At 73.1% G+C, this 56,012-nt stretch carries 51 protein-coding genes, 3 tRNA genes and 2 pseudogenes (1 of these 56 running past the window's edge); 29 read left to right on the top strand and 27 right to left on the bottom strand.

Features of this window, described 5'->3' with window-relative positions:
- The 5 genes from IF09_RS0102450 to fabF all read left to right on the top strand — a co-directional run.
- On the top strand, positions 1-629 hold the 3' portion of the coding sequence (locus IF09_RS0102450) for a PucR family transcriptional regulator (protein ID WP_030291420.1). Its footprint begins 577 nt before the window's first position; the window shows 629 of its 1,206 coding nt (coding positions 578-1,206); its start codon lies off the left edge, out of view; its stop codon occupies positions 627-629.
- Positions 630-718: 89 nt separating this feature from the next.
- Positions 719-1,636 (top strand): ACP S-malonyltransferase, encoded by a 918-nt coding sequence (locus IF09_RS0102445; RefSeq protein ID WP_030291419.1) that lies wholly within the window; start codon positions 719-721, stop codon positions 1,634-1,636.
- A 19-nt stretch (positions 1,637-1,655) separates the two neighbouring features.
- The gene (locus tag IF09_RS0102440; protein WP_030291418.1) at positions 1,656-2,660 is read left to right on the top strand and encodes a ketoacyl-ACP synthase III; all 1,005 of its coding nucleotides are present in this window, start codon (positions 1,656-1,658) and stop codon (positions 2,658-2,660) included.
- Positions 2,661-2,718: 58 nt separating this feature from the next.
- Entirely contained in the window at positions 2,719-2,967 is a 249-nt protein-coding gene (locus tag IF09_RS0102435) for an acyl carrier protein (RefSeq protein ID WP_030291417.1), read from the top strand.
- A 79-nt stretch (positions 2,968-3,046) separates the two neighbouring features.
- On the top strand, positions 3,047-4,312 hold the full coding sequence (gene fabF, locus IF09_RS0102430) for a beta-ketoacyl-ACP synthase II (protein ID WP_030291416.1): 1,266 nt from the start codon (positions 3,047-3,049) through the stop codon (positions 4,310-4,312).
- A 160-nt stretch (positions 4,313-4,472) separates the two neighbouring features.
- Here the strand turns inward: fabF and IF09_RS0102425 are convergent, their stop codons facing one another.
- Positions 4,473-4,967, bottom strand: a complete 495-nt coding sequence (locus IF09_RS0102425; protein ID WP_030291415.1) for a DUF3145 domain-containing protein — start codon at positions 4,965-4,967, stop codon at positions 4,473-4,475.
- Between the two features lie 249 nt (positions 4,968-5,216).
- Between IF09_RS0102425 and IF09_RS0102420 the strand changes: the two genes are divergently transcribed.
- Positions 5,217-6,113, top strand: a complete 897-nt coding sequence (locus tag IF09_RS0102420; RefSeq protein ID WP_030291414.1) for an SGNH/GDSL hydrolase family protein — start codon at positions 5,217-5,219, stop codon at positions 6,111-6,113.
- Between the two features lie 93 nt (positions 6,114-6,206).
- Here IF09_RS0102420 and IF09_RS0102415 read toward each other — a convergent pair whose 3' ends face one another.
- Positions 6,207-8,684: a glycoside hydrolase family 3 protein gene (locus tag IF09_RS0102415; protein WP_030291413.1), complete on the bottom strand. Its 2,478-nt coding sequence runs from the start codon at positions 8,682-8,684 to the stop codon at positions 6,207-6,209.
- Positions 8,685-8,900: 216 nt separating this feature from the next.
- Between IF09_RS0102415 and IF09_RS0102410 the strand changes: the two genes are divergently transcribed.
- Positions 8,901-9,479, top strand: coding sequence for a TetR/AcrR family transcriptional regulator (locus tag IF09_RS0102410; protein WP_030291411.1), 579 nt, complete (start codon positions 8,901-8,903; stop codon positions 9,477-9,479).
- A gap of 4 nt (positions 9,480-9,483) precedes the next feature.
- Here the strand turns inward: IF09_RS0102410 and IF09_RS0102405 are convergent, their stop codons facing one another.
- The gene (locus tag IF09_RS0102405) at positions 9,484-9,816 is read right to left on the bottom strand and encodes a hypothetical protein (RefSeq protein WP_158709897.1); all 333 of its coding nucleotides are present in this window, start codon (positions 9,814-9,816) and stop codon (positions 9,484-9,486) included.
- A gap of 5 nt (positions 9,817-9,821) precedes the next feature.
- Complete coding sequence (locus tag IF09_RS0102400) at positions 9,822-10,133, bottom strand: hypothetical protein (protein WP_030291408.1); 312 nt, start codon at positions 10,131-10,133, stop codon at positions 9,822-9,824.
- Positions 10,134-10,253: 120 nt separating this feature from the next.
- Here IF09_RS0102400 and IF09_RS0102395 point away from each other — a divergent pair, with 120 nt between their 5' ends.
- The gene (locus IF09_RS0102395) at positions 10,254-10,967 is read left to right on the top strand and encodes a carbon-nitrogen hydrolase family protein (RefSeq protein WP_030291407.1); all 714 of its coding nucleotides are present in this window, start codon (positions 10,254-10,256) and stop codon (positions 10,965-10,967) included.
- Positions 10,968-10,995: 28 nt separating this feature from the next.
- Here the strand turns inward: IF09_RS0102395 and IF09_RS0102390 are convergent, their stop codons facing one another.
- The 3 genes from IF09_RS0102390 to IF09_RS0102380 all read right to left on the bottom strand — a co-directional run bounded on the left by IF09_RS0102390 (position 10,996) and on the right by IF09_RS0102380 (position 15,113).
- Complete coding sequence (locus tag IF09_RS0102390) at positions 10,996-12,588, bottom strand: DUF2142 domain-containing protein (protein ID WP_030291405.1); 1,593 nt, start codon at positions 12,586-12,588, stop codon at positions 10,996-10,998.
- 13 nt (positions 12,589-12,601) lie between these two features.
- Positions 12,602-14,119 carry a hypothetical protein gene (locus tag IF09_RS0102385; protein ID WP_030291404.1) on the bottom strand — a complete coding sequence of 506 codons (1,518 nt, stop codon included), beginning with the start codon at positions 14,117-14,119 and terminating at the stop codon, positions 12,602-12,604.
- Between the two features lie 406 nt (positions 14,120-14,525).
- On the bottom strand, positions 14,526-15,113 hold the full coding sequence (locus tag IF09_RS0102380; protein WP_234320869.1) for a DUF1707 and DUF4190 domain-containing protein: 588 nt from the start codon (positions 15,111-15,113) through the stop codon (positions 14,526-14,528).
- 152 nt (positions 15,114-15,265) lie between these two features.
- Between IF09_RS0102380 and IF09_RS0102375 the strand changes: the two genes are divergently transcribed.
- Positions 15,266-15,997: a hotdog fold domain-containing protein gene (locus IF09_RS0102375; RefSeq protein ID WP_030291401.1), complete on the top strand. Its 732-nt coding sequence runs from the start codon at positions 15,266-15,268 to the stop codon at positions 15,995-15,997.
- 25 nt (positions 15,998-16,022) lie between these two features.
- Here IF09_RS0102375 and IF09_RS0102370 read toward each other — a convergent pair whose 3' ends face one another.
- On the bottom strand, positions 16,023-16,370 hold the full coding sequence (locus IF09_RS0102370; RefSeq protein ID WP_030291400.1) for a winged helix-turn-helix transcriptional regulator: 348 nt from the start codon (positions 16,368-16,370) through the stop codon (positions 16,023-16,025).
- Positions 16,371-16,467: 97 nt separating this feature from the next.
- Here IF09_RS0102370 and IF09_RS0102365 point away from each other — a divergent pair, with 97 nt between their 5' ends.
- Positions 16,468-17,358, top strand: coding sequence for an NAD(P)-dependent oxidoreductase (locus IF09_RS0102365; RefSeq protein ID WP_030291399.1), 891 nt, complete (start codon positions 16,468-16,470; stop codon positions 17,356-17,358).
- Positions 17,359-17,377: 19 nt separating this feature from the next.
- Here IF09_RS0102365 and IF09_RS0102360 read toward each other — a convergent pair whose 3' ends face one another.
- From IF09_RS0102360 to IF09_RS0102350, 3 genes are all read right to left on the bottom strand, one after another.
- Positions 17,378-18,220, bottom strand: a complete 843-nt coding sequence (locus IF09_RS0102360; RefSeq protein WP_051832023.1) for an EI24 domain-containing protein — start codon at positions 18,218-18,220, stop codon at positions 17,378-17,380.
- Between the two features lie 83 nt (positions 18,221-18,303).
- Positions 18,304-18,726, bottom strand: coding sequence for an organic hydroperoxide resistance protein (locus tag IF09_RS0102355; protein ID WP_030291397.1), 423 nt, complete (start codon positions 18,724-18,726; stop codon positions 18,304-18,306).
- A gap of 64 nt (positions 18,727-18,790) precedes the next feature.
- On the bottom strand, positions 18,791-19,810 hold the full coding sequence (locus tag IF09_RS0102350) for an NADP-dependent oxidoreductase (protein WP_030291396.1): 1,020 nt from the start codon (positions 19,808-19,810) through the stop codon (positions 18,791-18,793).
- Between the two features lie 100 nt (positions 19,811-19,910).
- On the opposite strand from IF09_RS0102350, the gene IF09_RS0102345 reads away from it, so the two are divergent.
- Entirely contained in the window at positions 19,911-20,333 is a 423-nt protein-coding gene (locus tag IF09_RS0102345) for a MarR family winged helix-turn-helix transcriptional regulator (protein WP_030291395.1), read from the top strand.
- A 9-nt stretch (positions 20,334-20,342) separates the two neighbouring features.
- Here IF09_RS0102345 and IF09_RS0102340 read toward each other — a convergent pair whose 3' ends face one another.
- Positions 20,343-21,071, bottom strand: coding sequence for an SCO2400 family protein (locus IF09_RS0102340; protein WP_030291394.1), 729 nt, complete (start codon positions 21,069-21,071; stop codon positions 20,343-20,345).
- 78 nt (positions 21,072-21,149) lie between these two features.
- On the opposite strand from IF09_RS0102340, the gene IF09_RS0102335 reads away from it, so the two are divergent.
- On the top strand, positions 21,150-21,731 hold the full coding sequence (locus tag IF09_RS0102335) for a hypothetical protein (protein WP_030291393.1): 582 nt from the start codon (positions 21,150-21,152) through the stop codon (positions 21,729-21,731).
- Between the two features lie 39 nt (positions 21,732-21,770).
- On the opposite strand, the gene IF09_RS0102330 is transcribed toward IF09_RS0102335, so the two are convergent.
- The gene (locus IF09_RS0102330; protein ID WP_030291392.1) at positions 21,771-22,457 is read right to left on the bottom strand and encodes an esterase/lipase family protein; all 687 of its coding nucleotides are present in this window, start codon (positions 22,455-22,457) and stop codon (positions 21,771-21,773) included.
- Between the two features lie 220 nt (positions 22,458-22,677).
- Here IF09_RS0102330 and IF09_RS0102325 point away from each other — a divergent pair, with 220 nt between their 5' ends.
- Both IF09_RS0102325 and IF09_RS0102320 read left to right on the top strand, forming a co-directional pair.
- On the top strand, positions 22,678-23,715 hold the full coding sequence (locus tag IF09_RS0102325) for a rod shape-determining protein (protein WP_030291391.1): 1,038 nt from the start codon (positions 22,678-22,680) through the stop codon (positions 23,713-23,715).
- Complete coding sequence (locus tag IF09_RS0102320) at positions 23,712-25,286, top strand: GAF domain-containing protein (protein WP_030291390.1); 1,575 nt, start codon at positions 23,712-23,714, stop codon at positions 25,284-25,286. The genes IF09_RS0102325 and IF09_RS0102320 overlap by 4 nt, the downstream gene beginning before the upstream one ends.
- Here IF09_RS0102320 and IF09_RS0102315 read toward each other — a convergent pair.
- Entirely contained in the window at positions 25,283-25,723 is a 441-nt protein-coding gene (locus IF09_RS0102315; RefSeq protein WP_030291389.1) for an Lrp/AsnC family transcriptional regulator, read from the bottom strand. The genes IF09_RS0102320 and IF09_RS0102315 overlap by 4 nt on opposite strands.
- Before the next feature lie 71 nt (positions 25,724-25,794).
- On the opposite strand from IF09_RS0102315, the gene IF09_RS0102310 reads away from it, so the two are divergent.
- The 4 genes from IF09_RS0102310 (at position 25,795) to IF09_RS0102295 (ending at position 29,860) form a co-directional block, all read left to right on the top strand.
- Entirely contained in the window at positions 25,795-26,907 is a 1,113-nt protein-coding gene (locus IF09_RS0102310; protein WP_158709896.1) for a hypothetical protein, read from the top strand.
- Positions 26,908-27,251: 344 nt separating this feature from the next.
- The gene (locus IF09_RS0102305; RefSeq protein WP_030291386.1) at positions 27,252-28,607 is read left to right on the top strand and encodes a carboxyl transferase domain-containing protein; all 1,356 of its coding nucleotides are present in this window, start codon (positions 27,252-27,254) and stop codon (positions 28,605-28,607) included.
- Positions 28,608-28,654: 47 nt separating this feature from the next.
- Positions 28,655-29,302, top strand: a complete 648-nt coding sequence (locus IF09_RS0102300; RefSeq protein WP_030291385.1) for a hypothetical protein — start codon at positions 28,655-28,657, stop codon at positions 29,300-29,302.
- Positions 29,303-29,488: 186 nt separating this feature from the next.
- Positions 29,489-29,860, top strand: a complete 372-nt coding sequence (locus IF09_RS0102295; RefSeq protein WP_030291384.1) for a cupin domain-containing protein — start codon at positions 29,489-29,491, stop codon at positions 29,858-29,860.
- Between the two features lie 145 nt (positions 29,861-30,005).
- On the opposite strand, the gene IF09_RS0102290 is transcribed toward IF09_RS0102295, so the two are convergent.
- The gene (locus IF09_RS0102290; RefSeq protein WP_037633768.1) at positions 30,006-31,280 is read right to left on the bottom strand and encodes an MFS transporter; all 1,275 of its coding nucleotides are present in this window, start codon (positions 31,278-31,280) and stop codon (positions 30,006-30,008) included.
- 235 nt (positions 31,281-31,515) lie between these two features.
- On the opposite strand from IF09_RS0102290, the gene IF09_RS0102285 reads away from it, so the two are divergent.
- Positions 31,516-32,682: a carboxylate-amine ligase gene (locus IF09_RS0102285; protein WP_051832021.1), complete on the top strand. Its 1,167-nt coding sequence runs from the start codon at positions 31,516-31,518 to the stop codon at positions 32,680-32,682.
- Between the two features lie 94 nt (positions 32,683-32,776).
- Here the strand turns inward: IF09_RS0102285 and IF09_RS0102280 are convergent.
- The 3 genes from IF09_RS0102280 to IF09_RS0102270 all read right to left on the bottom strand — a co-directional run bounded on the left by IF09_RS0102280 (position 32,777) and on the right by IF09_RS0102270 (position 33,184).
- Positions 32,777-32,850: transfer RNA gene (locus IF09_RS0102280), tRNA-Ile, on the bottom strand.
- A gap of 183 nt (positions 32,851-33,033) precedes the next feature.
- Positions 33,034-33,106, bottom strand: a tRNA-Asn gene (locus tag IF09_RS0102275).
- Between the two features lie 5 nt (positions 33,107-33,111).
- A tRNA-Asn gene (locus IF09_RS0102270) sits at positions 33,112-33,184 on the bottom strand.
- A gap of 145 nt (positions 33,185-33,329) precedes the next feature.
- Here IF09_RS0102270 and IF09_RS0102265 point away from each other — a divergent pair.
- The 4 genes from IF09_RS0102265 to IF09_RS0102250 all read left to right on the top strand — a co-directional run bounded on the left by IF09_RS0102265 (position 33,330) and on the right by IF09_RS0102250 (position 38,976).
- Positions 33,330-33,632 carry a hypothetical protein gene (locus IF09_RS0102265; RefSeq protein ID WP_030291380.1) on the top strand — a complete coding sequence of 101 codons (303 nt, stop codon included), beginning with the start codon at positions 33,330-33,332 and terminating at the stop codon, positions 33,630-33,632.
- A gap of 73 nt (positions 33,633-33,705) precedes the next feature.
- Complete coding sequence (locus IF09_RS0102260) at positions 33,706-35,160, top strand: FGGY family carbohydrate kinase (protein WP_030291379.1); 1,455 nt, start codon at positions 33,706-33,708, stop codon at positions 35,158-35,160.
- Between the two features lie 163 nt (positions 35,161-35,323).
- A complete protein-coding gene (locus IF09_RS0102255) occupies positions 35,324-37,057 on the top strand; it encodes an ABC transporter ATP-binding protein (RefSeq protein ID WP_030291378.1) in 1,734 nt (577 codons plus the stop codon).
- A complete protein-coding gene (locus tag IF09_RS0102250) occupies positions 37,054-38,976 on the top strand; it encodes an ABC transporter ATP-binding protein (protein WP_030291377.1) in 1,923 nt (640 codons plus the stop codon). Before IF09_RS0102255 ends, IF09_RS0102250 begins: the two co-directional genes overlap by 4 nt.
- A 60-nt stretch (positions 38,977-39,036) precedes the next feature.
- On the opposite strand, the gene IF09_RS0102245 is transcribed toward IF09_RS0102250, so the two are convergent.
- The 4 genes and pseudogenes from IF09_RS0102245 to IF09_RS0102220 all read right to left on the bottom strand — a co-directional run bounded on the left by IF09_RS0102245 (position 39,037) and on the right by IF09_RS0102220 (position 44,789).
- Positions 39,037-40,182, bottom strand: coding sequence for an RNA polymerase sigma factor (locus tag IF09_RS0102245; protein WP_418953011.1), 1,146 nt, complete (start codon positions 40,180-40,182; stop codon positions 39,037-39,039).
- Positions 40,183-41,005: 823 nt separating this feature from the next.
- Positions 41,006-43,084, bottom strand: coding sequence for a molybdopterin oxidoreductase family protein (locus tag IF09_RS0102230; protein ID WP_030291375.1), 2,079 nt, complete (start codon positions 43,082-43,084; stop codon positions 41,006-41,008).
- A 180-nt stretch (positions 43,085-43,264) separates the two neighbouring features.
- A pseudogene (locus IF09_RS39835) lies at positions 43,265-44,035 on the bottom strand (SDR family oxidoreductase).
- Between the two features lie 70 nt (positions 44,036-44,105).
- Positions 44,106-44,789 carry a SanA/YdcF family protein gene (locus IF09_RS0102220; RefSeq protein ID WP_030291373.1) on the bottom strand — a complete coding sequence of 228 codons (684 nt, stop codon included), beginning with the start codon at positions 44,787-44,789 and terminating at the stop codon, positions 44,106-44,108.
- 330 nt (positions 44,790-45,119) lie between these two features.
- Here IF09_RS0102220 and IF09_RS39830 point away from each other — a divergent pair, with 330 nt between their 5' ends.
- The 4 genes and pseudogenes from IF09_RS39830 to dnaG all read left to right on the top strand — a co-directional run.
- A complete protein-coding gene (locus IF09_RS39830; RefSeq protein ID WP_234320868.1) occupies positions 45,120-45,866 on the top strand; it encodes a sirohydrochlorin chelatase in 747 nt (248 codons plus the stop codon).
- Between the two features lie 65 nt (positions 45,867-45,931).
- Positions 45,932-47,272: a deoxyguanosinetriphosphate triphosphohydrolase gene (locus IF09_RS0102210; RefSeq protein ID WP_030291371.1), complete on the top strand. Its 1,341-nt coding sequence runs from the start codon at positions 45,932-45,934 to the stop codon at positions 47,270-47,272.
- A 93-nt stretch (positions 47,273-47,365) separates the two neighbouring features.
- Positions 47,366-48,640, top strand: coding sequence for an NAD(P)/FAD-dependent oxidoreductase (locus IF09_RS0102205; protein ID WP_030291370.1), 1,275 nt, complete (start codon positions 47,366-47,368; stop codon positions 48,638-48,640).
- A gap of 34 nt (positions 48,641-48,674) precedes the next feature.
- Positions 48,675-50,570 (top strand): annotated as a pseudogene (gene dnaG, locus IF09_RS0102200) (DNA primase); the annotation flags it as partial.
- Positions 50,571-50,648: 78 nt separating this feature from the next.
- Here dnaG and IF09_RS42520 read toward each other — a convergent pair.
- The gene (locus IF09_RS42520; protein ID WP_078613046.1) at positions 50,649-51,107 is read right to left on the bottom strand and encodes a gamma-glutamylcyclotransferase family protein; all 459 of its coding nucleotides are present in this window, start codon (positions 51,105-51,107) and stop codon (positions 50,649-50,651) included.
- Positions 51,104-51,475: a divalent-cation tolerance protein CutA gene (cutA, locus tag IF09_RS0102195; protein WP_234320867.1), complete on the bottom strand. Its 372-nt coding sequence runs from the start codon at positions 51,473-51,475 to the stop codon at positions 51,104-51,106. The genes IF09_RS42520 and cutA overlap by 4 nt, the downstream gene beginning before the upstream one ends.
- 619 nt (positions 51,476-52,094) lie before the next feature.
- Between cutA and IF09_RS0102190 the strand changes: the two genes are divergently transcribed.
- Positions 52,095-52,637 (top strand): hypothetical protein, encoded by a 543-nt coding sequence (locus tag IF09_RS0102190; protein WP_234320866.1) that lies wholly within the window; start codon positions 52,095-52,097, stop codon positions 52,635-52,637.
- A gap of 139 nt (positions 52,638-52,776) precedes the next feature.
- Positions 52,777-53,397 (top strand): class F sortase, encoded by a 621-nt coding sequence (locus IF09_RS0102185; RefSeq protein ID WP_030291365.1) that lies wholly within the window; start codon positions 52,777-52,779, stop codon positions 53,395-53,397.
- A gap of 17 nt (positions 53,398-53,414) precedes the next feature.
- On the opposite strand, the gene IF09_RS0102180 is transcribed toward IF09_RS0102185, so the two are convergent.
- The 3 genes from IF09_RS0102180 to IF09_RS39825 are packed head-to-tail and all read right to left on the bottom strand — an operon-like array spanning position 53,415 to position 55,863.
- Positions 53,415-54,191: a sulfite exporter TauE/SafE family protein gene (locus IF09_RS0102180; RefSeq protein ID WP_030291363.1), complete on the bottom strand. Its 777-nt coding sequence runs from the start codon at positions 54,189-54,191 to the stop codon at positions 53,415-53,417.
- Between the two features lie 37 nt (positions 54,192-54,228).
- Complete coding sequence (locus IF09_RS45430; RefSeq protein WP_158709895.1) at positions 54,229-54,510, bottom strand: hypothetical protein; 282 nt, start codon at positions 54,508-54,510, stop codon at positions 54,229-54,231.
- A gap of 30 nt (positions 54,511-54,540) precedes the next feature.
- Positions 54,541-55,863, bottom strand: a complete 1,323-nt coding sequence (locus tag IF09_RS39825; protein WP_234320882.1) for a ferric reductase-like transmembrane domain-containing protein — start codon at positions 55,861-55,863, stop codon at positions 54,541-54,543.
- Positions 55,864-56,012: the final 149 nt, after the last annotated feature.

The raw sequence follows: 56,012 nt of genomic DNA, 5'->3' as shown, positions 1-56,012 counted from the left end.
CGGAGCACGTGTGCGTGGTGCTGGGCACCGCGCCGGAGGGCGACAGCGAGCTGACGGTCGAGGCGATCCGGCGCGCGGCCCGGCACCACAAGCTGCAGGTCCTCACCGGTGTGCTCGGTGACCGCCTGGTCGTGATCGCGGGCGGCAGCGACAACCCGATCCAGGTGGCGAAGTCGCTGATCGGGCCTTTCGCGGCGGGTCCGGTGGTGGCCGGTCCGGTGGTTCCGGACCTGCTGAACGCCACCAAGTCGGCGCAGGCCGCGGCCGCCGGGCTGAAGGCGTGCACGGCCTGGCAGGACGCCCCTCGGCCGGTGCTCGCGGACGATCTCCTGCCCGAGCGAGCGATCGCGTCGGATCCCTCCGCCCGGGAGCAGTTGGTGGAGGAGATCTACAGACCGCTGGAAGAGGCGGGGTCGGCGCTGCTGGAGACGCTGAGCGTGTATCTGGAACAGGCGAGCAGCCTGGAAGGGGCCGCACGGATGTTGTTCGTACACCCGAACACGGTGCGCTACCGGCTCCGACGTGTGACCGACGTCACCGGCTGGTCACCGTCCGATGTCCGCTCCGCGTTCACGCTGCGGATCGCCTTGATCCTCGGGCGTCTGGCCGACGGCGATCAGCAGTCCTAGACTTTTGTCGGACATCAACAATTACCCCGACGGTTCTTCGTCCCTGTCCCCACGGGCGGGCGGGACCATCCACAAGAGAGAGTGTGAGGGTGCTCGTACTCGTCGCTCCCGGCCAAGGCGCACAGACGCCCGGCTTCCTGACTCCCTGGCTCGACCTTCCCGGCGCCGCTGACCGCGTCGCCGAGTGGTCCGACGCCATCGGGCTCGACCTTGCCCATTACGGCACGAAGGCCGACGCGGACGAGATCCGCGACACGGCGGTGGCCCAGCCCCTGCTGGTGGCCGCCGGTCTCCTGTCCGCTTCCGCGCTCGGCGCCCGTACGGCCTTCGGCGCCGTCGCGGGCCACAGCGTCGGCGAGATCACCGCCGCCGCGTACGCCGGTGTGCTGTCCGAGGTGGACGCGCTGTCGTTCGTACGGACCCGCGGCCTGGCCATGGCCGAGGCCGCCGCCGTCACCGAGACGGGCATGGCCGCGGTGCTCGGCGGCGACCAGGACGTGGTCGTCGCGCACCTGGAGAAGCTGGGGCTGACCCCGGCCAACATCAACGGTGCCGGCCAGATCGCGGCCGCGGGCACGATGGAGCAGATCGAGGCCCTGGTGGCCGACAAGCCCGAGGGCTCCATGAAGGTCGTCGCCCTCAAGGTCGCGGGCGCCTTCCACACGCACCACATGGCTCCTGCGGTCGCCACGCTGGAGAAGGCCGCGCAGGCCCTCACCCCGGCCGACCCGGAGCTGACGTACGTCTCGAACAAGGACGGCCACGTCGTCACCGCGGGCGCCGACGTCGTCGCCCGCCTGGTCGGCCAGGTCGCGAACCCGGTCCGCTGGGACCTGTGCATGGAGCGGTTCCGCGAGCTGGGCGTCACCGGGATCATCGAGCTCAGCCCGGGTGGCACTCTGACGGGTCTGGCCAAGCGCGCGCTCAAGGGTGTGCCGAACGTGGCCCTGAAGACGCCGGACGATCTCGAGAAGGCCGCGGCACTCGTTGCCGAGCACGCGGCCTGAGAGAAGGAGCCCACACAGCATGTCGAAGATCAAGCCTGCCAAGGGCTCCCCGTACGCCCGCATCCTCGGCGTCGGCGGCTACCGCCCGACCCGCGTGGTCTCCAACGAGGTCATCCTCGAGACGATCGACTCGTCCGACGAGTGGATCCGCTCCCGCTCCGGCATCGCGACCCGGCACTGGGCCTCGCCGCAGGAGACGGTCGCCGCGATGTCGGTGGAGGCCGCCGGCAAGGCGCTGGCCGATGCGGGCGTCTCGCCGGAGCAGATCGGTGCCGTGATCGTCTCGACGGTCTCGCACTTCAAGCAGACCCCGGCCGTCGCGACCGAGATCGCGCACCGGGTCGGAGCGGTCAAGCCCGCCGCGTTCGACATCTCCGCGGGCTGCGCCGGCTTCGGGTACGGACTGACCCTCGCCAAGGGCCTCGTGGTGGAAGGTTCCGCCCAGTACGTCCTCGTCATCGGCGTGGAGCGGCTGTCGGACCTGACCGACCTGGAGGACCGCGCGACGGCCTTCCTGTTCGGCGACGGCGCCGGCGCCGTGATCGTCGGCCCCTCGGACGAGCCGGCCATAGGCCCCACGGTGTGGGGTTCGGAGGGCGACAAGTCCGAGACGATCAAGCAGACCGTGCCGTGGGACGAGTACCTCGGCAAGGACGGCGGCGAGAAGTTCCCGGCCATCACGCAGGAGGGCCAGGCGGTCTTCCGCTGGGCCGTCTTCGAGATGGCCAAGGTGGCCCAGCAGGCGCTCGACGCGGCCGGGATCACCGCGGAGGACCTGGACGTCTTCATCCCGCACCAGGCAAACATGCGGATCATCGACTCGATGGTGAAGACTCTGAAGCTGCCGGAGCACGTCACGGTCGCCCGTGACGTGGAGACCACCGGCAACACGTCGGCCGCCTCGATCCCGCTCGCTATGGAGCGGCTCCTGGCGACCGGAGCGGCGAAGAGCGGCGACACCGCGCTCGTCATCGGCTTCGGGGCGGGACTCGTCTACGCCGCGACGGTCGTTACCCTCCCCTAGGGCCCGGGATCCACATCCCGGGCCTGCTTCACCCAGTTAGCTATAGAAGGAGCGCCACATGGCCGCCACGCAGGAAGAGATCATCGAGGGTCTCGCGGAGATCGTCAACGAGATCGCCGGCATCCCCGTCGAGGACGTCGAGTCGGAGAAGTCCTTCACCGACGACCTGGACGTCGACTCGCTCTCCATGGTCGAGGTCGTCGTCGCCGCCGAAGAGCGCTTCGACGTCAAGATCCCGGACGAGGACGTCAAGAACCTCAAGACGGTCGGCGACGCCGCGGACTACATCCTGAAGCACCAGGCCTGAGCCTGACGAGCGTTTGTCGCCACCTGGCGGTGGCGCCGTGACAATTCAGCACCCCCTGAGACGTGGAGAAAGAATTCCTGTGAGCCCGACCAATCGCACCGTGGTCGTCACCGGTATCGGCGCAACCACTCCGCTGGGTGGCGACAGCGCTTCGACCTGGGAAGGTCTGCTCGCCGGTCGTTCCGGCGTCAAGCCCCTCGAGGGCGAGCGCTTCGCCGAACTCCCGGTCCGTATCGCCGCCCCGGTCGCCGTGGACCCGAGCGAGGTCCTGCCGCGCCCGCTGGCCCGCAAGCTGGACCGGTCGGCCCAGTTCGCCGTCATCGCCGCCCGTGAGGCCTGGGCCGATGCCGGCTACACCGCCCCGGCGGGCGAGGACGCGGCCATCGCGCCCGAACGCCTGGGCACCGTGATCGCCTCCGGTATCGGCGGCGTCACCACCCTGCTCGACCAGTACGACGTACTGAAGGAAAAGGGTGTGCGCCGGGTCTCCCCGCACACCGTCCCCATGCTCATGCCGAACGGCCCGTCGGCCAACGTCGGCCTGGAGGTCAACGCCCAGGCGGGCGTGCACACTCCGGTCAGCGCGTGCGCCTCGGGCGCCGAGGCCATCGGCTACGCCGTCGAGATGATCCGTACCGGCCGCGCCGACGTGGTCGTCGCGGGCGGCACCGAGGCGGCGATCCACCCGCTGCCGATCGCCGCGTTCGCCAACATGATGGCGATGTCCAAGAACAACGAGAACCCCCAGCAGGCCTCCCGCCCCTACGACAAGGCCCGCGACGGCTTCGTCCTCGGCGAGGGCGCGGGCGTCGTCGTCCTGGAGTCCGCCGAGCACGCCGCCGCGCGCGGCGCCCGGGTCTACTGCGAGGTGCTGGGCCAGGGCCTGTCCGCGGACAGCCACCACATCGCGCAGCCGGAGCCGACCGGCCGCGGTGTCGCGGCCGCGGTGCAGAACCTGCTCGACAACACGGGTCTCGACCCGGCCGAGCTGGTCCACCTCAACGCGCACGCCACGTCCACCCCGCAGGGTGACACGGCCGAGCTGAAGGCCCTGCGCAAGGTCCTGGGCGACGACCTCGACCACATCGCGATCTCCGCGACCAAGTCGATGACCGGTCACCTGCTGGGCGGCGCCGGCGGTATCGAGACCGTCGCGACCGTGCTCGCGCTGTACCACCGGATCGCCCCGGCGACCATCAACGTCGACGAGCTCGACGAGGACATCGACGCGGACATCGTCGTCGGCGAGCCGCGCAAGCTGCCGGCCGACGGCCCGATCTCCGCGATCAACAACTCGTTCGGCTTCGGCGGCCACAACGTGACGCTCGCGTTCCGTACTGTTTAGTGCGCCTGAACCGGCGCCGCTCTCGCGGACGTGGTTGCTCGCCGCGGGACTTCTTCCATTGATGGTTGCGGTGTTCGTCGTTTCGAACACCGCAACCGCCGCAGCGCCATGACGAAGGCCCACCCGGGATCCCGGGTGGGCCTTCGTCATGGCGCTGCGGCTAGACCACCTGGTGGAGCCAGCGGACCGGGGCGCCCTCGCCCGCGTAGCGGAAGGGCTCCAGCTCGTCGTCCCAGGGCTTGCCGAGCAGTCTGGCGATCTCCGCCTCCAGGTCGGTCTCGCCGCGCGCGGACCGCGCGAGGGCGGCGCGCAGCCGGTCCTCGGGGATCAGGATGTCGCCGTGCATGCCGGTGACGGCGTGGAAGATGCCGAGCTCCGGGGTGGAGCTGTAGCGCTCGCCCTCGGCGGTCGGGCAGGGTTCCGCGGTCACCTCGAAGCGCAGCAGGTGCCAGCCGCGCAGCGCGGAGGCGAGCTTCGACGCGGTGCCCGCTTCGGCCTGCCAGGAGAACTCGGCTCTCCAGGTGCCGGGGGCGGCGGGCTGCCTGATCCAGTCGAGGTTCACCCGCACCCCGAGCACGCCCGCAACAGCCCATTCCACGTGCGGGCAGAGCGCGCGCGGTGCGGAATGGACGTACAGAACTCCACGTGTCGTCACCGGGACCTCCAGTGTGGGACGAGGTCGGGAATAAACTCCAGAAAACGGACAGTATGTGACGTGATGTAATGTAACGGAAATTATTTGACAATGCGCTACGGGACCTGCGGCCGAAACGCCACGGGAAAAAGCTACCGTGCGCCAGGGGTCATGGTGTGACGTACGGTCGGTCCGAGGCTGCCAAACCCAGAGCATTCACTCAGCAGGACGCCCCCGGAGGACGTGGGGCGACGAGAAGGGGACCACCCGATGTGCACCACCGCCCTGCGCCGCCGCGCGCGCCGGACTCTCACGGGTGCGGGCGCGGTGACGGCCCTTCTGGCCGCGGTGCTGACCGGGTGTCAGTCGGACGGGCCGGCCACGGAGGGTGAGCGGGGAGCGCAGGCCGGGCCGCGCTGGAACACCGCGCCCGCATCGATCGCCGCCGTCGGCGACTCCATCACCAGGGGTTTCGACGCCTGTTCGGTGCTGGCGGACTGCCCGGAGGTATCCTGGGCCACCGGCAACGACCCCGCCGTCCGCTCCCTCGCCGCCCGGCTGCTCGGGGATGCCGGGGTGCCGGCGCGCAGCTGGAACTACGCGGTCACGGGCTCGCGGATGGCGGATCTGGCAGGTCAGCTGGCCTCGGCCGCGGAGCACAAGCCCGACCTGGTGACGGTGATGGTGGGCTCCAACGACGCCTGCCGCCCGACGGCTTCGTCGATGACGCCGGTGGCGGAGTTCCGGGCCGGTTTCGAGAAGGCCCTCGCCGGCCTGCGCGCGGCTTCCCCCTCCTCCCAGGTGTACGTCTCCAGCGTGCCGGACCTCCAGCGGCTGTGGGAGCAGGGCAAGGACACCCCGGTGGTGCGGCAGATCTGGAAGCTGGGGATCTGTCAGTCGATGCTCGCGGACCCGCTGTCGGTGGCCACCGGGGCGACGGCCCGGCGCGAGCAGGTGCGGGCGCGGGTGGTCGAGTACAACGAGGTGCTCCGCGAGGTCTGCAAGAAGGACGCCCTGTGCCGCTACGACGGCGGCGCGGTGTTCCAGTACCCGTTCGCCGCCGAGCAGTTGAGCCACTGGGACTGGTTCCACCCGGGCAAGGACGGCCAGGCCCGGCTCGCGGAGCTGGCGCACCGCCAGGTGACGGCGGCCGAGCCGCCGCGCTGACGGGACGACAGCGACCGGGCCGGGGGACCGGGGGCGGGTGTCAGGGCCCGCCCCCGGTCCGGTTCGTGGGTGATTTCCGGCCAACCCGGACCTTTAGATCTCCAGGGTCGCCGTCAGCCGGGTGTCGCCGTGTGCGTGGCTCGCGCGGACCTCGTACGCGCCGCCGATCCGCTGCCAGCCGCGGGTCTCCTCGTCCCAGATCTCGAAGGCCCGGGCGGGCAGGGCGATCTCGGCCTCGACGCTCTCCCCGGGGCCCGCCTCGACGCCCGCGAAGGCGGCCAGCCAGCTCGCCGGACGCTCCACGGTCGTGCTCTGCGCGCGGTCGGACGCCGTGTCGACGGGAGCGACGTAGAGCTGGACGACCTCGCGGCCGGGCCGGGTGCCGGTGTTGGTGACGCGGACCCGGGCCGTGGTGCCGGTGACTTCGAGGGACTCGTACGCCCAGTCGGTGTAGCCGAGGCCGTGCCCGAACGGGAAGGCGGGGGCGATGCCCCGTGCCTCGTACGCCCGGTAGCCGATGAAGAGCCCCTCGCGGTACTCCAGCCGGCCGTCGGCCGGGACGACCTCGGTGACGGGCGCGTCCGTGAACCGCTCGGGCCAGGTGGTGGGCAGCCGCCCGCCCGGCTCCGCGCCCCCGAGGAGTACGTCGGCCAGCGCGGCCCCGCCCTCCTGGCCCGGGAACCAGGTCAGGAGCACGGCGGACACCTCCTCCCGCCACGGCAGCTCCACCGGGGATCCGGCGTTGACGACGACCACGGTGTTCGGATTGGCGGCGGCGACGGCGCGCACGAGGTCGTCCTGGCGGCCCGGCAGGGCGAGGTCCCGCCGGTCGAAGCCCTCGGACTCCACGCGCTCGGTGGTGGCGACGACCACGACGGCGGTGTCGGCGGCACGGGCGGCGGCCACGGCCTCGGCGATCAGCTCGTCGGCGTCGCGCCGCGGGCCGAGGTGGAGCAGCGAGAACATGATCGCCTTGAGCGGCAGCGTGGTCACGTCGGGGACCTGGTAGGTCAGCGACACCTCGACGGCCTCGCCCTCGGTGAGATCGACGCGGGCGCGCTCGCTGGGGGCGCCGAAGAAGGCCTCGAACGGGTCGGCCTCGTCGCCCATCGCCTGGACGCCCTCCCACCGGGTCTCGCCTCCGACGGCGAGGGTGAAGGCGCCGAGTCCGCGGGTGCCGAAGGTGTGCTCGCCGCTCTCGCGCGGCACGAACGTACCGGTGACCTCGATGCTGGCCATGGTCTCGTACGTGGCGCCCGCGGGCAGGTCCTCGCCGATCCACTGGACCTGGCCGGTCGGCAGGCTGCCCTCACCCAGGACGGCGCCGGAGGCGTCGCGGCAGACCGCGCGGAGCTCGAAGCCCTTGCCGGCGGGGGCGGCTTCCTCGCTGGGGTCGGCGCCGACGGCGAAGGTCAGGGCCCCTTCCGGGAGGGCGGCGCTCAGCCCGTCGAGCGGGGAGACGATCCGCTCGGGGAAGACGGTGGCCGAACCGCCGCCGAGGACGCGGGCGTCGCGGGCGGCGGCCCCGATCAGGGCGACGGTGTGGCCGGGGGCGGCGTCCAGCGGCAGGGCGCGCTTGCCGCCGGGGACGGTCTCGTTGCGGAGGAGGACGAAGCCGCGGGCGGCGATCTCCCGGGCCAGCCCCTGGCCGTCGATGGCGGCCGGGGTCTCGGCGACGGCGGCGGGGGCGCCCGCCAGGATCCCGACGCGGGCGGCGAGGCGCAGTACGTTGCGCACGGCCTCGTCCACGGCGGACTCGGGGACCTCGCCGGCCCGGACGGCTTCGGCCAGGGCCGGTCCGTAGACGGTCTGCGGTCCGGGCATGGCCACGTCGAGGCCGCCGAGGATGTCGCCGGTGGTGGAGCGGGCGGCCATCCAGTCGGAGACGTTGTAGCCGTCGAAGCCCCATTCGCCGCGCAGGACTTCGTTCACGAGGTGGCGGTGCTCGGTCATCGTGGTGCCGTTGACCTGGTTGTACGCCGTCATGATGCCCCAGGGGTGGGCGTTCGCGACGATGGCCTCGAAGGGGGCCAGGTACAGCTCGCGCAGCGGGCGCGGGGCGATGACGCTGTCGACGGTGAACCGCTCGGTCTCGGCGTCGTTGCCGACGAAGTGCTTGACGGTGGTGCCGACGCCGCCGTCCTGGACGCCGTTCACGTAGCCGGTGCCGATGGCGCCGGTGAGGTACGGGTCCTCGGAGTAGCACTCGAAGTGCCGGCCTCCGAGCGGGGAGCGGTGGAGGTTGACGGTGGGGGCGAGGAGGACGTGGACCCCCTTGCGGCGGGCCTCCTGGGCGAGGAGGCGGCCGGCGTGGCGGGCGAGCGCGGGGTCCCAGGCGGCGGCGAGCGCGGTCGGGGAGGGCAGGGCGATCGAGGGGTCGTCGGCGGTCCAGCGCACGCCGCGGACGCCGATGGGGCCGTCGGACATGACGAGGGACTCGAGCCCGATCGCGGGGACGGCGGGCAGGGACCACATGTCCTGGCCGGCCAGGAGCCGGGCCTTGGTGTCGAGGTCGAGTTTGCCGAGCGCCGCCTCTACGGCGTCGTTGCGGACCTGATCGGCATCGGTCACGGCCGTGCCTCCTCGTTGAGTGCGTGCGGGTGCATGCGTGCGGGTGCATGCGGGTGCATGCGGCGGGGTGGGGTGCGGGCGCCGCGGGGTGCCCCCATCGTGGACCCGAGACCGGTAGAGCGGTAGGGTTCGTAATGTGTTCGTGATGTTCCGATAACGTACGCAGAACCCGCCGGCGAGGCGGTGCACGGCGTGAACGGGAGAGGTGCCGGGGCGATGGCCAGGGCGAGGAGCGAGGAGCGGCGCGGCGACATCGTGCGCGCGGCGGTCGAGGTGATCGCGGAGCGCGGCTACCGCGGTGCGTCGCTGGGTGCGGTGGCGGAGCGCGTCGGCCTGACCCAGCAGGGGCTGCTGCACTACTTCCCGACCAAGGAGACGCTGCTGGTCGCGGTGTTGGAGGAGCGCGACCGCTGGGACACCGGCGGCGGCTCGCGCGCCTCGGCCGGCGCCTGGCGCCTGGACCTGCTGGCCTCGCTGGTCGACTACAACGCCATGCGCCCCGGGATCGTGCAGACCTTCTCGGCGCTGCTGGGCGAGAGCGTCACCGACGGGCATCCGGCGCGGGAGTTCTTCACCGAGCGCTACGCCCAGGTGCGCGCCGAGATGACGCAGATGCTGCGCGCCGAGTTCGGCGACCGGCTCCCCTCGGGCCTCACCCCGGAGCAGGTGGCTCCGCTGCTGACCGCCGTCATGGACGGCCTCCAGTACCAGTGGCTGCTCGCGCCGGAATCGGTGGACATGCCGGCCGCCTTCCGCTCGTTCCTGACCCTGCTGCGGGGGCCGGAAGCGGGCTGAGCGGCTACGAGCGGCCCAGGAGCGGGTCGTGGACGGCGCAGGGCGGGCGCCGGGCCGGGGCGGGGACCCGGTAGTGGACCCGGTCGCGCAGGCGTCCCGTCCAGGGCTCCCGCTCCGAGCGCCGCTTGACCAGGAAGTGGCGGCTGCTGCCGGCCTGCAGGTGGCTGCGGTAGGCGTCGAGCAGCGGGCCCGCTGGGCCGAGGAAGTCCCGGATCTGGTCCTCCACCAGGCAGAACGGGCAGTCCGGTCCGGGCAGGAGGTGGAACTGGCGGCCCTCCGGGTGGGCGTCGTCGGCGAAGGCGGTGAGGGCGAGCGAGCCGCTGAACATCACGCACACACCCATCACCTGGGGCCGGGGGCGTTCGCCGCCTGCCGGACCAGGCCGTGGAAGGACTCGGCGTCGACCCGCTGGATCCTGGACATCATGGTCCGCACAGCCGCGAGCAGGCTGTGGACGGCGGCCACCGTGGACACGAGGGCGACCGCGGCCACGCCCCGGGGCGGGCCGGTGGCCGCGAGCAGCCACAGCACGCCCGCGTTCAGGACGGCCATGAGGAGCACCGCCACCCGCAGTCCGGCGCCGCTCGTGCGGACCACGCGGTACGACACGACCAGGAAGGCGCCGGCGAGGACCGGGGGGATCCAGTCGGGCATCAGCCGATCCTCCGTCAACTCCGGTGGGCGGTCGGGCCGTTACAGCATCACCCCGGCCCCGCTCTCCCGTCGGCCCCCGGGCGGACGTGGAGCGGGCGGCCGGGCTGGCATCCTGGACCCGTGAAGATCGCCGCAGCCCAGCTCACCTGCATCCCGGCCGACATACCCGCCAACACGGAGCGGAGCCTCGCCCTCGCCGCCGAGGCCCGGGAGCAGGGCGCCGAGCTCGTCGTGTTCCCCGAGTTCACCCTCACCGGCTACGAGCTGGCGGCCATGGCCGCCGACCCCGGGCTGTGGATGGCGGACGCCGACGACCCCCGCCTGGATCCGCTGCGCTCCGCCGGCATCGCCGTCGCGGTCAATGTCGCGCTGCGCACCGACGGGCCGCTGCCCGCCATCGCGACCCTGGTCTACGGGGCGGACGGCCGGCACGTGACGACGTACGCCAAGCAGCACCTGTACGGGCACGAGCAGGACGGCTTCGCCGCCGGCGAGGGCCAGGGCCGCTTCGAGCTCGGCGGGATCCGCTTCTCCCTCGGCGTCTGCTACGACAACCACTTCGCCCAGGTCACCGGCAGCGCGGCGGCGGACGGCTGCCGGGTGCACCTGGCGAGCTCCCTGTACGGGACGGGCGACGGGATCCGGGAGCGGGCCACCGTGTACCCCGGGATCGCCGAGGAGCACGGCCTGTACGTCGTCCTCGGCAACCACGTGGGACCGGCGGGCCCGTGGACCGGCTGCGGCCGCGCCGCGGTCTGGGCCCCGGGCGGCGCGCTGCTGGCCGAGGCGGACGACCGTACGCCCTCGGTGGTGACGGCCGAGGTCGGCGCCTGACGGCCCGCGCCCCCCGGGGCCGACCGGGTCAGCCGATCGCCGGCACCTTCGAGTGCCGTCCGGAGCGCGTCCTGTCGTTCCGCTCCGCGGGATCCTCCGCCGGAGCCGGCTCGCGGTCCCGCACCAGCGCCGGCAGCACTAGGGCGAACGCCGCCGCCGTGTACACGCCGGTCCACAGCACCCAGCCGCCGGGCGGGACCCAGTGCGCCGAGAACGGCACCCAGGAACCGCTGGTGCCGACCGCGAAGCGCCGCAGCGTCCAGAAGAACGCCGCCGCGTTCGCCAGCGCGAGCCCGGCCGCGCCGAAGCCCACCAGCCTGCGCCACGGGAACCCCTGCTCGGGGGCCCGGCTCGCGCAGATCAGCACCGCCATCAGCGGCAGGCCCACGGCGAACGGCAGCAGGTAGCGGCCCTGCCAGACCATGCCGAGCTGCTCCGCCTGGGAGGCCTGGGCGACCACCGGCACCACCACGATCGCCACCAGCATGCCGATCAGCGCCACCGCCTCGCGCAGCCGCCCGTACGCCAGCCCCAGCGCGGTGAGCACCGCGATCACGCCGAGCCAGACCAGCCAGGTGAAGGCGGGTGCGGGGGTGTCCAGCCAGCCGAAGTAGCCGAGCATCTGGTGGACGTACGTCTCGGCGTTGCCGAAGGTCTGCCGGGCGGCTTCCTTGGCGGTGAGCGACTTGGGCGTGTTGATCACCGAGTGGTCGGGGTGCGCCCCGGCCCAGAGCAGCGCACCGGCCGTGGCCGCGCCGAGCAGCGCCGTCCAGACCCACAGGGCCTTGCGGCGCAGCACCGAGCGCAGGACGCCGCGGTGCGCGAGCAGCAGGCCGAAGAAGACCGCGCCCGCGAACCAGATCAGCCCGAGCGGGCGGATGTTGATCAGCACGAGGCCGCCGATGCCGACCCGGGCCAGCCGCCGGTTCAGCAGCCGTGCATCGGGGGACATCAGGATCGACAGCAGGGCGGTCCACACGAGGATGCCGGCGGCGATCTCACCGCCGCTGGGGTTGACCATGCCGGCCATGTACAGGGTCATCGGCGTGGCCGCGGTGAGCACGCCGAGCAGGGCCACCGAGCGCCGGCGGCGCCACTCGGCGGCGGTGACCACGGCGCTGGCCAGCAGCGCCGAGCAGACCAGGGCCGACATCAGCCGCATCAGGTACAGCCCGTGCGGCCCCTTGACCAGCAGGCTCGGCCAGCCGGTCGCCAGGTAGTAGGCCGGGTGGTAGCGGCCGGCCGCGGTGGTGACCTGGACGGTCTTCTCGGAGTGCCCGATCTCGGGGGCGCAGGAAGCGGACTTCTCCTCGTGCCAGGCGTAGCACTCGTGCTGCTTGGGGAGCTGCTTGTACCACTCCGGGAGCTGCACCCCGGTTTCGGCGAACTTGCCCTCGATGCCCGCCACCATGTGCGGAACCATCACCTCGGGGCCGCCGATCTGGCCCCGGGCGACGGCGGCCGCGCGGATGAAGTGGGCGTGCTCGTCGGGGGAACCGCCGAGCGGGGTGGCTGCCGACCAGGAGGCCGCGAGCGTGAAGAACAGCGCGAAGGCGATGGCCCAGAGCCGCTTGGGGGTCCGGGCCGACCAGTCGGCCAGGCGCGTCAGTGCGGAGATCATCGCTTCCTTCTGATCATCGGATGTAGCTCAGCCAGCTCTGGTCGCCGTCCTTGGAGCACTCGCCCTTGGGCGCGAACTTCGGGCACTTCCCGTCCTGCTGCCGGATGGTGTGCGACACCCAGGGCAGGATCCGGTAGGTGCCGTCCTGGGCCGGCATGTAGCGGTCGGACATGGAGGAGGAGACCGTGCCGAGGAGCAGGAGCAGGGCGCACAGGGTTCCGATCACGGCGCCCTCGCGGCCGGGGAAGCCCGGCGCGGCCTCGGACGCGGTGCGCCGCTCGGCCAGCTTCAGCGAGACCAGGTGCGCCACCAGCGCGCACAGGATCAGACCGCAGTAGAGCAGCTGGTTGTTGGTGCGCGTGTACAGCTGGACCGTCTGCGTCTCGTACATGTGCGAGGCGATGTACATGCGCATCACCCACGCACTGATGAACATCGCGGCGATGGTGACGACGAGCGGCTTGCGCAGGCCCAGCCAGATCGCGGCGCCCAGGCACACGAACGTCACCAGGGCGAACAGCCCGACCCCGCCGAACTCCCCGGGCGGCGGCCAGTCGCCCACCTTGCCCGGCATGTCCGTGCGCCACATCAGGTAGTAGGCCGGGTCGGTGAAGTTGTCGAAGCGGAAGTTGTAGTCCTTGGTGGTCTGCCCTTCCTTCAGCATGACCATCAGGTAGCGCCCGGCCACCACGAGGAAGGCCGCGAGGGCTGCGCCCATGTAGGCCGCGCCCTTGAGCCGGCCGGTCTTCCACGGGAAGTACAGCAGTGCGGCGAACAGCACGCCGGCGGCACTCCACAGGAACCAGCCCGAGTACGTGAGGAACAGCACGCCCAGCACCGCCCCGAACCCGGCGCCCTTGAGCAGCAGCGGACGCCAGCCCTCGGTGCCGCTGCGGCGCAGCGCGACGACCATCGCGACCAGCACCGGGATCAGCAGGACGAGCACGGTCTGGCTGTAGGGCTTGTACGAGTCGATCAGCGCGAACGCGGGCACGACGCCGAAGGCGAGCGCCCGGACCGGGCTCAGCAGCATCCGCCAGGCGAGGTAGACCAGCGGACCGAAGGCGGCCGCGCCGAGGATCTGGAGGTCCTTGAAGGCGTACGCGGTGTTGCCGCCGTGGAACCACTCGGCGTAGTAACCGAGGGTGTAGAGCGGCATCGGCGGGTACACGGGCGAGCCCGAGGGCTGCCCGTTCGCTACGGCGTGGGCCCATTCGACGATCCGGCCGCTGTCGCCGTTGAGGCCGAACATCGGCCACGGCGTGCCCAGCAGCGCGACCACCGCGCCCGCCGCGACGAAACCGCTGGCCAGGCCCGCGATGGCCGCGGCGGCCAGCCGGGTGGCGAGGTCGAAGTGGCGGCCGCCGCGCAGCCGCATCGCCAGTACCACGGCGGCGACGCACAGCAGCCCGATCAGCGCGAACCGCAGCTGGATCGCGGCCAGGCCGCTGACCTGCGCGATCCGGTTGAGCGGGTTGAGCTTGAAGCCGCGCGCCAGGAGCGGGAGGACCAGGGCCGCGGCGAACGCCACGGCGGCCTCCAGCAGCAGGAGCCCGCCGCGGGAGCGCAGTGCGCGCCGCGGGGCCGGGTCCGAGGATCCGGAGCTGCGGGGGGCGTGTGCGGCCGGTCCGCTCGGGGGGGCCCGGGCGCACGGCCGCCGACCCCTCGGTACTGACTGTCACTGACGGTGTCCCTACTGCTGGTCGGTACTCGGCTCGACGGCCGGTCGTCGTTCTCGGCAAGCCACTGCCCGGCTCCGGGCCCCGGGACCGGAGCTCGGAAACTCAGGACGAGGGCGGCGGACTCAAGGACGGTGTGGGACAGCCTCGGCTCTTGCCGCCACGCATACTATCGGGCCGCATGTGGCGGGCGGGGGTTCCGGGACGGCGGCCGGGGCCGCCGGGGACGGCCCGCAGCCTGGCGTGGGAAGGCGCAGGTCAGTCGAGGACCCCGAAGCCGGCGAGCAGGAAGAGCAGCACCCAGCCGCCCAGCGAAAGCCAGCCGAGCACCAAGCCGATCGTCGCGGGCCCGGCGCCCTCGTCTCCGCGCGCGCGGATCTGAGCCTTGGCGATGTGGCCGGTGATCACGGCGCCCAGGCCGGCGGCGCCGAGCGTCGGCAGGCTGAGCACCCCCAGCGCGAGCGAGGTGATCGCCATCCCGTTGACCGGGCGGGGCGGCACGGGCATGGGCAGCGGCCCCGGCACCGGCGGCCCGTAGGCGGGCGGCAGGACCGGTACGGCAGCGCCGAACGGGGCCACCATCGGCCCGGCCGGCAGGTCCGCGACCAGCTGCGCGAGCTGCCCGTACGTCTGCGCCTTGTACGCCACGTCGAAGCGCTGCCCGTACTCCTCGCGGGAGAGCCGGCCCTCCGCGTAGGCGGCCTTGAGCACGTCCACCGTCCGGTCGCGGTCGGTGTGCGAGGCGCGCATCGCGGACTGCGGGGTGTGCGCGGGCTGCCACGGCTGCCCGTACGACTGCTGCTGCGGGCGGACCGGGTACGGCTGCCCCCACGGCTGTTCGGCCATCCGGCCACCTCCCAAGCCCCTGCGCGCAGGTGCGCGTCTCTCCAGGATGGAGGACGAGCGGGCAGCGGCGATAGTTGCGGTGCTCACGGCCCGGCGGCTGTGACGAGGCCGATGCCTGTGCCGCGGGCGGCGGGTGTGATGAGGTGGCGGGCATGACCGACTTCGAGACGATCACGGTTCCGGCCCGCCTGTGCGGATATCCCGGGGTGGCCTTCGGCGGCTACGTGGCCGGGGTGCTGGCCGCGCGGGCGGCTGCGAAGACCGTACGGGTGGACTTCCGGCGGCCGGTGCCCACGGACACCCCGGTCCGGCTCGCCCCGACCGCCGAAGGCGGCGTCCGGCTGGTGGACGGCGAGCACCTGCTGGCGGCGGCGACCCCCGCCGAGCCGGCCGTCGAGGCCCCCGAGCCGCCGTCCTGGGAGCAGGCGCGGGCCGCGGCCGACGCGTACCGGGCGGCTCCCCCGGACGGGATGGTCGACTGCTTCGGCTGCGGTCTGCACCGCACGCCCGCCACGGGACTGCGCCTGCACTGCGGCCGGGTGCCCGGCAGCGCCCTGGTGGCCGCCGCGTGGACCCCAGGTCCCGAACTCGGCGGCGCAGACGGACTGCTGCCGCCCGAGCTGGTGTGGGGCGCGCTGGACTGCCCGGGCAACGCGGCCGGCCGGCTGCTCGACGACCGCCGGGCCGGTGCGGTCACGGCGGCCCTGACCGGGCGGCTGCTGCGGCCGGTGCCGGTCGGCGCGGGCCTCGTCTCGTACGCCTGGCTGCTCGGCAGCGAGGGGCGCAAGTACCGCGTGGGCACGGCCCTGGCCACCGCCGAAGGCGATCTGTGCGCGATCGGCGAGGCCCTGTGGGTGGAACCCCGCGCCCAGGCCCGGCCCTAGGGAGGCTCTGGGCCCTGACCTGGACCTAGGCCGGCTGCCGAGCCGGCCCGGGGAGAAGGTGCTTGGCTCCCCAGGCCCCCAGGACTTCCAGGGCCGTGTTGAGCTCCTGGCCCAGCGGGGTCAGCGAGTACTCCACGCGCGGCGGGACCTCTTCGTAGACCTCGCGGTGGACCATGCCGTCCGTCTCCAGCTCCCGCAGCTGGGCCGCGAGCACCTTCTCCGAGATCCCCGCGACCAGCCGGCGCAGTTCCCCGAAGCGGCGCGGCCGCTGCTCCAGCTCCCACAGGAGCGACACCTTCCACTTGCCGTCGATCACGGACATCGCCGCGGCCACACCGCAGTGGTCCGCACCGGGCCTTCGCGTCACCGACATCGCGCACCCCTCCCCACCTGCTCGCTCACCTGGGAGTAACCACCCACTCCGAAGTGCGTACTTGAGCGCCTCTCAGCCTGCCACCAGGCTAAACGTCATGACCGACAACACCGTGACGAAGCACCCGCTGACCCTGCTCGGCCTCGGCGACATGGGCACCGCACTCGCCCGCACCTGGCTCGCCGCCGGGCATCCCCTCACCGTCTGGAACCGCACCGCCGCCAAGGCCGAGGCGCTCGCCGCCGAAGGCGCCGCCATCGCCGCGAGCCCCGCCGAGGCGGTGGCGGCGAACGGCCTGGTCGTGCTCTGCCTGCTGGACGACGCCAGCGTCGGCTCGGTCCTGGAAGGCATCGACCTGACCGGCAAGGACCTGGTCGACCTCACCACCGGTACGCCCGCCGAGGGCCGCCGGCGCGCGGCCTGGGCCGAGGCGCGCGGGGCCCGGTTCGTGGACGGCGGCATCATGGGCACCCCTGTGATGATCGGCGCCCCCGCATCCGGCGCGTACGTCTTCTACAGCGGCTCCCGGGCCCTGTTCGACACCCACCGCGCCGCCCTGGAGGTCCCGGCCGGCGCCCGCTTCGTCGGCGAGGACCCCGGCCACGCCGCGCTGCACGACGTGGCGCTGCTGAGCGGGATGTACGGGCTGTTCGCCGGCATCTCGCACGCCTTCGCGCTGATCGAGGGCGAGGACATCGCCCCGAAGGACCTGGCGCCCCTGCTGTCCGAGTGGCTCGGCGCGATGGGGTTCTTCGTGACCGCCGCGGCCGACCGGCTGACCTCGGGGGACTTCACCACCGGCGTCGTGTCGAACCTGGCGATGCAGGTCGCGGCCAGCGGGACCCTGCTGCGCACCGCCGAGGAGCAGGGCGTCAGCGCGGAGCTGATCAGCCCGTACCTCGAGCTGATGCGGCGCCGCCTGGCCGAGGATCCGGCCGCGCACGACGGCGAGGACACGGCCGGCGCGATCACCCTGCTGAAGCGGTAGCCCCCGCGGGGCTCGCCGGCTACGAGTACGCGGGCGGCGGCGGTCCGAAACCTCCGGCCGGCGCCTGGGCGTCCCCGGAGGTGGCCGTATCGGAGTCGGCCTTCGGGTCGGCCGCCGCGGCCTCGTCCTCCCCGGTCAGGTCCCGGACCATCAGCGTGGCCCCGGCCACCGCGCCCGGCATCAGGAACACCGCCACCAGCGGCACCAGGAACGCCAGTACCAGCGGGACGCCGAAACCGAGCACCAGCATCCGCCGCGCCCGCAGCAGGGCGAGCCGGTCGGCGAGTTCCACCCCGCGCCGCTGCAGCGCGACGGCGGTGAGCTCCTCGGCGAGGAAGAACCCGGACACGCAGAACCCGATCGCCGGGATCACGGTCTGCCCGATCACCGGGATGAACCCGAGCGCGAAGAGCACGATCCCGTACAGCAGCACCCGGACCAGCACCCTCAGGCTGTCCCTGGCCGAGATCCACAGCTCCCGCCAGAGCGGGAGCCCGGACTCCGGGACGTCGCCGCCCTCGCTGCGGTCGACCTGCTCCGAGAGGGACTCGTAGAACGGCTGGCCGATCAGCAGGGTCACGGCCGTGAAGGTGATGACCGCGACGAAGAGCCCGAGCCCGAAGACCAGGCCGGTCAGGAAGCCGCGGAACAGCCCCTGCCACGGCGAGGTCCAGCCGTCGGCGAAGGGGGTGGCCCAGGCGGTCAGGTCGTCGGCGCCGTAGCCGAGCCCGACCAGCGCTCCGGCGTACAGCACCAGCGAGACCAGCCCCGGCAGCAGGCCGAAGCCCAGCCAGCGGCCGTGTCGCAGCACCCATCTCTGTCCGGCCAGCAGGTAGCCGAATCCCCCCGCAAGATCACGCATGGGTCCAGCTTAGAGCGGGGGCGGCAAACGGCGAAGGCCGCACCCCGGGATCGGGGTGCGGCCTTCGTGGAGCGCGAGCCGGATCAGACCGCGAGCTCGACCGTGATGTTGCCGCGGGTCGCCTTGGAGTACGGGCAGACCTGGTGGGCCTTCTCGATGAGGTCCTTGGCGGTGGCGGCGTCCACGTTCGGGATCGAGGCGGAGATCTTGACGATCAGGCCGAAGCCCTCGTCGTTCTTGCCGATGCCGACCTCGGCCGTGACGGTGGAGCCGGAGACGTCCGCGTTCTCGTTGCGGGCGACGACGCCGAGGGCGCCCTGGAAGCAGGCGCTGTAGCCTGCGGCGAACAGCTGCTCCGGGTTGGTGCCGGCGCCGCTGCCGCCCATCTCCTTCGGCGGGTTCACGACGACGTCGAGCTGGCCGTCGTTGGTCGCGACGCGGCCGTCACGGCCGTTCGCGGCGGTGGCCACGGCGGTGTACAGAACGTCGGTCTGCTGGATGGACATGTAAAGAGATCCTCCTGGTAATCGCCGTGACTCGCGCCCACGATCACGACGGTGTGCAGTGAGCCTAACCGGTGAAGGAAACGATCATCTTTCCGGTGTTGTCGCCGCGCAGCATGCCGAGGAAGGCCTCGGTCGCGTTCTCCACGCCCTCGACCACGGTCTCGTCGGCCACGAGCTCGCCGGAGCGCAGCCAGCCGGCGACGTCCTGGACGAACTGCGGCTGGAGCCCCGCGTGGTCGTTGACGAGGATGCCCTGCAGGCGCAGCCGCTTGCCGATGACCTGAACCAGATTGCGCGGGCCGGGGGTCGGTTCGGTGGCGTTGTACTGGGCGATCGCCCCGCACAGGGTGGCGCGGCCGTGCACCTTCAGGGAGGAGATGGCGGCCTCGAGGTGGTCCCCGCCGACGTTGTCGAAGTAGACGTCGATGCCCTCGGGGGCGGCCTCCTTCAGCTGCTCGCCGACGGGACCGTTCTTGTAGTTGAACGCGGCGTCGAAGCCGTACTTCTCCGTGAGGAGCGTCACCTTCTCGTCCGAGCCGGCCGAGCCGATCACTCGAGCGGCGCCCTTGATCTTCGCGAACTGGCCGACGAGGCTGCCGACCGCACCCGCCGCGCCGGAGACGAAGACGGAGTCGCCCTCCTTGAAGGAGGCCACCTCGAAGAGGCCGGCGTAGGCGGTCAGGCCCGGCATGCCGAGCACGCCGAGGTAGGCGGAGAGCGGTGCGAGCGAGGCGTCGACCTTGGTGGCGTGCTTGGCGTCCAGGTCTGCGTACTCGCGCCAGCCCAGGCCGTGCAGCACGTGGTCGCCGACCTCGAAGCCCTCGGCGGCGGAGGCCACGATCTCGCCGACCGCGCCGCCGTCCATCGGCTTGTCCAGCTGGAAGGGCGGGACGTACGACTTCACGTCGTTCATCCGGCCGCGCATGTAGGGGTCCACGGACATGTGCAGGTTGCGCACCAGGATCCGGCCCGGGGCCGGGGCCGCGACCTCGACCTCGCGCAGGGCGAAGTCCTCGGCGACGGGCCAGCCCTGCGGGCGGCGGACGAGGTGCCACTCGCGGCTGACGGCGGGGATCTGAGACATGGGGCGCTCCCGAATCGAGGAATCGACGAATACTTCAGCAGGTGAAACAACCATGCGCCTGGATATTTCATGTTGTCAAGTAAATGGGTACTCTGGATCCATGCCCAGTCGTCGCGCAGATCCCCTGACCCTTGAGGTTGTCGAGCTCATCGGTACCGTCGTGGCCCGCTACCACGAGGAGTACGAGCACGCGGCAGCCAGCCACCAGCTCACCGGCGCCCAGGCCCGGGTGCTGAACCTGCTGTCCCTGGAGCCGATGCCGATGCGGCGGATCGCGCAGCAGCTGAAGTGCGAGCCCTCGAACATCACGGGCATCGTGGACCGGCTGGAGTCGCGCGGCCTGGTCGAGCGCAGGCCGGACCCGGCCGACCGCCGGGTCAAGCTGGCCGCCCCGACGGAGGAGGGCCTGCAGACCGCGGACCGGCTGCGCGAGTCGCTGGACTTCGCGCGCGAACCGTTGGCCGGGCTGTCCAGGGCCGAGCGGGCGGTCCTGCGGGACCTGCTCAAGCGGATGCTGGGCTGAGCCTCCGGCTCAGAGGCAGATGAACCACCAGCACGACTCCGGCGGCTTCGTCGGCGACGGGCTCGGGCTCGGAGGAGGCGGCGGCTGCGCCGTTCCGGATCCGGTCGGCGAGGGCTTCCCCGACTGACCGGGCTTTACGGACGGCCCCGGCCCGGTGGCACCCTTCGTCGGCCCCGTCTTCCCCGATGCGGAGGCCGACGCCGTCGGACCCGGCTGCGCGGACCCCTCGGCAGACGCCCCGGGTACGGCCGACTGCGTTCCGCCCGCGGCGGCCTTCGCGGTCCCCGAGGCCTTCACCGGCTTCAGCGCCGAAGGCGCGCCGGGAGTCCCTTTGCCGCTCGGCAGCGGAGCCGGGTCCTGCGGGCCGTTCCCGTCGGTGAGCACCACCTCGGCGGCCCGGTCGGTCTTCTGCCCCTCGGTGACGATCCGGGCGAGCGCGAGCGTGCCCCCGACCGCGAGCACCAGGCCCAGCCCGACCGTCAGCATGGTCCGGCGGCGCCTGCGGTGCGCGGCGCGGCGCCGTGCACCGGCCCGCCCGTCCTGCCCTCCGGACAGCACGACGATCGAGTCCGCGAACGGGTCGGCGGGCTCCTCCCGCCGCACGGAGCCGCCGTACGGGGCGGCGGGCACGGCGGGCCCACCGGCGGCGGCGGGCGGCAGGTACTCGACGGGGGTTCCGCACCCGGCGCACGCCAGGGCGCCGTTGAGGTGCCTCCGGCAGGCGTGGCAGTAGTCCATGACGTCCGCACGCTACGTGGTTCCACGCAACATCCGTATCGCGGGTTCGTGGAGGTCCTGTGTGGAATCGTGGCTTCCATGACTGCCTCAGCGCGCTCGGGATCCTTCGGTCCGGCCGCCTTCCAGCTGGTGCTGCTGCGCCGGATGGCGGACTTCCGGCCGGACCTCGCCGAGGAGGCGCGGCGGCGGCTGGGCGCCTCGCTCGCCGAACAGCGGGAGGCGAACAAGCGCTGGCAGGCGATGGTCCGGTCCCCCCGCGCCCGCGGGGCGCTGGCCCGCTACCGCTCGGTGCTCGGCCCGCCGGAGTCCACGGCCGCCCGCACCATCGGCGACCTGGAGTGCGAGGCCCTGCTGTGGCCGGTGCCGCTCTGGCCGGACCTGCGCTTCGAGGTGCTGGCCGCGCCGGACGGGGCGGTGTGGAACGAGTGGCTGGTACGGGCCCCGGGCGCGCGGGGGCCCGTACTGGAGCGGCCCGAGGGCCTGCGGCCCTGGTCGGCCACGGTGGACGAGGTGGCGCGGGCCTTCGCCCCAGTGCGCCCGATGGAGGGCACCGCGCCGACCCGCTGGCGCCTCGCGTTCGCCGCGCAGGGCCGGCCGTGCGTGGCGGAGTTCACGTACGGCCTGCTCCAGCGCGTCGCGGTCGACGGGGCCGAGCTCTAGTAGGCGGCGGGGTCCAGCAGGCGGGCCTAGGCGGCGGGCCTAGGAGACGAGGAAGGAACGGACGCCCGCCGAGGTGGCGTCGTCGCCCAGCAGGTCGTTGTGCTGGAGGCAGCCGACCGGCGTGTTGGCCGCCCCGGCGAGCGGGACGCTGCTGTCCGGGTTGATGACCTCGTCGCAGTTCGACCAGAAGGTCGCGTACTTCACCGCGCCCGGGGTCTCGTCGCCCGCGTTCAGGTTCTTCACGACGTACGAACCGGGCGTCATGTCCCGGCACGCCTGGTCCCACAGGGCGCACGCCCACGCGGTGGAGGTGCCGTGGCTGGGACCGGCCAGCGAGACCCAGTGGTCGACGGTCACGGCTCCGCCGCCGAACTTCACGTACCAGCGGCCGACGAGCGAGCCGAAGGAGTGCGCCACGAGGTCGACCCGGGCGGCGCCGGTCTGCCGGCGGACCTGGTCGACGTACGCGCCGAGCTGGCCGGCCAGCACCTCGTTGACGGACTGGTGCGTGTCGTAACCCCAGGAGAAGAGCTCCGATTCGGCGTACCCGGCGGCGCGCAGGTCCTGCCGCAGGCCGCCCCAGACGCCCGGGCCGGCGTTGTAGCCGTGGACGAAGACCACCGGGTTGTGCGTCTGCACACGGGCGGCGGCCTGCGCCGGGAGGGGCGCGATGAGGGCCGGGCAGAGCGTCAGGAGCGCCAACAGTCTCTGGCGGGGCGTCAGCATGGGGTCCCCCTTACCTCGTTACGCACGAGTAGCGCGGACGGTGCGGGCATCGTGGTGCCTGTCGGTACAGAAATCCACCCCCGTGCAGCACCTCTCGCCCCGTGCGCCACACCCGGCCGGAGCAGCCCAACGGGCGACATGCCCCATTCGCCCGAGAAGATATGAAGTGCAACCGGCAGCCGCCGGTCTTCTTGCGTCAGCGCTCTCGGGAGGATCTGCCGTGACCGTCAGTCTTGAGCAGTTGCGCCGCTGCCACGTCGCCGTCGACCTGGGAGCCGCCAGGACCCGCGTGTACGTCAAGGGCGCCGGCCTGGTCGTCGACGAGCCCAGCGTCGCCGCCGTGAACACCCGCACCGGTGCACTCATCGCGGTCGGGACCTTCGCCGAACGGATGACGGGCCGCACGCCCGACTACATCCGGGTCGTACGCCCCGTCTCCGGCGGCACCGTCGTCGACATCGAGATGGCCCAGCGGATGCTGCGCCACCTGCTCGGCGAGAAGCTGCGGCGCGCCCTGCGCCGCAAGCCCCGGCTGCGGGCCGCCGCCTGCACCCCGCACGACGCCGACCCGCTCGCCCAGCGGGCCGCCGTGGAGACGATGGTCGGGCTCGGGGCCCGGCGCGTCGAACTCGTCGACACCCTGATCGCGGCGGCCGTCGGCTGCGGCCTGCCCGTGGAGCAGCCGACCGCGACGATGATCATGGTGTGCGGGGCCGCCGCCACCCAGATCGCCGTCCTCTCCCTCGGCTCGATCGTCACCGCCCAGCGGATCCCGGTCGGCGGCGAGGCCATCGACCACGCCGTCGTCCAGCACCTGCGCCACGCGCACGAGCTGATGCTGCCCAGCCAGGCCGTCCGCCCGCTCCAGGTCGCCCTGCACGGCGCCGACATCACCGGCGGGGGCCCCACCTCCACCCTCATCCACGGCCGTGACGTGGCCACCGGACTGGCCCGCTCGGTCCACGTCGACACCGCCGCCGTACGGGACGCCATCCACACCCCGCTGACCGCCGTGCTCGACGGCATCGGCAAGGTGCTGCGGGACTGCCCGCCGGACCTGGTCGCCGACCTGACGGACCGGGGGATCATGATGGTGGGAGGCAGCGCCCTGCTGCCGGGCCTGGACCAGATGCTGCGCGATGCCACCGGCATGCCCGTCGCCATCGCGGAACGGCCGGACGTGTGCGCCGTGCTCGGTCTCGGCATGATGCTCGAAGGGAAGATCGCCCCGATGGTCCTCAACCCGCTGGCCGAATGACGGACGCAGCGCCAGAGCCGGCCGCTCCCCCAGGAGTACGGGCCACTCTGCCCGTACTCCTGGAGGCGGTGCTCGGCGTCGGCTCCGAACTGGAGCTGCAGTCCACCCTCCAGCACATCGTGGACTCGGCGACCGAGCTGTGCACGGCGCGGTACGGAGCGCTCGGGGTCGTCGACCCCGAGCGCCTCCTGCTGACCGAGCTGTACACGGCCGGGCTGAGCGAGGCAGAGCGCGCCGCGATCCCCCGCCTGCCCGACGGGCGTTCGGGCCTGATCGGCGCGCTGATCACCGATCCGCGGCCGCTGATGCTGGAGGACCTGACGAAGGATCCGCGTTCGGCGGGGTTCCCGCCGGGCCATCCCCCCATGCACAGCTTCCTGGGCGTCCCGATCCGGGTCCACAACGAGGTCTTCGGCAACCTCTACCTCACCGAGAAGGCGGGCGGCGGCCCGTTCACCGAGGAGGACCTCGCCCTCGTACGCGTCCTGGCCTCGCAGGCGGGGATAGCGATCGGCAACGCCCGGCTGTTCGAGACGGCGCGCCGCCGGGAACGCTGGATCGAGGGCGCCGCCGCCGTCACCACGACGCTGCTGGCGGGCCGGCCGGCCATGGACGCGCTGATGTGCGTGGCCGAACGGGCCCGCCTGCTCGCGGACGCGGCGGCCGGGGTGGTCCTCCAGCCGACGCCGGAGGGCGGCATGGAGATCGTGGCCGCCTCCACGCACGCGGACCCCGGGGACCTGGTCGGGACGGCGATCGCCCCCGGTTCGCCGGTCCTGGAACAGCTCCTGGGCGGCGAACCGGTCTTCATAGAGGACTCCTCCACCGATCCCCGGATGACCACACACGTCCGGGAACGCTTCGGCCCGAGCATGATGCTCCCCCTCCAGAGCGGCGGCCAGCTGATCGGCACCCTCGCCCTGCCGCGCGCCCGGGGCGGGCGCCCGTACGACGCCGTGGACCGGCTGCTGGCCTCGCAGTTCGCCTCCCAGGCCGCGCTGGCCCTCGTCCTGGCGGACGCGCAGCACGACCGGGAGCAGCTGGCGGTCTACGAGGACCGCGACCGGATCGCGCGGGACCTGCACGATCTGGTGGTCCAGCGGCTGTTCGCGACGGAGATGATGCTGGAGAGCACGAAGAAGCGGTCGGCGGCCGCGCCGTCCGGGGACACGGTGGGCGACGAACTCGGCCGGGCGGTGGACGAGCTCGACTCCACCATCCAGGAGGTCCGCACCGCCATCTTCGCCCTCCAGCAGCCGCCGACGGACGCCCCGACGACGTTCCGGGGCCGGGTCCTGCGCGAGACGGGCGGGGCGGCCGTCCTGCTGGGCTTCCAGCCGTCGGTGCACTTCGCGGGCGCGGTGGACGCCCTGATCCGGGAGCCGGTGGCCGGCGACCTCCTCTCCGCCCTGCGCGGCGCCCTGGCCGCGGCCCACCGCCGCGCGGAGGTCACGTCGATCGAGGTCGAGGTGGACGCCACCCCGGCCCGCGCCCGCCTGACCGTCACGGACGACGGCCGCACGGAGTCGGGCACGCGGGGGACGACGCTGAACTGGGAGTCGGAGCTCTAGGGGGTGTCGGACCTGTGGGCGCCCTTGAGGGCGATGCGGGTACTGGACTGCGCCACGCCGGCCTCCCGCTTGAGCCGGCGCAGCAGCGCGTCGAGCGCGGCGGGATCGGCGGCCCGGGCCCGTACGAGGTAGTCGTACTCCCCCGTCACGTGCACGACCTCGGTGATCCCGGGCAGCGTGACGACCCGCTCCTCGAACTCCTCGTTGGTGGTGTCCTGCCGCAGGCTCAGATCGATGAAGACGACGAGCCCGCCCCGGGTGTCGGCGGCCGGATCCACGATGACGGTGAACCCGCGGATCACCCCGTCCCGCCGCATCCGGCGCACCCGGTCGGCGGTGGCGTTGGCACTGAGCCCGACGCGGACGCCGAGGTCGCGGTACGAGATCCGCGCATCCTGCTGCAGGATGCCGAGGATTTCCCTGTCGAGGCGGTCCATACCGCGATTCTCGCAGTCCGGGCCGATATACGCCGCTGCGCGGATGCCCCCGCCCCTCACCCTCCCGTTCCATGAGCGAATTCCTCTCCCCCGCTGTGTCGGGCGCGGTCGCGGGCCTGGGCGTGGCGATGCCGATGGGTGCGATGAGCGTGCTGCTGCTCCAGGAGGCGATGCGGAGCCGCCGCACGGCGATGGCCGCGGCGGCGGGCATCGCCACGGTCGACCTCGCCTACGCGGCCCTGGCCACCGCGCTGGGCCCCTGGGTGGCCTCCCACCTCACCCCGATCGAGGCCTGGATCCGCCTGACCTCGGCGGCCATCCTCCTGGCGATGGCCGCCCACGGCATCCACGACTCCACGGCCCCGCCGCCCACGGCACGGGTCCCGGGGCACGGTCCCGGCCTCTCGAACCCGTCGCCGCTTCAGGCGTCCGGCGCGGGGCGCAGCCTCGATCTTTCGGACCCGTCGCCGCTTCAGGCACCCGGCGCCGGGCGCAGCCCCGATCTTTCGGACCCGTCGCCGCTTCAGGCACCCGGCGCCGGGCGCAGCCCCGATCTTTCAGCCTCGCCGGCGTTTGAGGCGCGGGGTCCGGGGCGGAGCCCCGGTTTCGGGAAGGGGCGGGGTGGGGAACTGCCGCCCGCAGGGCCCGAACCCACCAACCGGCCTGACCTCCGGCCCGCACTGGAGCCCTTGGCCGGAGCCGTGACGGGGCCCAGGACCGGGGCCGGGACCGGGGCCGGGGCCGGGGCCGGGACCGGGGAAGGGACCGGGACCGGGGAAGGGACCGGGACCGGGCTCGAGCACGAAGCCGGGGCCGATCCCGGGGCCGAACCAGACGCTGGGGCCGGGCCCGGGGCGGGACTCGGGGCCGGGGGACAGGCCGGGGCCGTCAGGGCGTTCGGACGGTTCGTCGGGCTTACCGCCGTCAACCCGACCACTGCCCTCTACTTCGCCGCCCTCACCACCGCCCAGGCCTCCACCCTCACCACCCCCGTCACCGCCGCCGCCTTCCTCACCGGAGTCGCCGCCGCCTCGCTCCTCTGGCAGCAGACCCTCGTCGCCCTCGGCGCCTTCGCCGGCCGCAAGATCTCCCCCGCCGCCCGCGCCTGGACCTTCCGCCTCGGCTACGGCCTCGTCGCGGCCTACGCCCTGAAGATCGCCCTTCCCCTCCCCCACCCGACATGACCGGCCCCGCCGGAGGTGACCGACCCCGCCCGACGGGACCGGCCCCGCGCAACGAGACCGCCCGCCCCGACCGGGCCGCCCCGCCGGCCGGGCCGCCCCATCGACGCGACCGGCCCGCCGGAGGTGAAACCGACCCGCCCGACGGGACCGGCCCCGGGCAACGAGACCGCCCGTCCCGACCGGGCCGCCCCACCGACCGGGCCGCCCCACCGACGCGACCGGCCCGCCGGGCGTGACCGGCCCGCCCGAGGTGAAACCCGCCCGACGGGGCCGGCCCCGCGCGACCGGACCGCCCCGACCAACTCAGCCCGCCCCGCCCGATCCCCACCCCCTAGGGTGATTCCGTGACGACGACCCGCCTCTCGGCCCGCGCAGCCATCGCCTCCGTGACCGACCCCGGCAGCTTCGCCGAACTTTCCGCCCCCCACCGGGACTCGGCCCCCGACGGCCCCCTCACCTGGGCCGGCTACGACGACTCCCGCGCCCGCGCCGCCGCGCGGACCGGCGAAGGGGAGTCCGTCGTCACCGGGACCGCCCTCATCGGGGGCCGCCAAGCCACCGTGATCTCCTTCGAGTTCGGCTTCCTCGGCGGTTCCCTCGGCGAACGCACCGGAGACCGGCTCGAAGCCGCGTACACCCACGCTCGCGAACACCGCCTCCCCCTCGTGTCCCTGATCGCCACCGGCGGCTCCCGCATGCAGGAGGGCATGCTCGCGCTGACCCAACTCCAGCGCGTGGCCCGCCAGTCCGTCCTGACCCGCGCCGCCGGGCTCCCGCAGATCGCCGTCCTCCGGGATCCCACCACCGGCGGCGGCTGGGCCACGCTCGGCGCCGGGGCGGACGTGGTGCTCGCGCTCCCGGGTGCGCAGATCGGCTTCGCGGGCTCCCGGGTCCGGCCGGCGGACGCGCACCCGGCGGCGTACACCGCCGAGGGCCAGTACGCCGCCGGGCACGTCGACGCGGTCGTCCCTGCCGCCGAGCTGCCCGCGACCCTCGCCGACTGGCTCCGCCTGCTGGCCTCGCCCCGCTCCGCCCAGCCGGTCGAACCCCCGGCGGCGCTGTCGGACGTACCGCCCCCGGCCGGCGGCTGGGACGCCGTACGGCAGGCCCGCCACCCGGACCGGCCGCGCGCCGAGGCGTACCTGGACGCGTACTTCGCGCTCCGCCTCCCCCTTTCCGGGGACCGGGCGGGAGGCACGGACCCCGGGATGCTGTGCGGATTCGGGCTGCGGGAGGGGCGGGCCGTCGCGTACGCCGCCCAGTGCGGCACGGCGACCCGCCCGGCGGGCTACCGTACGGCCGCCCGCGTGATCCGCCTCGCGGACCGCCTCGGCATCCCCGTACTCACCCTGGTGGACACCCCCGGCGCGGCCAACGACGCCGCGGCGGAACAGGCGGGCGCCGGAGCCGCCATCGCGGACACCTTCGCGGCGGTCGCGGCGGCCGGGGTCCCGGTGACCACCCTCCTGATCGGCGAGGGGGGCTCGGGCGGCGCCCTCGCGCTGGCCGCGCCGGGGAACACCTGGGTCACCCCGGACAGCTACTTCTCGGTGATCGCCCCCGAACTGGCGGCGGCCATCCTCAAGCGCCCCCCGTCCGAGGCGCCGTCCACGGCGGACCAGCTCCGCATCCGCCCGCAGGACCTGGTCGGCCTCGGCGTCGCACGCGGCGTCGTCGGGCCCGTGGCCGGGACCGCCTGAGCGAACCGCCCCCGTCCGTTGTCAGAGGCGTCGGCCAGGATGCCTTCATGAGCGACGGAACGACCTGGCTGGCGGCGGCCCCCCGTTCGATCGCCTACGGCGGATACAGCGTGGTGATGGCCCGCGGGCTCACCCCGGAGGAACTCGTCGGGCGGCTCACGCAGACCGTGCTCGGCCCCGAGCACACGGCCATACCGGTCGGGGACCTCACCGGTGACGGCCTTCTCGAGCTCATGGCCGACACATACGGGAGCGAGTGGGACGCCATCGGCCTGCGCCACGGCCGGTGCGGCGACTGGTCGTTCACGGTCGCGTACGGGGGCTGGATGGGCGAGTTCGGCGGCCTGCCGCCGCTCTCCCGCGGCGGCGTGGACGTCTGCCGCCTGGAGTTCGAGGAGGAGAACGGCAAGCCGGTCCCGCCGCAGTTCTCCTACGTCCGCGACGAGGTCGTACTGAGCGCCTTCAACCTGTACCTGGACGGCTCCTGGGGCTACGACGGTGTCGTCGGCGAGCCCGAGGTGGCCGCCCGTGTGCAGGCCGAGCTGACCGCCGCGGGCCTTCCGGACGAAGCCGCGGGCCGCAGGGACGTCCACCGCACCGCCCTGGGGGTCGTGGAGCGCCACTTCGGCCTCTCGCTGCCCCGGGACGAGATCGTGACGGGCACGCTTCCGGCCGTACTCCTGGAACCGGCGTAGCGCCCTGAACGTTCACCCGCTCCCGGACGAAGGCCGGCCGCGATTCCGCCTCGAGGCCCTCGGCCGGGAAGACTTCGGCGATACGGGCAACCGCCGGCTGCCAGGCGGAGACGGTGCTGCGCGGCGGATCGCGGCCATGCCCGGAACGTACGGGACGGTCCCGCCCTCCTCGGGCAGCCTCTCCTCATGACAACGCATCCGAAGGACCCCGTGAACATCGCGCGGAAGCTGTCCGCGTTCGACGAGCAGTGGGCCCCCCGCCGCATCGCCCGGATCAACGACTACGAGGTCAAGGCCGCCAAGCTCCAGGGCGAGTTCGTGTGGCACACCCACGAGGACACCGACGAGCTGTTCCTCGTCGTCAGCGGGACCCTCACGATCCGCCTCCGCGACGGGGACGTGGTCGTCGGCCCCGGCGAGCTGTACGTCGTCCCGCGCGGGGTCGAGCACTGCCCCGCTGCGGACGAAGAGGTCTCGGTCCTGCTGTTCGAGCCGGCCGGCACGGCCAACACGGGCGATGCGGGCGGCGAGCGCACGCGGGAGCCGGTCGACGCCTGAGCTCGCCCCGAGCCTGACGCCTCAGGCGTCAGGCGTCAGGCGTCAGGCGTCAGGCGTCAGGCGTCAGGCGTCAGGCGTCAGGCTCGGGCGTCAGGTTCAGGCGTCACCCCTCACGCATCACACCTCTCGCATCACCCCTCGCGCATCACGCCTGCGGCGACCTCGCGTCGTACCGGGCGAACCCGCGCCAGCGCAGGGCCAGCAGGAGCAGCACCAGCACGCACCCCAGCCCGCCGCCCGTGATCGCCGTGGCCGGGGAGGTCCGGTCCGCGACGGTCCCGGCGAGGAAGTCCCCGAGCCGGGGCCCGCCCGCGACGACCACGATGAACACGCCCTGCAGGCGGCCGCGCATCTCGTCCGGGGTCGCGGCCTGCATCATCGTGGACCGGAACACCATGGAGATGGTGTCGGCCCAGCCGGCCAGGGCCAGGAAGAACAGCCCGAGCCACAGGTTCCGGGTGAGTCCGAACACTGCGATGGCCAGCCCCCAGGCGGCCACGGAGAGCAGGATCGCCAGCCCGTGCCGCCGGATCCGGCCCTGCCATCCGGAGAACAGCCCGCCCAGCAGCGCCCCGACGGCCGGCGCGGCCACCAGCAGGCCGACGGTCTTGGCGTCGCCGCCGTACCAGAGCACGGCGATGGCGGGGAACAGCGCCTTCGGCTGGGCCAGCACCATGGCGGCCATGTCGGAGAAGAACGTCATCCGGATGTTCGGCCGCGTGCCGAGGAAGCGCAGTCCGTCCAGGACCGAGGCCCGCCCCCGCTTGCCGCCCTCCCGCTCGGGCAGCATCGCGGGCAGCCGCCACACCGCGTAGAGGGCGGCGCAGAACGTGACGGCGTCGATCAGGTACGCGGCCTGGTAGCCCCACCAGCCGACGATGAGCCCGCCGAGCACCGGGCCGATCATCGTCCCGGAGGTCATGGTCACCGAGTTCAGCGCGTTGGCGGCGGGCAGCTGCTCGGCCGGAAGCAGCCGCGGGATCATCGCGGACCGGGCGGGCCCGTTGAGGGCGCCGCAGACCGCCTGGAGCGCGACGACCGTGTACAGCAGCCAGACCCGGTGGTAGCCGAGCACCGCGGCTCCGGCCAGCGCGATCGACAGGGCCGTGAGGCCGAGGGAGCTGTAGAGGCCGAGCTTGCGCCGGTCCACGGTGTCGGCGATGGCGCCGCCGTAGAGCCCGAAGACGACGAGCGGGACGAGGGAGAAGAGTCCGACGAGCCCGACCGAGAAGCTGGACCGGGTGATGTCGTAGACCTGGAGCGAGATGGCGAGGGCGGTCATCGCCTGGCCCATCCAGGAGATGGTGCCGCCGACCCACAGCCGCCGGTAGTCCGCGGACGTGCGCAGCGGGGTCAGGTCCGCGAATATCCGCGTCGCGCGGCGGGTGGGTGGGGGTGTGGGGGTGCTCGTACCGGTCACAGCGGATGATAACCGGCGGCCGTTCGGCGACCCCAGGCATGAACGGGCCGGAAGCCCGTATACATCCGGCCCGCGCTCACGCGCACCAGTCGCCCCATCCGGATCCGCGGTCTCAGGCCGGGCCGCTCCTTGCCGGTAACTCGCCACTGTCACAGGACATTTGACTGAATCGGCGTGCGCTCGTCGCCTCATGTTCGGCTCATGATGAAAAGACTCGTATGTCCAGGGAGGCGTAGTGATCGAACCTGGCAACAGCACCACGAGCACCGGAAGCGCGGACAACGGCGTCCACGCGTCCCCTCTCACCGCCCCGCTGACCGTCGGCGTCGAGGAGGAGTTCCTCCTCGTCGACGCCCGCACCTTCCGGGTGGTCCCGGCCGCCCCGCTCGTCCTGGCCACCGCCGCGGGTCTGCCCCACGAAGTGCATCCAGAGGGCACCCGCTACCAGGTGGAGATCGCCACTCCGGTCGCCGACTCGGCGCCCATGCTGCGCGAGGAGCTCGCCATCCTGCGGCGCACCCTCGCCCGGGCGGCCCGCGCCCACGGCTGCCGGCTGCTGGCCGCGCCCTCGCCGGTCGTGGCCGTGGAAGGGCCGCTGCACCTGACCGACGACGAGCCGCGCCAGCGCGAGCAGCACCGCCGCTTCGGCGCGCTCACCGACACCCTCGTCAGCTGCGGCCGCCACATCCACATCGGCACCCTCGACGTGGACACGGCGGTGGCGGTCTCGAACCGGGTCAGACCATGGCTGCCCACGCTGATCGCACTGGCCGCCAACTCGCCGTTCTGGGGCGGCCGTGACACCGGTCACGCCAGCTGGCGGGCGATGGCCTGGTCGGGCTGGCCCTCGGCGGGCCTGCCCCCGCACTTCACGTCCACGGCCCACTTCCGGCGCTCGGTGCAGAGCCTGCTCGGCTCCGGGGCGGCCCTGGACACGAAGATGGTCTATTGGGACCTCCGCCCGTCCGGGCACTGGCCGACGCTCGAGATCCGGGCGCCCGACATGTCCCCGGACATCGACACGGCGATCCTCCAGGCCGAGCTGGTCCGCGCCCTGGTGGCGACCATCCTGCGGGACATCGCGGAGCAGCGTCCCGAACCGGCGCTGCGGGACGACGTGCTGCGCCTCGCGCGCTGGCGGGCGGCGCACGACGGGCTGGAGGGCTTCGGCCTCGACCCGTACACGGGGGCCGAACTCCCGGCGGCGGACCTGGCGGAGGCCCTGCTGGACCTGGTCGCCCCGGAACTGGCGGCGTCGGGCGAGCTCGACCACGCGGCCAAGACCCTGGCAGGCCTCTTGCGCGACGGCTCGGGCGCCCACCGCCAACGCGCGGCGTTCGCCCGCCGCCAGGACCTGAACGACGTACTGCGCCACTTGGCGGACGAAACGGAGAACTTCTAGCCCCGGAGACCCGGGGATGATCCCGGGAGGACCCGGACACCCCCGGATACGCCAAAGCCGCAGGCGAGAACGTTTCTTCGCCTGCGGCTCGCAGTGGGGCGGGTGGGACTCGAACCCACGGCCGACGGATTATGAGTCCGCTGCTCTAACCGGCTGAGCTACCGCCCCTTCACGGCGTGGCGCGTACATGTGTGCGCGCCGTCTGCCGCAGCATAGCCGCTCATACGATCTCCTGCCTCGGATGCCTCGCATGATCGGCTTCGCTCCTGAGGGAGACCGTTCTGAGGGCTGCCCGGTTCCAGAACCAGGGCAAAAAGAAAGAGGACCCGCGTGAGGTCCTCTTCTTTCACGCTCCCCCGACTGGACTCGAACCAGTAACCTGCCGGTTAACAGCCGGCTGCTCTGCCAATTGAGCTACAGGGGACTGCGCTCCCCCGACTGGACTCGAACCAGTAACCTGCCGGTTAACAGCCGGCTGCTCTGCCAATTGAGCTACAGGGGATTGCTGCAGTGCGCCGAACAGCCCACCTCCGGCCTTGCCGGGGGGCGAGCGCCCGTTGCGAGTCATAGATTAGCGCAAGCAGGGGGGTGCTCCGCCAATCGGTATCGCCAGCAGGCCGGGCACCACACGACGAAGGGTGACAGGCATGCGGTACAAGGTCACGTTCGTGGTCGGACTGGCCCTCGGGTACGTGCTCGGAACGCGCGCGGGCCGCGAGCGCTACGAGCAGATGAAGAAATCGGCCCGCGAGATCGCGCAGAACCCGGCGGTGCGCAATGCCGCCGAGTCCGCCGGTCACACGGGCCGCGAGTACGCCGGGAAGGCCTTCGCCGCCGTCGGCGACAAGGTCGGCAACGCGGTCCCGGCCTCCCTGGCCGGACGGGTACGGGGACTGCGCGACCGGGCCGGCGGCGGCTCCGAGGACGAATGGGGCACCAGCAACACCTGAACCGTGGCAACCGGCCGGGATCCGTCGCCTCCGGGCGGCGGATCCCGGCCTGGCGTGCGGCAGAATTCTCTGCATGGGGATAGTCGCCGGGCTGGACAGTTCTTCCGCCTTCACTCGCATCGTCGTCTGTGACACCGACACGGGTGCCGTGCTGCGCCAGGGGTACGCGCCCCATCCGCAGCCCGCGGGCGATCCCGAGAGCGTCCACCCCCACGAGACCGACCCCCAGGCCTGGCTGCTCTCCCTCGGCGAGGCCGCCGGCGGCGGGCTCCTCGAAGGCGTCCAGGCCATAGGCGTCTCCGCGCAGCAGCACGGGCTGCTGCCCCTGGACCAGCAGGGCGCCCTCGTACGTCCGGCCCTGGTGGGCAACGACAAGCGCGGCCAGGTCGCCGCCGCCGACCTCATCGAGGCGCTCGGCGGCCGGCACGCCTGGGCCGAGGCCGTCGGATCCGTCCCGCAGTCCGCGCAGCCGGTGGCGAAGCTGGCCTGGCTGGCCCGCGCCGAGCCGGAGGCGGCCCGGCAGGTGGCCGTGCTGATGTCCGCGCACGACTGGCTGGTCTGGCAGCTGCTGGGCCGGCCCGCCCGGCGGACCACGGACCGGGGCGGCGCCTCGGGCACCGGTTACTGGTCGGCGGCCACCGGTTCGTACCGCCCCGACCTGGTCGAGCTGGCGCTCGGGCACATGGCGCTGCTGCCCGAGGTGCTCGGACCGGCCGAGGCCGCCGGCATGACCCCTGAGGGGCTGCTGATCTCCGCCGGCACCGGGGAGACCATGGCCGCCGCGCTCGGGCTGGGCCTCGGGCCCGGCGACGCGGTGGTCTCGCTGGGCGCCTCCGGCTCGGTCATGGCCGTGCACCACGAGGCGCTGTCGGAGCCGGGCGGGCTGATCACCTCGCTGGCCGACGCCAGCGGCATGCACCTGCCGGTGGTGAACACCTCCAACGCCGTACGGGCCCTGCGCGGCACCGCCGAACTGCTGGGCACCGATCTCGAGGGGCTGTCCGCGCTCGCGCTGAAGTCGACGCCGGGCGCGCACGGCCTCGTACTGCTCCCCTACCTGGAGGGTGAGCGCACGCCCAACCTGCCGCACACCGCCGGGACGCTGTCCGGGCTGCGGCGGGACTCGATGAAGCCGGAACACCTGGCCCGGGCCGCGTTCGAGGGCATGCTGTGCGGACTCGTCGACGCGCTCGACGTGCTGCGCCTGCGCGGGGTCGAGATCCGCCGGGTGTTCCTGCTGGGCGCGGCGGCCGAGCTGCCCGCCGTACAGGCCGCGGCTCCCGGGCTGTTCGGGACGCAGATCGTCGTACCGGCGCCGGCCGACTACGCGGCGCTCGGCGCGGCGCGCCAGGCGGCCTGGGCGCTCGGGGTGCAGCAGGGCACGCTGGCCCCGCACACCCCGCCGGTGTGGCCGGGCCCGGCGGCGCAGGTCTTCGAACCGGGCGAGGAGTACCCGGCCTGGCAGGCGGTGCGCCAGCAGTACATCGCGACGCGGGAGCAGATCCACCCCGGGGCGTTCCAGGGGTAGGGCCGCGCCGCTCCTCCCCTCGGACGCGGGACCTACTGCCGTCGCAGTAGGCCCGGCGGCCGGTCTACTCCTTTTGACCGGCCTTTGCGAAAAGCGGTGGGGATCGGCGCCGGGGTGGCCGAAGATGGGGTGAACCCCACGAACTGCCGACCGGAGCCTACGCGTGCTCATACGACTTCTGCGGACCCATCTGAGTCCGTACCGGAAACCCATCGCCCTCCTGGTCCTGCTGCAACTGCTGCAGACCAGCGCGAGCCTCTACCTCCCCACGCTGAACGCGGACATCATCGACAACGGTGTCATCAGCGGGGACACCGGCTACATCCTGCGCTTCGGCGCCCTGATGCTCGGCGTCTCCCTCGTCCAGCTCGGGTGCAACATCGGCGCCGTCTACTTCGGCGCCCGTACCGCCGCCGCCGTCGGCCGCGACATCCGCGCGTCCGTCTTCGACCGGGTGCAGAGCTTCTCCGCGCGGGAGCTCGGCCAGTTCGGCGCCCCCTCTCTGATCACCCGTACGACGAACGACGTGCAGCAGATCCAGATGCTGGTGCTGATGACCTTCACGCTGATGGTCTCCGCGCCGATCATGTGCATCGGCGGCATCGCCATGGCGCTCTCGCTCGACGTGAAGCTGTCGGGCGTCCTGCTGGCCGTGGTCCCCGTCCTCGGCCTGTCGGTCGGCGCGATCGTCTTCAAGACGCGGCCGCTGTTCCGGAAGATGCAGGTCCGCCTGGACACCGTGAACCGGGTGCTGCGCGAGCAGATCACCGGCAACCGCGTCATCCGCGCGTTCGTCCGCGACGAGTACGAGAAGGACCGGTTCCGGGACGCCAACGCGGACCTGACCGGGGTCTCCCTCGCGGCCGGCAGGCTGCTCGCGCTCATGTTCCCGACCGTGATCGTCGTCGTGAACATCTCCAGCGTCGCCGTCATCTGGTTCGGCGCGATGCGCATCGACAGCGGCGGCATGGAGATCGGCCAGCTGACGGCCTTCCTGGCCTACCTGATGCAGATCGTCATGTCCGTGATGATGGCCACCTTCATGTTCATGATGGTGCCGCGCGCCGAGGTCTGCGCCGAGCGCGTCCAAGAGGTCCTGGACACCGAGTCCAGCGTGGTCCCGCCCACCGAGCCGATCCGCAAGCTCCTGCGCCGCGGCGTGCTGGAGCTGCGCGGCGCCGACTTCCGCTACCCGGGTGCCGAGGCGCCGGTGCTGCGCGGGGTGGACCTGGTGGCCCGCCCCGGCGAGACCACGGCGGTGATCGGCTCCACCGGCAGCGGCAAGTCCACCCTGCTGGGCCTGGTGCCGCGGCTGTTCGACGCGACCGGCGGCCACGTGCTGGTCGACGGCGAGGACGTCCGCCGCATCGAGCCGGAGCTGCTGGCCAAGACGGTGGGCATGGTCCCGCAGAAGCCGTACCTCTTCTCCGGAACCGTCGCCTCCAACCTGCGGTACGGGCGCCCCGACGCCACCGACGAGGAGCTGTGGCGCGCGCTGGAAGTGGCGCAGGCCAAGGACTTCGTGTCCGCACTGGAGGGCGGTCTGGACGCGCCCGTCACCCAGGGCGGAACCAACGTCTCCGGAGGCCAGCGCCAGCGCCTGGCCATCGCCCGCACGCTGGTGCAGAGCCCGGAGATCTACCTCTTCGACGACTCCTTCTCGGCCCTGGACTACGCGACGGACGCGGCGCTGCGCGCGGCGCTCGCCCGCGAGACCGAGGACGCGACGGTGGTCATCGTCGCCCAGCGGGTCTCCACGATCCGCGACGCCGACCGGATCATCGTCCTGGACGAGGGCCAGGTCGTGGGCGAGGGGCGCCATCACGAGCTGATGGCCGACAACGAGACCTACCGGGAGATCGTGCTCTCCCAGCTGACGGAGGCGGAGGCCGCATGAGCGGGCCCGGAGGACGGATGATGATGGGGCCGGCCGAGCGGTCCCTGGATTTCAAGGGCTCGGGCAAACGGCTGCTGCGCCAGATCGCGCACGACCGGGCCAAGCTGTGGGGCATGGTCGTCGCCGTCGTCGGCAGCGTCGCCTGCTCGGTCATCGGCCCGAAGATCCTCGGTGAGGCCACCGACCTGGTGTTCGCGGGTCTCGTCGGCCGGCAGATGCCGGCCGGGATCACCAAGCAGCAGGCGCTGGACGGGCTGCGCGCCAAGGGCGAGGGCGGGATGGCGGACATGCTGTCCGGCACCGACTTCACCCCCGGCGAGGGCATCGACTTCGGTGCCGTCGGGGTCGTGGCGATCTGGGCGCTGGTGGTCTTCACCCTCGCCGGCCTGCTGATGCTGGTCGCGACGCGCCTGTCGAACCACATCATGAACGGCACCGTGTACCGGATGCGCGAGGAGCTGCAGGGGAAGCTGTCGCGGCTGCCGCTGTCGTACTTCGACCGGCAGAAGCGCGGTGAGGTGCTGAGCCGGGCCACCAACGACATCGACAACATCGGGCAGACGCTGCAGCAGACGATGGGTCAGCTGCTCAACTCGCTGCTGACGATCGTCGGCGTGCTGGCGATGATGCTCTGGATCTCCCCGCTGCTGGCGCTGGTCGCCCTGCTGACCATTCCGGTCTCCGTCTTCGTCGCGGCGAAGATCGGCAAGAAGTCGCAGCCGCAGTTCGTGGCGCAGTGGAAGTCCACGGGCGCGCTCAACGCGCACATCGAGGAGATGTACTCGGGCCACGCGCTGGTCAAGGTCTTCGGCCGGCAGAAGGAGTCCGCGGCCGTCTTCGCCGAGCAGAACGAGGCGCTGTACCGGGCCTCGTTCAAGGCGCAGCTGGTCAGCGGGATCATGCAGCCGGTGATGCTCTTCATCTCGAACATCAACTACGTGCTGGTGGCGGTCGTCGGCGGTCTGCGCGTGGCCTCGGGCAGCCTGTCGATCGGTGACGTGCAGGCCTTCATCCAGTACTCGCGCCAGTTCTCGATGCCGCTGACGCAGGTCGCGTCGATGGCGAACCTGGTGCAGTCCGGTGTCGCCTCGGCGGAGCGCGTGTACGAGCTGCTGGACGCGGAGGAGCAGGAGCCGGACGCCGAGGTGCCGGAGCGGCCGGAGCAGCTGCGCGGCCAGGTCACGCTCGACAAGGTGGCCTTCCGGTACGAGCCGGACAAGCCGCTGATCGAGAACCTGTCGCTGACCGTCGAGCCCGGCCACACGGTCGCGATCGTCGGCCCGACGGGCGCCGGCAAGACCACGCTGGTCAACCTGTTGATGCGGTTCTACGAGGTCACGGGCGGCGAGATCGCCCTCGACGGGGTGGACATCGCGAAGATGACCCGCGAGGAACTGCGCAGTGGGATCGGCATGGTGCTCCAGGACACGTGGCTGTTCGGCGGCACCATCGCGGAGAACATCGCGTACGGCGCTGCGCGCGAGGTCACGCGCGCCGAGATCGAGGAGGCGGCGCGGGCCGCCCACGCGGACCGGTTCGTCCGCACCCTGCCGGACGGCTACGACACCGTGCTGGACGACGAGGGCGCGGGCGTCAGCGCGGGCGAGAAGCAGCTGATCACCATTGCCCGGGCATTCCTGTCGGACCCGGTGATCCTGGTGCTCGACGAGGCGACGAGCTCGGTGGACACCCGTACCGAGGTGCTGATCCAGAAGGCGATGGCCCGCCTCGCGCACGGCCGTACGTCCTTCGTGATCGCGCACCGGCTGTCCACGATCCGCGATGCGGACGTGATCCTGGTGATGGAGAACGGCTCGATCGTGGAGCAGGGCACGCACGAGGAACTGCTGGAGGCGGACGGCGCGTACGCGCGGCTGTACGCGGCGCAGTTCGCGCAGGCGGTGGCCGAGGTCGACTAGCGTCGACGTGTCGGCTTGGCAGGGGGTGCCCTCTCGGCAGAGGGCACCCCTTCTCCGTACTCAGTCCAGGTAGCCGCGGAGCTGGTCGGCGAAGGCGTGGTCGCGCAGCTTGTTGAGCGTCTTGGACTCGATCTGCCGGATCCGCTCGCGCGTCACGCCGAAGATCCGGCCGATCTCCTCCAGCGTGCGGGGCCGGCCGTCGGCCAGGCCGTAGCGCAGCTGGACGACCTTGCGTTCACGCTCGCCGAGGGTCGACAGCACGGCTTCCAGGTGCTCGCGGAGCAGGAAGAACGCGGCGGACTCCATGGGCGAGGCCGCGTCCCCGTCCTCGATCAGGTCGCCGAGGGCGACGTCGTCCTCCTCGCCGACCGGCGCGTGGAGCGAGACCGGCTCCTGGGCGAGGCGCAGCACCTCCAGGACCCGCTCGGGGGTCAGCTCGAGGTGGACGGCGACCTCTTCGGCGGTGGGCTCGTACCCGCGTTCCTGGAGCATGCGGCGCTGTACGCGCACGACGCGGTTGATCAGCTCCACGACGTGCACGGGTACGCGGATGGTGCGGGCCTGGTCTGCGAGGGCCCGCGACATGGCCTGCCGGATCCACCAGGTGGCGTAGGTGGAGAACTTGTAGCCCCGGGCGTAGTCGAACTTCTCAACGGCCCGGATGAGCCCGAGGTTCCCCTCCTGCACGAGGTCGAGCATGGTGAGCCCGCGGCCCACGTAGCGCTTCGCGACGGAGACGACGAGCCTCAGGTTCGACTCGATGAGGCGCCTCTTGGCCATCCGCCCCATGACGACGAGCTTGTCGAGGTCGAGGGCGAGCCGCAGGTCGAGGTCGGGGGTGTTGCCCAGCTTCTCCTCGGCGAAGAGTCCGGCTTCGACGCGGCGCGCGAGCTCGACCTCCTCGGCGGCGGAGAGCAGCGGGATCCTGCCTATCTCGCGCAGGTACTGCCGGAACAGGTCGGCGGAAGGGCCTGCTCCGCCGCTGTCCGCGCGCCGACGCTGCTCGGGCACCTGCTCGATCAGCTCCAGCACCTCGGGCTCTTCGGGCTCCTCGTCCACGGCGTCGACCTCGGGCTCTTCACCCGCAGTGGCCTCGGTGTCCTGGACGGGCGGGCTCACGTTGACGGTCAGGATCTGGGTCTGCACGGGGGCGACCTCCAGGGCTCCGAGGACGGGGGCACCGCACCTCAGTGTGGGGTACGACACATCACTGCCACGAGGGGCGTGCGAGCACTTTCTGAGTCCGGTGCGTGACCGGATGGTTACCCCCCGGCGGGAATCCCGATGCGGATCGGACGCATGTCCGAGAAGACCGATGCCGTGTCCGAGTACGAAACCCACGTGACGGTGCGCTGCCCGGCCCCGGCTGAGCCGGCGCGGCTCGAAGCGGGGCCGGGGGGCGGGGGTTGAAGGTGACGCACATCCTGCCGGCGGGCCGGATGGTGTCCCAGCCGATGCCGACCCTGCGGGACCGCGACGGCCGCGAGGCCCCGGTGCCCCGGCTGCGGGCGGCGGGCTCCGACCCGGTGCGGGTCACGATGGAGACGGTCCCCTGGACCACGGACCGCCCGGGCCCCGGCGACGGGACTTCGTGGTGGTCCCCGGGACTGGGCGATCGAGGAGCCGCGCACGGAGCAGATGCCGGCGGCCGTCGCGGAGGCGGCCGAGCGGGCCGCTTCCGCGCAGGGCGGGCTGGTGATCCCGGCCGGCGGGGCGGTCTCCGAGGGCATCTGGACGTAACCGCAGGACATGGGTCCTCTACGACGCGGTCCTGCTCGCCGAGCGCTGCACTCGCACCCGTACGAGCTGATCCACACGGTTCCGGGAGTCGGGCGAGCACTTCCCGCCGAAGGCACCCCGGGACACCGGACACCCCGCTGGCGCTGGAGGCCTTCTCCGAGGTCAAGTGGGCCGACCGGGGGCGTCTGCCGGGCGGACTGCCAGGGGATCTCCGGCTCCGCCGCGTCCCGCGCGGAGCGGCTGCCGGCCGCGCTGGCGCCGACGTTCGACCGGCGGAGCCGGCCGACGGTCAGGCCGGCTCGACGCGGACCGCGCAGACCTTGAACTCCGGCATCCGGGACACCGGGTCAAGGGCCGGGTTGGTCAGGGAGTTGGCACGGCCCTCGCCCGGCCAGTGGAACGGCATGAAGACCGTGTCCGCGCGGATCGTGTCCGTGATGCGGGCCGGGGCCACCGCGCGGCCGCGGCGGGAGACGACCGCGAGCGGGGCGCCCTCGACCGCGCCGATACGGGACGCGAGGCGCGGGTGGAGTTCCACGAAGGCGCCGGGGGCGGCCGCGTTGAGCTCGTCCACGCGGCGGGTCTGGGCGCCCGACTGGTACTGGGCGACCACGCGGCCGGTGGTGAGCAGGACGGGGTACTCGGCATCGGGGATCTCGGCCGCGTCGCGGTGGGAGACGGGGACGAAGCGGGCCCGGCCGTCGTCGGTGGCGAAGCGGTCCAGGAAGAGCCGCGGCGTGCCGGCGTGGGCATCGTCCGGGCAGGGCCAGAAGACGCCCTGTTCGGCCTCGATACGGGCGTAGGAGATGCCCGAGTAGTCCGCCGGGCCGCCGGCCGAGGCGCGGCGGAGCTCCTCGAAGACCTCCTCGGGGACGGTGGGGAAACCCTTTTCGATGCCGAGGCGGGCGGCAAGCCCGTGCAGGACCTCCAGGTCGGTGCGCACCCCCGGCGGCGGGGTCAGGGCGCGGCGGCGCAGCAGGACGCGGCCCTCCAGGTTGGTGGTGGTGCCGGTCTCCTCCGCCCACTGGGTGACGGGGAGGACCACGTCGGCGAGGGCCGCCGTCTCGGAGAGGACCACGTCCGCCACCGCCAGGAAGTCCAGGGAGCGGATGCGGTCCTCGATGTGGGCGGCGCGGGGGGCCGAGACCACCGGGTTGGAGCCCATGAGGAGGAGGGCCTTCACGTCCGTGCCGAGGGCGTCGAGGAGTTCGTACGCACTGCGGCCCGGGGCGGGCAGGCTGTCGGGGTCGACGCCCCAGACCTCGGCGACGTGCGCCCGCGCCGCGGGGTCGGTGAGCTTGCGGTAGCCGGGGAGCTGGTCGGCCTTCTGGCCGTGCTCGCGGCCGCCTTGGCCGTTGCCCTGGCCGGTGAGGCAGCCGTACCCGGAGAGCGGGCGGCCGGCACGGCCGGTGGCCAGGCACAGGTTGATCCACGCGCCGACGGTGTCGGTGCCCTTGGACTGCTGCTCGGGCCCGCGGGCGGTCAGGACCATCGCGGAGGACGGCGCGCAGAACAGGGAGACCGCCTCGCGGAGTTTCGGGACGGGCACGCCGGTGATCCGCTCCACCAGCTCAGGCCAGTGCGCCATCGCCGCGGCCCGGGCCTCCTCCCAGCCGGTGGTCCGCTCGGCGATGAACTCCTCGTCGGTGCGGCCTTCGGCGACGACCAGGTGCAGCAGGCCCAGCGCGAGGGCCAGGTCCGTACCGGGGCGGGGGGCGAGGTGCAGGTCGGCCTGCTCGGCGGTGCGGGTCCGGCGCGGGTCGATGACGATCAGCGTGCCGCCGTTCGCCTTGAGTTCGGTGAGGTACCGCAGGGCGGGCGGCATGGTCTCGGCCAGGTTCGAGCCGACGAGGATGACGCAGCCGGTCCGCGGGATGTCCTCCAGGGGGAAGGGGAGCCCGCGGTCCAGTCCGAAGGCCCGCTGGTGGGCGGCTGCGGCCGAGGACATGCAGAAGCGGCCGTTGTAGTCGATCTGCGAGGTCCGCAGGGCGACCCGGGCGAACTTGCCGAGCGCGTAGGCCTTCTCGTTGGTCAGCCCGCCGCCGCCGAACACCCCGACTGCGTCGCGCCCGTGCGTACGGCCCGTGCGGGCGAGGCCCTCGGCGACGGTGTCGAGGGCCTCCTCCCAGGTGGCCGGCTCCAGCCGCCCGGCGTGGGTGCGGACGAGTGGCCCGGTCAGGCGCACCCGGGAGGAGAGCACGGCGGGGGCGGTGCGCCCCTTGCCGCACAGCGCACCCCGGTTCACGGGGAAATCCGCCCGCTCCTCCACCACGACGCTCGCGCCGCCCGGCTCAGGGCGGAGGTTCATCCCGCACTGCAGCGCGCAGTACGGGCAGTGCGTGGCGGTGGCGGAGTCCGGGGTGTGCATACGGCCCAGCCTGCAGCGGCGGTGTTACGCGGGCCGCCGCCTCCGGTTACACCTCCCGTACGGGCACCTCAGCGCGGACCGGCCGGCCCGGTGAGGCCCGCCGGACGCGCCTGCAGGCCGCCGCCCGGCCGGGGCCCACCGACGCCCGGCGGAGCCGCCGACGCGCGGCCGGGGCCGGTGCTACCGGCCGGTGAGGTTCCGGACGGTCAGTCCGGCGGTCCAGCCGCCGTCCACCGCGAGTTCGGCGCCCGTCATGTACGCGGCGGCGTCGGAGAGGAGGAAGGCGACCGCGGCGGCTATCTCCTCCGGGGCGCCGACGCGGCCCATCGGGGCGCCGGGGAAGTTGCCCTCGCCGGGCCGGATGCCGACCGGGGCGGTCATCGGGGTCAGCGTCATGCCCGGGTGTACCGAGTTGACCCGGATCCTCGCCTCCGCGAGCTCGACCGCGCCGATCTTCGACAGGCCGCGCACGCCCCACTTGGAGGCCCCGTACCCCGCGGTGAGCGCCAGGCCGGCGAGCCCTGCCGCGGACGAGATGTTGACGACGGAACCGCCGCCGTTCGCCCGCAGCAGCGGTATCGCGGTCTTGATGCCGATGAAGGTGCCGACCAGGTTGATCTCGACGACCTGGCGGAAGTGTTCGACGCTCTCGTGCTTCAGGAGCTGCCCGGTGGGTACGCCGGCGTTGTTCACGAGCCCGTCCATCCGGCCGAACTCGGCCACGGCGTGGTCGAGGGCGGCCTGCCAGTCGGCCTCGCTCGTGACGTCGTGCCGCAGGAACCGCGCCGCGCCACCCAGCTTCTCGGCCGTCTCCGCGCCCTACGCCTCCAGCACGTCGGTGATCAGCACGCTGCCGCCGCCGTCCACGACGGCCTGCGCCGCCGCCGCGCCCAGGCCCCGGGCTCCCCCGGTGATGACGACGGCCTTGCCGCTCAGATCCACAACAGCCACGGTTCCACACCCCTGACGGCGAGACGGCCACCTCGTATATGACTATTCGGCATAGAAAGCCGACGGCGCGTCAGTTTGCCAGAGCACCCAGGGCCCGCGACACCCCCGGTTCCTTCGGCCCCATGAACCGCGGTTCCGGCTTCAACACCGCGTCGAGCGCCGCCTTGCCCGCCGCGAAGACCTCGCGCGTGCCGCCGTAGTACCAGGTCGAATCGTGCTCGTCGTCCACCCCGACCCCGTACGCCTCCACGCCCGCCGCATCGCACAGCGCGACGGCCCGGCGTATGTGGAAGCCCTGGCTGATCAGCACGGCCCGCTTCACCCCGAAGATCTCCTTCGCCCGGACACAGGAGTCCCAGGTGTCGAAGCCGGCGTAGTCGCTGACGATGCGCTCGCCCGGCACCCCGTGGGCGGTCAGGTACGTGCGCATCGCGTCGGGCTCGTCGTACTCGGTGCGGCTGTTGTCCCCGGTGACGAGCACGACCTTGGCCTTGCCGGTCCGGTACAGCTCGGCCGCCGCATCGAGCCGTCTGGCCAGATACGGTGTCGGCCGCCCGTTCCACAGCCCCGCCCCGAACACCACCGCCACCTCGGTGGCCGGCGCATCGGCCGTACTCCGCAGCCGGTCCGCGGCCGCCGCATGCGTCCATGCCGACGGCAGCAGGAGCAGCACACACCCGGCGACCACCGCCTGAACGGCCCGCCGTCGCCCCGCCACCGTCCTCGTCCAGCCCGGCACCAGTTTCAGCTTCATGGTCGATCCCCCCGTTGCACCACACGTCGTTCGCACACATTGACGATCTACGCCCGGCCCCCAGTTCCCCCTCCCCCGCCTTTCACTCGGACGAATGAGCGGGTGAGCACCCGGAAAACACCCGTCACCCCCGCGCAACGCCCCCGCAACCTCCGGCCCGCAGGATCGGTGCATGACGGAGCTGGTGCACCCTCCCGAGTCCCTGTCCCTCCCCTTTCCCCCCGCCACGGCCACTGACCTGCTGACCCGGATCACCACCCAACTCGGCATGCAGCTCAGCGGACTGCGCCCATGGCACACCGCGGGGGACCGGTCCGACGGAGTCCGCCCATGCAGCCCACCCTCGTCGCCGTCGCCCACGGCAGCCGCGACCCCCGCGCCCTCCCCACCGTCCTGGCCCTCCTCGACCGGATCCGCGAGCTCCGCCCCCGCCTCGACGTCCGGCTCGGACACGTCGAGCTGAACCGGCCGCTCCTCGGCGAGACCCTCGAGGAGACCACCGGCGCGGCCGTGCTCGTCCCGCTGCTCCTCGGCCGCGGCCACCACGTCAAGCGGGACCTCCCCGCAGCGGCCGCCCGCGCCGCCCACCTCGACACCTGCGTCGCCGCCCCGCTCGGCCCGCACCCGCTGCTGGTCGAGGCCCTGTACGAGCGCCTGGTCGAGGCCGGCTGGTCCCCCGGCGCGAGTACGGCCGTCGTCCTCGCCGCCGCCGGCTCCCGCGACCCCGACTCGGCGGCCGACACCCGCCGCACCGCCGCCCTGCTCTCCGAGCGCCTCGGCGGCGCGCCCGTCGTACCCGCCTACGCCTCCGCCGCGGCTCCCGCCGTCCCCGACGCCGTCCGCGCCCTCGCCGCCCGCGGCCACCACCGGATCGCGGTGGCCTCGTACTTCACGGCCCCCGGCCGCTTCGCCGCGCAGAGCGCCGCCGCCGCGCCCGGCCCGGCGGCCGCGCCGCTCGGCGACCACCCGGCCCTGGCCCGCCTCGTACTGCAGCGCTACGACGAGGCCCTGGCCCGGCAGCGGACCTCCCTGGCCGCCATGGGCTTCCCGGCCGCCCTGAAACTGGCCCCTGCATAAAGACCGCCTTGGCGCGGATTGCTCAGATTGGTCGCATTGTCGGTGCTTCCGGTTACCGTCTGAGCATGGAAGGCATGGAAGGCACCGCCAGCGCACCCGTCCGCCACCTCGACCCGAACGGCCCTTACGACGCGTCCGACACCGAGCGCTGGGCCGCCGAGCCCGACAAACGGCCCGGCCGCACCGCCTTCCAGCGCGACCGGGCCCGTGTCCTGCACTCCGGCGCGCTGCGCCGCCTCGCCGGGAAGACCCAGGTGGTCACCCCCGGCAGCCGCTCGTACGACTGGGACGCCAGCCCCCGCACCCGGCTGACGCACTCCCTGGAGTGCGCCCAGGTCGGCCGCGAGCTCGGCGCGGCCCTCGGCTGCGATCCCGACCTCGTCGAGGCCGCCTGCCTCTCGCACGACATGGGCCACCCGCCCTTCGGGCACAACGGCGAGGAGGCGCTGAACGAGTTCGCCAAGGACTGCGGCGGTTTCGAGGGCAACGCCCAGTCGCTGCGCCTGCTGACCCGCCTGGAGCCGAAGCGGTTCGTGCCCGGCCCGGCCGGCGGCGAGCCCGTCAGCGTCGGGCTCAACCTCACCCGGGCCTGCCTGGACGCAGCCACCAAGTACCCGTGGGCCCGCGGCGGCCACCCGACCGACCCCGACTCGGTCAAGTTCGGCGCGTACGAGGACGACCTGCCGGTCTTCGAGTGGCTGCGGCGCGGCGCGCCCGCGGACCGCAAGTGCTTCGAGGCCCAGGTGATGGACTGGTCGGACGACGTCGCGTACTCCGTCCACGACTTCGAGGACGGCCTGCACGCCGGACACCTCGACCCCAACCTCCTCTTCGCCGAACCCGAGCGCACGGCCATCTGGCGGGTGGCGATCGGCCGGTACGTGCCGGCCGACACCGAGCCGGAGGAGCTGCGCGAGGCCCTCGACCGGCTGATGGAGCAGGAGTGGTGGCCACACGGGTACGACGGATCGGCCGTCGCCCAGGCCCGCCTCAAGGACGCCACCAGCCAGCTGATCGGCCGGTTCTGCCTGGCCGCCGAGGGCGCCACCCGCGAGGCGTACGGCTCCGGCCGGCTGACCCGGTACGCGGCCGAGCTGGTCGTCCCGCGCGAGGCGCGCAACGAGTGCGCGGTCCTCAAGGCCGTCGCCGACCTGTACGTGATGCAGCGCGACGAGCAGGAGCGGCTGCGCGCCGACCAGCGCATCGTCCTGGCCGAACTTGCCGAGGCACTCAGCGCCCGCGCACCCGAGGGACTGGACCCGCAGTTCCGGGCGGCCTTCGACGCCGCGCCCGACGACAAGGCCCGCAAACGCGCGGTCGTCGACCAGATCGCGGCGCTCACGGACGCCTCTGCGCGCTCCCTGCACGCCCGGCTCACGCGGCGCACGCGCCGGTCCGAAGGGTGAGCCGATCGGGCCATTCCCCCTTCACGCGGCAGGCTCGGTGCGGGACGCTCGCATGTGGTCGCATGTGGCGGAGAGGTTATGAGGAGGCATCAGGTGGTCGACGCACACCGGACATTCGTCATCGTCGGCGCAGGGCTTGCCGGAGCTAAGGCGGCCGAGACGCTGAGGTCCGAGGGGTTCACGGGGCGGGTGATCCTGATCGGCGACGAGCGCGACCATCCCTACGAACGGCCCCCGCTGTCCAAGGGGTACCTCCAGGGCAAGGAGGAGCGCGACAGCGTCTTCGTCCACGAGCCGTCCTGGTACGCCCGGGCCGACGTCGAGCTGCACCTCGGCCAGCCCGCGGTCCACCTGGACCGGGAGGCCAGGAAGGTCGTCCTCGGCGACGGCACGGCGCTGCACTACGACAAGCTGCTGCTGGCCACCGGGGCCGAGCCGCGCCGCCTCGACATCCCGGGCACGGGCCTGGCCGGGGTGCACCACCTGCGCCGGCTCGCCCACGCCGAGCGGCTGAAGGGCGTACTGGCCACCCTCGGCCGGGACAACGGCCATCTGCTGATCGCGGGGGCCGGCTGGATCGGCCTGGAGGTCGCCGCCGCGGCCCGCGGGTACGGGGCCGAGGTCACCGTGATCGAGCCGCTGGCCACCCCGCTGCACGCGGTGCTCGGCCCGGAGATCGGCCGGCTGTTCGGCGACCTGCACGCGGAGCACGGGGTCCGCTTCCACTTCGGTTCGCGGCTCACCGAGATCGTCGGGCACGACGGCATGGTGCTCGCCGCCCGGACCGACGACGGGGAGGAGCACCCCGCCCACGCCGTGCTCGCGGCGATCGGGGCCGCTCCGCGGACCGCGCTCGCCGAGACCTCCGGGCTGGCCCTGGTCGACCGGCAGCACGGCGGCGGCATCGCCGTGGACGCCTCGCTGCGGACCAACGACCCGAACGTGTTCGCCGTCGGGGACGTGGCCGCCGCGCACCACCCCCTGCTCGGGACCCGGCTGCGGGTCGAGCACTGGGCGAACGCGCTCAACGGCGGCCCCGCCGCGGCGCGGGCGATGCTGGGGCAGGAGGTGTCGTACGACCGGGTGCCGTACTTCTTCTCCGACCAGTACGACGTGGGCCTGGAGTACTCGGGGTACGCCCCGGTGGGCGGCTACGACCAGGTGCTGATCCGCGGCGACGCGGCCAAGCGGGAGTTCATCGCGTTCTGGCTGTCGGAGGGGCGCGTGCTGGCCGGAATGAACGTGAATGTGTGGGATGTCACCGAGCACATCCAGGCCCTGATCCGGTCGAAGGCGCAGGTCAACCGCGAGGCACTGGCGGACCCGTCGATTCCGCTTGACTCCCTGCTGGAGGGCCAGGGGGCCTGACGGGTTTGTCGGCGTCCGGCCGTAGACTTCACGGGTGGCAGGACGGATCAACGACGACGACGTGAAGGCGGTACGGGACGCGGTCCCGATCGACGCCGTGGTCTCCGACTACCTCCAACTGCGCAACGCGGGCGGCGGCAACCTCAAGGGCCTCTGCCCCTTCCACGACGAGAAGTCCCCGTCCTTCCAGGTCAGCCCCAGCAAGGGTCTCTACCACTGCTTCGGCTGCCAGGCGGGCGGGGACACCCTCGACTTCATCATGAAGATCGACCACCTGTCGTTCTCCGAAGCGGTCGAGCGCCTCGCCGGACAGGCCGGCATCACGCTGCGGTACGAGGAGGGCGGCTATACCGCCGGCACCAGCGGCCGCGGCGAGCGCATCCGGCTCGTCGAGGCGCACAAGGCGGCCGCCCAGTTCTACGTCGAGCAGCTGGGCAGCGCCGAGGCGGAGATCGGCCGCAGGTTCCTGGCGGAGCGCGGCTTCGACCAGGCCGCCGCCGAGCACTTCAGCGTCGGGTACAGCCCGGCCGGCTGGGACCACCTGACGCGCTTCCTGCGCGGCAAGGGCTTCAGCGACAAGGAGCTGATCACCTCCGGCCTGGCCCAGGACAGCCGCAGCGGCAAGCCCATCGACCGCTTCCGCGGCCGGCTCATGTGGCCGATCCGCGACATCAGCGGCGAGGTGGTCGGCTTCGGCGCGCGCAAGCTGCGCGACGACGACAACGGGCCGAAGTACCTCAACACGCCCGAGACGGCGATCTACAAGAAGTCCCAGGTGCTGTACGGCATCGACCTGGCGAAGAAGGAGATCGCGAAGACCTCGCGGGCCGTGGTGGTCGAGGGCTACACGGACGTGATGGCCTGCCACATGGCCGGGGTCACGACCGCGATCGCGACCTGTGGCACCGCCTTCGGCGGCGACCACATCAAGATCCTGCGCCGCCTGCTGATGGACAACGCGACGGCCGAGGTGATCTTCACCTTCGACGGCGACGCGGCCGGCCAGAAGGCCGCGCTGCGCGCCTTCGAGGACGACCAGAAGTTCGCCGCCGAAACCTCCATCACCATCGCCCCCGGCGGCATGGACCCGTGCGACCTGCGCCTGGCGCAGGGGGACGCGGCCGTGGCCGGGCTGGTGGAGGCCCGGACGCCGCTGTTCGAGTTCGCCCTGCGGCACATCGTGGCCCGGCACAACCTGGAGAACCCGGCGGGCCGGGCGGCCGCGCTGGACGAGGCGGCGCCGGTCGTCGCCAACATCAAGAACATCGCGATCCAGCACGAGTCGGCGGTCCAGCTGGCGGGGATGCTGGGCATCCGGGACGAGCAGTTCGTGGTCAAGCGGGTCGCACAGCTGGCGCGCTGGGCGCGGGAGCGGGGCAACCAGCCCGGCGGCCAGCAGCAGGGCCGCGGCCGGTCCTCGCACGCGTCGTACGAGGCGCCGCCGGCGCCTTCCGCCCCGGCGGCGGGCGGACCGGCGCTGAACCTGCGCAGCCCGGCGCACCGCACCGAGCGCGAGCTGCTCAAGCTGGCGCTGCAGCGGCCGGCCCTGGTCTCCCCGGCCTTCGACGCGTACGGGGTGGACGAGTTCACCGCCCCGCCGTACGCGGCGGTCCGCGAGGCCATCCAGGCGGCGGGCGGCGCCTCCCTGGGCACCGACGACTACCTGGCCCGGGTCCGCGACGCCGCGCCGAACGACACGGTCCGCGCGCTCGTCACCGAGCTGGCGGTCGAGGCCATCCACGCCAAGACGGTGGACGAGGTGTACGCGGGGGTCCAGCTGGTCCAGGTCCGGCTGCGCGCGGTCGACCGCCGGGTCCACGAGATCCAGGGCGCGATGTCGCGCCTGGGCCCGCAGGCCCCGCCGGAGCAACTGGCGGCGGTCCAGGAGGAGCTCTGGGTCCTCCAGCAGTACGGCCAGCGCCTGCGCAACCTCCTCCCCCTGCCTTCGGCGGGGGGACCCCCACCTCCGCCTTGCGATCACACGCACCAGACCTCGCCGGCCCCGCCCTCACGGGCGGACGACGCTACTTTGACGACACCCCCTGGGGGTGTGTCGTCCGAACCAGTCGCCGCCAGGTATCTCGGTGCCGGACTCGCGCAGCCGGCGGGCCAGCAGCGGGGCCGCCAGGTAGACCCAGGCGGAGGTCCGGGTGCCGTCCGGGCGGACCGCGTCCCGGCGGACCCGGTCGTAGACGTTCAGCGGCCGGTCGGGGCCGTGGTACTCCTCCAGCCGGTCCAGTTCGGCCAGGAGCCTCCCGTACGTGCCGGGCGCCGGGGTGACCAGCTCGCCGACGATCTCCGCTCCCGGGTGCTGGACGGCGTACGGGTAGCCGGGACCGTCGTAGAGGAGCGCGTCCGGGAGCCGCGCGGGCTCCTCGGCGGCCGTGCGGCCCCGCAGGAACAGGGCGTGGTTGACCTCCCCCGGGCGCAGGGTCCCGTACACGAAGAAGGGGAGCTCGGCGGTCATCCGGCCGTCACCTCGCTCGCGAGCCACGCCAGGTAGTCCGCGCCGCCCCGCACCACCGGGGTGGCGAGGATCTCCGGTGTGTCGTACGGGTGATCGGCGGTCAGCCGGGCCTCCAGGGCCGGGTACGCGGCCGTGGTGGTCTTGAACAGCACCTGCCACTCCTGGGAGGTCTCCAGCGCGTCCTTCCAGTGGTAGACCGAGGTCACCGGCCCGGAGATCTGCGCGCACGCGGCCAGCCGCGCCTCCACCGCGCCGCGGGCGAGCGCCGCGGCCGCCTCCGCCGAGTCGACCGTGGTCAGCACGGTGAGCACCCCGGGCACCGGATCCGGTGCCGGCTGGGGCGGCGATGGCCGATCGGCTGATGTCACGGGAGCCCTCCCTCGGTTACGGCGGACAGCGCGCGGTCCGGGACTTCGGTCCCGAGTCTGCCTGCGCGCTTCCACCGTACGCACCGCTGTGACACAACCTCCCGGTGGCCGTGACCGCGGCCGTCTACCGTCGGTCCGTCCTCTCCCAGACCTCTTTGGCCCCCGATGAAGCGCACCACCCGACAGCTCACCGCCGTCCTCGCTCGAGTCGCTCTGGCCGCTGTGGACCGACCACACCACCCCCGCGGCGCCGGGCAAGCCGGTCGGCACCCGCGAGCCCCCGTCGCAGCCGCTGGAGAACGCACCGGAGGTGGGGCCGGCGGGCTGCCCCGGTGGACGTGAAGGACGTCGTACAAGCCGACGGTGATCGGGGCGCGGGCGACGCTGTCCAACCCGGGCGCGGCGGCGACGGTGACGCTGCCCGGGGGCCGAGCCCCGCTCGGGCCCGCTCCGGGCCCGGCCTCACCCGGACGGGGTGGGTCGCCTGAACGGCCGTATTCAGGCGCCTTGACCTGCGGCAACGGCCGGCCGCCGAGCAGATCTGACGAGACATCAGCAGGCGGGCCGCGGCCCGGCCGGGTTTCCTCGGGAACACGACCCCGCGTCTCCAGGAGTCCCCATGCGCCGACGCACCGCCCATGTGCTCACCGCCGCCATGCTGACCGCCGCCGCGTTCACCGGCCCGGTCGCCGGCGTGGTGGCCGCCGCGGAGCTCGGCACGGCGGGCTTCGCGCCCGGCGACTTCGCGAAGCTGGAGGTGTGGCCGAAATCCGCAGCCCCCGGGGCCAGCGTCACCGTGAACACCACCGCGTGCGGCCCGGGGAGCCATGCCGACGGCGATGCCACCACGGTCGGCGGCGGCCGCTTCAAGCTGGTGCCCGGCACCCACAAAGAGGTGGTCATCGGGCAGTTCCAGATCGCCCGCGGCACACGTCCCGGCACCTACAACATCGGCGCGACCTGCGCCGACGGCAAGTTCGCCACCGGCGATCTGGTCGTCACCGAACGCGGCCCGCAGGGCCACGTCCGCACGGGGGTGGGTGGCGGGACGACCTCCACCGTCGACCCCACCAAGATCACGGCGGGAGCGGCCGTGCTGGCCGCGGCCGCCGTCGGCGGTACCTGGCTCCTGCGTCGCCGGGCGAGCGGCACGCGGAGCTGACGGGCGCCCACCGCGGCTGCGGCCGCGGTCCGACCGGTACCGTCCCCCGTCGCCCGCCCCGCGAGGTCCCCCCGTTCGCGGGGCCGGGCGACGGCCTGCCACACGGAACACGGACCCGGAACACAGCCAGGGGGCACCCATGGGCAGAGGCCAGGCCGGACGCGGCGGGCTCGTCGCGCTCACCGCCTGCGTCGGCATCTGGCTCGTCGGCAGCGGATCCGGCCAGTCCGTCGGGCCCCCGCTGCCCTCCCCCGCAGAGGCGCTGAGCAACCGGGTGGGCTACCCCGGCAGCATCGCCCCGCTCCCCGGATCGCCGCCGACCCGGATCCGGATCCCGTCCATCCGGGTCGACGCCCCCCTGACCGGACTCGGCCTGGGGCGGGACGGCAGCATCGAGGTGCCCCCGCCCGCCCGCCGCGACCTGGCGGGCTGGTACCGCGACGGCACCACGCCCGGCGCCGTCGGCACGGCCGTCGTCGTCGGGCACGTCGACCACGCCGCCGGCCCGGCGGTGTTCTACCACCTGGGCGCGCTGCACCGCGGGGCAGCCATCGAGGTGCCGCGCGCGGATGGACGTACGGCCGTGTTCACCGTCCACGCGGTCGAGGTCTACGAAGCCGAGCGCTTTCCGGACACCCGCGTGTACGGGCCCTCTCCGCGCGCCGAGCTCCGGGTGATCACCTGCGGCGGGGGCTTCTCGCCCCGTACCGGCTACCAGGGCAACGTGGTCGTCTTCGCCCACCTCACCGGCACGTACTAGCGGGGAGCGGGGAGCGGTCAGCCCCACTGCTCCAGACCGAGCTTGATCACCAGCGCGCCCACGACGGTCAGCAGTACGCCGCGGACGAACCCGCTCCCCTTCTTCAGTGCCATCCGGGCCCCGATCATGCCTCCGGCCAGGTTGAACACCGCCATCAGCGCGGCCAGCTGCCACAGCACCATGCCCTGGTACGCGAACATCGCGAGCGCCCCGGCGTTCGTGCAGCAGTTGACGATCTTGGCGGTGGCGGATGCGGTGACCAGGTCGAGGTGGAGCAGCGCCGTGAGGGCGAGCACCAGGAAGGTGCCGGTGCCGGGCCCGATGAGCCCGTCGTAGAAGCCGATGCCGAGGCCGGCGAGTCCGATGGCGAGCAGCACCCGCTGCCGGCTGACGGGCGCGGTCGAGGGGGCGGTACCGAAGCCCGGCTTGAAGATCACGACGCCCGCGACGACCACGAGCACCCCCATGATCAGCGGGCGGAGGGCGTCCTTGCTGATCCCGCCGGCCAGCGCGGCACCGCCCATGGAGCCGGCGAGCGCGGCCAGGCCGATCCGGACGGCGAGCTTCACGTCCACCGGGGCCTTGCGCACGTACGTCACCGCCGCGCCCGTGGTGCCGACGATGGCCACGGCCTTGTTGGTGCCGAGCACGGCGGCGGGGTGGGCGTTCGGCAGGCCGAGGAGCAGGGCGGGCAGGAGCAGCAGCCCGCCGCCGCCCACCACCGCGTCGATCCAGCCGGCCGCGGCGGCGGCCACGCACAGCACGATGATCATGGTCGTTGATATGTCAGGCACGCCCACGACCCTATGAAGCCGGTCGGTGCAGGGCCCATCAATCCCCGGAAACTTGCGCAAAGGTTGAGCTTTCCCGGCCCGGCACCCGGTCCGGAGCCGCCGGAGCGGCCGGGTCCACCGTCGCCGTCAGCACGGTCGCGGCCAGCACGCTGACCAGCCCCAGCCCGGCCGCGAGCCGTCGAGCGGGCGGTACGGAGGCCAGCGCGGCCGCGCCCGCCCGCAGCGCGGAGGGCCGGCGGGGCCCCCGGTGCCGGGCCGTGGGCGCGGGGGCGGCGGCCCCGACCGGTACGGACAGGGGGACGTGCAGCGGATGGCGCATGGCGCGGCGGCCTCTCGGAAGCAGGTCGGATCAGAAGCTGAAGCACTCGGAATGGATGCGTCCGGCCGGCACCCCGGCGCGCAGCAGCGCGCGCTGCGTCGCCCCGGCCATCCCCGGCGGCCCGCAGGGGTACACGTCGTGCTCGGTCAGGTCCGGCACCAGCGCGAGCAGCGCCTGCGGGGCCAGCGGATCGTATGCGGCATCCGAGGAACCGAGCAGGTAGTGCAGCCCGGCCTGCCGCTCGGCGGCGATGGCCTCCAGCTCGGACCGCAGGACCAGGTGCTCCTCGGCCCCGGCCCGGTAGAGCAGGGTGATCTCCCCCGGCCCGCCGGGCAGCGTCTCGAACAGCGCCCGCATCGGCGTGATGCCGACCCCGCCCGCGATCAGCAGCACCTTGGGCCGCGTCCGCCGGGCGGCGGTGAGCGCCCCGAACGGCCCGGTGGCGATGACCCTGGTCCCGGGGCGCAGCCGGCGGATCCGGCGGGAGTGCCCGCCGAGCGCCTTCACGGTGATCCGCAGGGCGTGGCCGCGGACCGGCGCGGACAGCGAGAAGGGCAGGGCGGTGTGCCACAGCCGGCGCTGCTGGGGGCACCTCCCAGCGGTAGCCGGGGGAGAACCGCCAGCGCAGGAACTGGCCCGGTTTCGCGCGCAGTTCCCCACGTGCTCCCCGTACACGACGAGGGAGACCACCCCGGGCCCCTCGATCCGTACCTCGGCCACCCGCAGCGCGTGCCGCAGGGCCTGCCGTACGGGGACCACGGCCCGGTACCAGACCAGCAGGACGGCGACGGTGGCGTGGGCGAGGGCCCAGAACCAGCCGGCCACGGCCAGATCGGGCCCCGCGAGCTGGTGGCCGAAGGCCAGGGAGGCGGCGAGGTAGACGAGAAGGTGCACCCCGCGCCAGGTTTCGTGGCTGACCCGGCGGCGTACGGCCCGGGCCGAGGTCACCCCGACGGCGGCCAGCAGGGCCGTCCCGGCGAAGGCGGCGGCCACCGCGGGGTAGCGGAACAGCTCCCGGACGGCGCAGACCACGTCGACGCCCTGGTGGGCGGCGTATCCGCACAGCGCGAAGAGCGCGTGCCCTAAGCAGAGCAGCAGCACGTGCCGGCCGCCCAGCGCATGCCAGCGGGCGAGCCGGTCGGCGCCGACCCCGTGCTCGACGGCGGGCACCCGGGCCATCAGGTAGAGCAGCACCAGCACGCCGTACCCGGCGAGCAGCCCGGTCAGGTGGGCGGCGGTCGCGAACAGCGCGTCGAGCCGGGCGGAGGGACGCACCTGGGCCGCCCACAGCAGCGCCACCAACCCCGCCCCGCCGAGCATCCCGCCCCTGACCCGCACCGCCGCATCTCGCATGCGGATCACGCCAAAGGCGCCCCGAACGCCGCTGAGCTGCTCGAACCGATCCTTAAGCGGACCCTAACGTGCACGCGACCTCGATTCGGATGTTCTGGCAGGTCAACGATGTGAGGAATGCTCCCCCTTTGACTCCTGGGAGCCAAAGG

This window comes from Streptomyces katrae (assembly GCF_000717655.1).
GTDB lineage: Bacteria > Actinomycetota > Actinomycetes > Streptomycetales > Streptomycetaceae > Streptomyces > Streptomyces katrae_B.
Note: the sequence above shows the minus strand (reverse complement) of the source record. Positions and strands in the feature narration are given on the sequence as shown.

Bases quoted from the DNA above. Each gene is read 5' to 3' on its own strand.
- IF09_RS0102345 (WP_030291395.1), top strand. From the start codon at position 19,911: ATGCCCAGTCGTCGCGCAGATCCCCTGACCCTTGAGGTTGTCGAGCTC.
- IF09_RS0102260 (WP_030291379.1), top strand. From the start codon at position 33,706: ATGGGGATAGTCGCCGGGCTGGACAGTTCTTCCGCCTTCACTCGCATC.
- IF09_RS0102435 (WP_030291417.1), top strand. From the start codon at position 2,719: ATGGCCGCCACGCAGGAAGAGATCATCGAGGGTCTCGCGGAGATCGTC.
- IF09_RS0102190 (WP_234320866.1), top strand. From the start codon at position 52,095: ATGCGCCGACGCACCGCCCATGTGCTCACCGCCGCCATGCTGACCGCC.
- IF09_RS39830 (WP_234320868.1), top strand. From the start codon at position 45,120: ATGCAGCCCACCCTCGTCGCCGTCGCCCACGGCAGCCGCGACCCCCGC.
- IF09_RS0102310 (WP_158709896.1), top strand. From the start codon at position 25,795: ATGAGCGAATTCCTCTCCCCCGCTGTGTCGGGCGCGGTCGCGGGCCTG.
- IF09_RS0102210 (WP_030291371.1), top strand. From the start codon at position 45,932: ATGGAAGGCATGGAAGGCACCGCCAGCGCACCCGTCCGCCACCTCGAC.
- IF09_RS0102355 (WP_030291397.1), bottom strand. From the start codon at position 18,726: ATGTCCATCCAGCAGACCGACGTTCTGTACACCGCCGTGGCCACCGCC.
- IF09_RS0102230 (WP_030291375.1), bottom strand. From the start codon at position 43,084: ATGCACACCCCGGACTCCGCCACCGCCACGCACTGCCCGTACTGCGCG.
- IF09_RS0102350 (WP_030291396.1), bottom strand. From the start codon at position 19,810: ATGTCTCAGATCCCCGCCGTCAGCCGCGAGTGGCACCTCGTCCGCCGC.
- IF09_RS0102410 (WP_030291411.1), top strand. From the start codon at position 8,901: ATGGCCAGGGCGAGGAGCGAGGAGCGGCGCGGCGACATCGTGCGCGCG.
- IF09_RS0102440 (WP_030291418.1), top strand. From the start codon at position 1,656: ATGTCGAAGATCAAGCCTGCCAAGGGCTCCCCGTACGCCCGCATCCTC.
- IF09_RS0102320 (WP_030291390.1), top strand. From the start codon at position 23,712: ATGACGGACGCAGCGCCAGAGCCGGCCGCTCCCCCAGGAGTACGGGCC.
- IF09_RS0102265 (WP_030291380.1), top strand. From the start codon at position 33,330: ATGCGGTACAAGGTCACGTTCGTGGTCGGACTGGCCCTCGGGTACGTG.
- IF09_RS0102390 (WP_030291405.1), bottom strand. From the start codon at position 12,588: ATGATCTCCGCACTGACGCGCCTGGCCGACTGGTCGGCCCGGACCCCC.
- IF09_RS0102340 (WP_030291394.1), bottom strand. From the start codon at position 21,071: ATGGACTACTGCCACGCCTGCCGGAGGCACCTCAACGGCGCCCTGGCG.
- IF09_RS0102420 (WP_030291414.1), top strand. From the start codon at position 5,217: ATGTGCACCACCGCCCTGCGCCGCCGCGCGCGCCGGACTCTCACGGGT.
- IF09_RS0102380 (WP_234320869.1), bottom strand. From the start codon at position 15,113: ATGGCCGAACAGCCGTGGGGGCAGCCGTACCCGGTCCGCCCGCAGCAG.
- IF09_RS0102300 (WP_030291385.1), top strand. From the start codon at position 28,655: ATGAGCGACGGAACGACCTGGCTGGCGGCGGCCCCCCGTTCGATCGCC.
- IF09_RS39825 (WP_234320882.1), bottom strand. From the start codon at position 55,863: ATGCGAGATGCGGCGGTGCGGGTCAGGGGCGGGATGCTCGGCGGGGCG.
- IF09_RS0102375 (WP_030291401.1), top strand. From the start codon at position 15,266: ATGACCGACTTCGAGACGATCACGGTTCCGGCCCGCCTGTGCGGATAT.
- IF09_RS0102360 (WP_051832023.1), bottom strand. From the start codon at position 18,220: ATGCGTGATCTTGCGGGGGGATTCGGCTACCTGCTGGCCGGACAGAGA.
- IF09_RS0102220 (WP_030291373.1), bottom strand. From the start codon at position 44,789: ATGAAGCTGAAACTGGTGCCGGGCTGGACGAGGACGGTGGCGGGGCGA.
- IF09_RS0102250 (WP_030291377.1), top strand. From the start codon at position 37,054: ATGAGCGGGCCCGGAGGACGGATGATGATGGGGCCGGCCGAGCGGTCC.
- IF09_RS0102335 (WP_030291393.1), top strand. From the start codon at position 21,150: ATGACTGCCTCAGCGCGCTCGGGATCCTTCGGTCCGGCCGCCTTCCAG.
- IF09_RS0102365 (WP_030291399.1), top strand. From the start codon at position 16,468: ATGACCGACAACACCGTGACGAAGCACCCGCTGACCCTGCTCGGCCTC.
- IF09_RS0102295 (WP_030291384.1), top strand. From the start codon at position 29,489: ATGACAACGCATCCGAAGGACCCCGTGAACATCGCGCGGAAGCTGTCC.
- IF09_RS0102400 (WP_030291408.1), bottom strand. From the start codon at position 10,133: ATGCCCGACTGGATCCCCCCGGTCCTCGCCGGCGCCTTCCTGGTCGTG.
- IF09_RS0102315 (WP_030291389.1), bottom strand. From the start codon at position 25,723: ATGGACCGCCTCGACAGGGAAATCCTCGGCATCCTGCAGCAGGATGCG.
- IF09_RS0102330 (WP_030291392.1), bottom strand. From the start codon at position 22,457: ATGCTGACGCCCCGCCAGAGACTGTTGGCGCTCCTGACGCTCTGCCCG.
- IF09_RS0102185 (WP_030291365.1), top strand. From the start codon at position 52,777: ATGGGCAGAGGCCAGGCCGGACGCGGCGGGCTCGTCGCGCTCACCGCC.
- IF09_RS45430 (WP_158709895.1), bottom strand. From the start codon at position 54,510: ATGCGCCATCCGCTGCACGTCCCCCTGTCCGTACCGGTCGGGGCCGCC.
- IF09_RS42520 (WP_078613046.1), bottom strand. From the start codon at position 51,107: ATGACCGCCGAGCTCCCCTTCTTCGTGTACGGGACCCTGCGCCCGGGG.
- IF09_RS0102370 (WP_030291400.1), bottom strand. From the start codon at position 16,370: ATGTCGGTGACGCGAAGGCCCGGTGCGGACCACTGCGGTGTGGCCGCG.